Annotated in this window: 42 protein-coding genes and 1 tRNA gene (1 of these 43 cut by a window edge); 16 read left to right on the top strand and 27 right to left on the bottom strand. The window is 47.3% G+C overall.

Going from position 1 to position 57,671, the window contains the following annotated elements; translation table 11 throughout:
• Positions 1-78: 78 nt before the first annotated feature.
• The 10 genes from NDA02_RS05530 to NDA02_RS05485 all read right to left on the bottom strand — a co-directional run bounded on the left by NDA02_RS05530 (position 79) and on the right by NDA02_RS05485 (position 11,993).
• On the bottom strand, positions 79-1,206 hold the full coding sequence (locus tag NDA02_RS05530) for an RNA-directed DNA polymerase (protein ID WP_348254578.1): 1,128 nt from the start codon (positions 1,204-1,206) through the stop codon (positions 79-81).
• Positions 1,203-1,550 (bottom strand): diversity-generating retroelement protein Avd, encoded by a 348-nt coding sequence (gene avd / locus NDA02_RS05525; protein ID WP_190793658.1) that lies wholly within the window; start codon positions 1,548-1,550, stop codon positions 1,203-1,205. Before avd ends, NDA02_RS05530 begins: the two co-directional genes overlap by 4 nt.
• 128 nt (positions 1,551-1,678) lie before the next feature.
• Positions 1,679-2,536, bottom strand: coding sequence for a formylglycine-generating enzyme family protein (locus tag NDA02_RS05520; RefSeq protein WP_348254552.1), 858 nt, complete (start codon positions 2,534-2,536; stop codon positions 1,679-1,681).
• Between the two features lie 98 nt (positions 2,537-2,634).
• Positions 2,635-5,463 (bottom strand): formylglycine-generating enzyme family protein, encoded by a 2,829-nt coding sequence (locus tag NDA02_RS05515; protein WP_348254550.1) that lies wholly within the window; start codon positions 5,461-5,463, stop codon positions 2,635-2,637.
• Positions 5,460-6,557: a MoxR family ATPase gene (locus tag NDA02_RS05510; protein ID WP_190794816.1), complete on the bottom strand. Its 1,098-nt coding sequence runs from the start codon at positions 6,555-6,557 to the stop codon at positions 5,460-5,462. Before NDA02_RS05510 ends, NDA02_RS05515 begins: the two co-directional genes overlap by 4 nt.
• Positions 6,558-6,569: 12 nt before the next feature.
• A complete protein-coding gene (locus NDA02_RS05505) occupies positions 6,570-7,973 on the bottom strand; it encodes a hypothetical protein (protein ID WP_190794817.1) in 1,404 nt (467 codons plus the stop codon).
• A gap of 10 nt (positions 7,974-7,983) precedes the next feature.
• Complete coding sequence (locus tag NDA02_RS05500) at positions 7,984-9,021, bottom strand: caspase family protein (RefSeq protein WP_348254548.1); 1,038 nt, start codon at positions 9,019-9,021, stop codon at positions 7,984-7,986.
• A complete protein-coding gene (locus NDA02_RS05495; protein WP_190794819.1) occupies positions 9,018-10,232 on the bottom strand; it encodes a hypothetical protein in 1,215 nt (404 codons plus the stop codon). The genes NDA02_RS05500 and NDA02_RS05495 overlap by 4 nt, the downstream gene beginning before the upstream one ends.
• Before the next feature lie 531 nt (positions 10,233-10,763).
• On the bottom strand, positions 10,764-11,366 hold the full coding sequence (locus NDA02_RS05490; RefSeq protein WP_190794782.1) for a Uma2 family endonuclease: 603 nt from the start codon (positions 11,364-11,366) through the stop codon (positions 10,764-10,766).
• 213 nt (positions 11,367-11,579) lie between these two features.
• Complete coding sequence (locus NDA02_RS05485) at positions 11,580-11,993, bottom strand: hypothetical protein (protein ID WP_190794780.1); 414 nt, start codon at positions 11,991-11,993, stop codon at positions 11,580-11,582.
• 405 nt (positions 11,994-12,398) lie between these two features.
• Between NDA02_RS05485 and NDA02_RS05480 the strand changes: the two genes are divergently transcribed.
• The 9 genes from NDA02_RS05480 to NDA02_RS05440 all read left to right on the top strand — a co-directional run bounded on the left by NDA02_RS05480 (position 12,399) and on the right by NDA02_RS05440 (position 28,467).
• Positions 12,399-12,689, top strand: coding sequence for a hypothetical protein (locus NDA02_RS05480; protein ID WP_242067615.1), 291 nt, complete (start codon positions 12,399-12,401; stop codon positions 12,687-12,689).
• A gap of 34 nt (positions 12,690-12,723) precedes the next feature.
• Positions 12,724-12,921, top strand: a complete 198-nt coding sequence (locus NDA02_RS05475; protein WP_190794779.1) for a hypothetical protein — start codon at positions 12,724-12,726, stop codon at positions 12,919-12,921.
• Between the two features lie 366 nt (positions 12,922-13,287).
• Positions 13,288-14,112: a hypothetical protein gene (locus NDA02_RS05470; RefSeq protein WP_348254546.1), complete on the top strand. Its 825-nt coding sequence runs from the start codon at positions 13,288-13,290 to the stop codon at positions 14,110-14,112.
• 13 nt (positions 14,113-14,125) lie between these two features.
• The gene (locus NDA02_RS05465; protein WP_348254544.1) at positions 14,126-15,577 is read left to right on the top strand and encodes a site-specific integrase; all 1,452 of its coding nucleotides are present in this window, start codon (positions 14,126-14,128) and stop codon (positions 15,575-15,577) included.
• A 45-nt stretch (positions 15,578-15,622) separates the two neighbouring features.
• Complete coding sequence (locus NDA02_RS05460) at positions 15,623-18,589, top strand: DUF3987 domain-containing protein (RefSeq protein ID WP_348254543.1); 2,967 nt, start codon at positions 15,623-15,625, stop codon at positions 18,587-18,589.
• Between the two features lie 459 nt (positions 18,590-19,048).
• Entirely contained in the window at positions 19,049-20,743 is a 1,695-nt protein-coding gene (locus NDA02_RS05455; protein WP_348254541.1) for a hypothetical protein, read from the top strand.
• Positions 20,744-20,759: 16 nt separating this feature from the next.
• Positions 20,760-22,097: a hypothetical protein gene (locus NDA02_RS05450; protein WP_348254540.1), complete on the top strand. Its 1,338-nt coding sequence runs from the start codon at positions 20,760-20,762 to the stop codon at positions 22,095-22,097.
• Positions 22,098-22,275: 178 nt separating this feature from the next.
• Entirely contained in the window at positions 22,276-27,876 is a 5,601-nt protein-coding gene (locus NDA02_RS05445; protein WP_348254538.1) for a DEAD/DEAH box helicase, read from the top strand.
• 84 nt (positions 27,877-27,960) lie between these two features.
• The gene (locus tag NDA02_RS05440) at positions 27,961-28,467 is read left to right on the top strand and encodes a dual specificity protein phosphatase (protein WP_348254537.1); all 507 of its coding nucleotides are present in this window, start codon (positions 27,961-27,963) and stop codon (positions 28,465-28,467) included.
• A gap of 53 nt (positions 28,468-28,520) precedes the next feature.
• Here NDA02_RS05440 and NDA02_RS05435 read toward each other — a convergent pair whose 3' ends face one another.
• The 12 genes from NDA02_RS05435 to NDA02_RS05380 form a co-directional block, all read right to left on the bottom strand.
• On the bottom strand, positions 28,521-29,609 hold the full coding sequence (locus tag NDA02_RS05435; protein ID WP_348254535.1) for a hypothetical protein: 1,089 nt from the start codon (positions 29,607-29,609) through the stop codon (positions 28,521-28,523).
• 40 nt (positions 29,610-29,649) lie between these two features.
• Entirely contained in the window at positions 29,650-30,906 is a 1,257-nt protein-coding gene (locus NDA02_RS05430; protein ID WP_348254533.1) for a hypothetical protein, read from the bottom strand.
• A complete protein-coding gene (locus tag NDA02_RS05425; RefSeq protein ID WP_348254532.1) occupies positions 30,887-31,702 on the bottom strand; it encodes a hypothetical protein in 816 nt (271 codons plus the stop codon). Before NDA02_RS05425 ends, NDA02_RS05430 begins: the two co-directional genes overlap by 20 nt.
• Positions 31,703-31,795: 93 nt before the next feature.
• A complete protein-coding gene (locus NDA02_RS05420; RefSeq protein WP_348254530.1) occupies positions 31,796-32,962 on the bottom strand; it encodes an ATP-binding protein in 1,167 nt (388 codons plus the stop codon).
• A gap of 61 nt (positions 32,963-33,023) precedes the next feature.
• A complete protein-coding gene (locus NDA02_RS05415; RefSeq protein WP_348254528.1) occupies positions 33,024-34,082 on the bottom strand; it encodes a hypothetical protein in 1,059 nt (352 codons plus the stop codon).
• 85 nt (positions 34,083-34,167) lie between these two features.
• Complete coding sequence (locus NDA02_RS05410; protein WP_348254527.1) at positions 34,168-38,079, bottom strand: hypothetical protein; 3,912 nt, start codon at positions 38,077-38,079, stop codon at positions 34,168-34,170.
• A 10-nt stretch (positions 38,080-38,089) separates the two neighbouring features.
• The gene (locus NDA02_RS05405) at positions 38,090-38,632 is read right to left on the bottom strand and encodes a hypothetical protein (protein ID WP_348254525.1); all 543 of its coding nucleotides are present in this window, start codon (positions 38,630-38,632) and stop codon (positions 38,090-38,092) included.
• 43 nt (positions 38,633-38,675) lie between these two features.
• A complete protein-coding gene (locus NDA02_RS05400; protein ID WP_348254523.1) occupies positions 38,676-39,512 on the bottom strand; it encodes a hypothetical protein in 837 nt (278 codons plus the stop codon).
• Positions 39,505-40,935: a GNAT family N-acetyltransferase gene (locus tag NDA02_RS05395; RefSeq protein ID WP_348254522.1), complete on the bottom strand. Its 1,431-nt coding sequence runs from the start codon at positions 40,933-40,935 to the stop codon at positions 39,505-39,507. Before NDA02_RS05395 ends, NDA02_RS05400 begins: the two co-directional genes overlap by 8 nt.
• Positions 40,936-41,494: 559 nt before the next feature.
• Entirely contained in the window at positions 41,495-42,691 is a 1,197-nt protein-coding gene (locus tag NDA02_RS05390; protein WP_348254576.1) for a DUF3596 domain-containing protein, read from the bottom strand.
• Positions 42,692-42,888: 197 nt separating this feature from the next.
• Positions 42,889-42,961, bottom strand: a tRNA-Thr gene (locus tag NDA02_RS05385).
• A 442-nt stretch (positions 42,962-43,403) separates the two neighbouring features.
• On the bottom strand, positions 43,404-44,612 hold the full coding sequence (locus NDA02_RS05380; protein WP_242067217.1) for a CIA30 family protein: 1,209 nt from the start codon (positions 44,610-44,612) through the stop codon (positions 43,404-43,406).
• Between the two features lie 225 nt (positions 44,613-44,837).
• Between NDA02_RS05380 and NDA02_RS05375 the strand changes: the two genes are divergently transcribed.
• Positions 44,838-47,333: a M48 family metalloprotease gene (locus NDA02_RS05375; RefSeq protein WP_190790965.1), complete on the top strand. Its 2,496-nt coding sequence runs from the start codon at positions 44,838-44,840 to the stop codon at positions 47,331-47,333.
• Between the two features lie 46 nt (positions 47,334-47,379).
• Here NDA02_RS05375 and NDA02_RS05370 read toward each other — a convergent pair whose 3' ends face one another.
• On the bottom strand, positions 47,380-47,769 hold the full coding sequence (locus NDA02_RS05370; protein WP_190790964.1) for a hypothetical protein: 390 nt from the start codon (positions 47,767-47,769) through the stop codon (positions 47,380-47,382).
• A gap of 48 nt (positions 47,770-47,817) precedes the next feature.
• Positions 47,818-48,846, bottom strand: coding sequence for an S-layer homology domain-containing protein (locus tag NDA02_RS05365; RefSeq protein ID WP_190790963.1), 1,029 nt, complete (start codon positions 48,844-48,846; stop codon positions 47,818-47,820).
• Here NDA02_RS05365 and NDA02_RS05360 point away from each other — a divergent pair.
• Positions 48,845-49,045, top strand: coding sequence for a hypothetical protein (locus tag NDA02_RS05360; protein ID WP_190790962.1), 201 nt, complete (start codon positions 48,845-48,847; stop codon positions 49,043-49,045). The two genes, NDA02_RS05365 and NDA02_RS05360, sit on opposite strands and share 2 nt — an antisense overlap.
• Before the next feature lie 21 nt (positions 49,046-49,066).
• Here the strand turns inward: NDA02_RS05360 and NDA02_RS05355 are convergent, their stop codons facing one another.
• On the bottom strand, positions 49,067-50,650 hold the full coding sequence (locus tag NDA02_RS05355) for a DUF3747 domain-containing protein (protein ID WP_190790961.1): 1,584 nt from the start codon (positions 50,648-50,650) through the stop codon (positions 49,067-49,069).
• Between the two features lie 154 nt (positions 50,651-50,804).
• Between NDA02_RS05355 and NDA02_RS05350 the strand changes: the two genes are divergently transcribed.
• Positions 50,805-50,999 (top strand): hypothetical protein, encoded by a 195-nt coding sequence (locus tag NDA02_RS05350; RefSeq protein WP_190790960.1) that lies wholly within the window; start codon positions 50,805-50,807, stop codon positions 50,997-50,999.
• Positions 51,000-51,870: 871 nt separating this feature from the next.
• Here NDA02_RS05350 and NDA02_RS05345 read toward each other — a convergent pair.
• Complete coding sequence (locus tag NDA02_RS05345; RefSeq protein ID WP_190790959.1) at positions 51,871-52,665, bottom strand: PD-(D/E)XK nuclease family protein; 795 nt, start codon at positions 52,663-52,665, stop codon at positions 51,871-51,873.
• Between the two features lie 443 nt (positions 52,666-53,108).
• On the opposite strand from NDA02_RS05345, the gene NDA02_RS05340 reads away from it, so the two are divergent.
• The 4 genes from NDA02_RS05340 (at position 53,109) to NDA02_RS05325 (ending at position 57,622) form a co-directional block, all read left to right on the top strand.
• Positions 53,109-53,630, top strand: a complete 522-nt coding sequence (locus tag NDA02_RS05340) for a phosphoribosyltransferase family protein (RefSeq protein ID WP_190790958.1) — start codon at positions 53,109-53,111, stop codon at positions 53,628-53,630.
• 108 nt (positions 53,631-53,738) lie between these two features.
• Positions 53,739-53,864: a hypothetical protein gene (locus NDA02_RS05335; protein WP_277879064.1), complete on the top strand. Its 126-nt coding sequence runs from the start codon at positions 53,739-53,741 to the stop codon at positions 53,862-53,864.
• A 113-nt stretch (positions 53,865-53,977) separates the two neighbouring features.
• A complete protein-coding gene (locus NDA02_RS05330) occupies positions 53,978-54,925 on the top strand; it encodes a PleD family two-component system response regulator (RefSeq protein ID WP_348254520.1) in 948 nt (315 codons plus the stop codon).
• Positions 54,926-55,054: 129 nt separating this feature from the next.
• Positions 55,055-57,622, top strand: a complete 2,568-nt coding sequence (locus NDA02_RS05325) for a glycogen/starch/alpha-glucan phosphorylase (protein ID WP_348254575.1) — start codon at positions 55,055-55,057, stop codon at positions 57,620-57,622.
• An 18-nt stretch (positions 57,623-57,640) separates the two neighbouring features.
• Here the strand turns inward: NDA02_RS05325 and NDA02_RS05320 are convergent, their stop codons facing one another.
• Positions 57,641-57,671 carry the final stretch of a hypothetical protein gene (locus tag NDA02_RS05320; protein ID WP_190793746.1) on the bottom strand. It continues 422 nt past the right edge of the window, so the window shows 31 of its 453 coding nt (coding positions 423-453); its start codon lies off the right edge, out of view; it ends in the stop codon at positions 57,641-57,643.

Below are 57,671 nucleotides of genomic sequence, written 5' to 3'. Positions count from 1 at the left end.
GACAATTCCTCGGATTGTTGTTCCAGGAACCGCCGCGTTTGCCGACCTAACCCCGCTTATAGCGTACTGCCAGACTATCTAATTCGTCTCTAATGATGCTGAAATCTTTAAGGAGCTTGGCTCAGGCGGGGCGGTGAATATCCAGCGATCGAAGATTTGGCGGCGCAGTTGATGAGTGTCTCCATGCCGCAGATGGGCTTCCCAGCTTTGCAATCGCTGTACCAGTTCTGCCAGGGAAAGCTGTCCGGCAGTGTAATCTTGCTGTAAATGTCGCAGCCGATGCCGTGCCCGTCTTAAATTGCTGTTTCGGACCCGAATCTGAACTTCTCTGGGAAAGGCTTTACCCGTCGGCACAATCCGAAACCCCACAAAATTTGCACCCTGTCTGGTTTCAAAGAGTTGGCTTTTGACTGGGTGTAGCCGCAAACGCAGAGCGGTCAAATACTGTTCGATCGCTCCTCGTGCCGCTTCCAGAAACGATCGATCGTCTGAAAACAGGGCAAAGTCATCTACAAATCTGAGATAACACTGGGCTTTGAGTTGTTCTTTGACGAAATGATCAAAGCCATTCAGATAGGCATTGGCAAAAAACTGGCTGGTCAGGTTGCCGATCGGCAGTCCTTTTCGTCGCTCTACCGGAGCCAGCAGGTCATCGCCGGGAAAGTATTCAGCGTCTTCTCCCTGTGGGTTGCTGCCGTCGATAATGCGATCGATTAGCCAGAGGGTATCGGAGCATTTAATTTTGCGTCTCAGGATAGTTTTGAGAATAGCGTGATCAAGATTCGGGAAATATTTGCGAATGTCACACTGCAAGATGTAGCGATGGTTGCGGGTGAATTCGATGAAGCGTTTTAATGCTCGATGCGTCCCATAGCCCGATCGATTAGCATAGGTATCGTTGATAAAGGTTCGCTCGATGATGGGGACAATAATATTGCAGAGGGCGTGATGCACCACTCGATCGCGATAAGGTGCAGCGGAAATCAGGCGCGATTTGGGATCGCGAATTCTGAAGGTGCGATAGCCGCCAGGAGTGTAAGTTTTTTGATGCAGTTCTGACTGAAGCCGAAACAGTTCTTGCTCCAGGTTGTAGTTGAATTCCAGGACATTAGGACGATACCGCTTGCCTCGCTGTGCCTGTCGGGAAGCTTGCAGCAGATTTTCAAACGAAACCACTTGCGACCAGAGATTGCCGTACCGCTTCATGTGGCTTGCTGCTGACGTTGCTGCTTCATCCATCCTCCCAGATCAGTACCGATCGTATTGATGTGCTGGCTAACATATTCATAGCGACGATCGGATAGCAGTTGAAAGTCGAGTAGGAGCCGGGTCTGATGCCGCAGGATATCGAGTTGAGTATTGAGCGATTGCAATTTTGGTAGCTTTTCTTTGGCATAACGAGCCTGAATCAACCCCTCCAGCAGATCATACAATCCAGCAATAATCCGATCGCCCAGCATAAACTTGTGGTCGCGCGGCAGGCGATTGAGAATCGGGACGTACCATTTAATCAGGTCGTAGGTTTTTTGGATGATGGGTAGCTCTTGCATGGCGGGACGAGTGATGCGGTTCAGAAAATAACCTACTGTATCTTCTGTAGAAAATTTTGATCGCGCTTCGCGCGAAAGAAAGTGTAAAGAAAAAAGAGCAGAGGGCAAAAGGGCAAGAGAGCAAAGGGCTACAGAGTCCTCGGGGCAACACAAACTACACGAAAACCAATACTGTAGTAGCGGAAGTCGGGCGAATCGTTGAAGCGAGAGGCAGACCGACAATACCCCGGATAGGGGCCCCAGGAACCGCCGCGTCTTACTCGACTTGCATTCTCATCTCCACTGATCCAGGCACTCCCATCTGTTGGAGCACCCTCATAGCTGCCATGCCAGTGATCCAAACACCACTCAAAAACGTTCCCGTGCAGATCACACAGCCCAAAGGCATTCGCAATCCCAAAATGGTCTACAGGAGTGGTTTCTTTGCGATATTCACCTTTCGGTCCACGACCATAGGAGCCTGACCATTTTCCATCAGGATCATCGGTACCATCATAATTGGCTAGATCAGTCGTAATGGTTTCACCAAAATGAAAAGGGGTGGTTGTTCCAGCACGACAGGCATACTCCCATTCTGCTTCGGTGGGTAGGCGATATTCTCGTTTGGTGTAGGCAGATAGCCGATCGCAAAACTCCACTGCATCGTACCAAGACACCTGCTCGACAGGGCGCTTGTCTCCCTTGAATCTAGAAGGATCTAGATTCAGTTCTCGATTCACTTGCGGTAATTGTGCTACAAATCGCCATTGGGCTTGAGTGATAGGATATTTGCCCATGAAAAAGGTGGGGACACTGACTTCGTGTTGAGGGCTTTCTGAAGGGGAGCGATCAACCTCATCTTCGGGTGAACCCATTAGAAAAGTGCCCGCCGGAATCAACATCATCTCGATCCCAATGTCTTCAATTAGCGGCTCAACAAAAAACTGAACGGACTGACGACGGCGTTGGAGTCTAAGATTAGGCTGCTGATTCTGAATAGTCGCCATAGCTCTGGATTGACCTTGAGGTTAAGAATTTCGATCGCGCTTCGCGCGAAGTGCAAAAGAAAAAAGGGCATAGGACTAAAGGGCAAGAGGGAAAAGGGCTACAGAGTCCTCGGGGCAACACAAACTACACGAAAACCAAAAGTGCTGTAGCGGGTGGCGGGCGAAATGTCGTAGCGAGAGGCAGAGCGACAACCCCCCGGAGAGTCGAGCCAGGAACCGCCGCGTAGGACTCGACTTGCATTCTCATCTTCACTGATCCAGGCACTTCCATCTGTTGGCGCACCCTCATAGCTGTCATGCCAATGATCTAAACACCATTCCCACACATTCCCGTGCATGTCGGATAAGCCAAACGCATTGGCAATTCCAAAATGGTCTACAGGAGTCGTTTCTCCTCGTCTCTTACCTTGTGGACCATCGTTATATGTCCTAGAGCTATCATAGTTTGCCAGTTCAGGAGCAATCGTCTCGCCAAAGTGAAAGGGCGTTGTCGTTCCAGCACGACAGGCGTACTCCCATTCCACTTCAGTGGGCAGGCGATACTCTCGTCCTGTGTAGGCAGAAAGTCGATCGCAAAACTCTACTGCCTCATACCAAGACACTTGCTCGACAGGACGGTTGCCCCCTTTGAAATTGGAAGGATTTGGAGCAAGGTTTCGATTCACCTGTGGCAATCCGGATACAAATCGCCACTGGGATTGAGTAATGGGATACTTACTCATGAAGAAAGTGGGGACACTGACTTCGTGCTGGGGGCTTTCTGAAGGAGGGCGATCGACCTCGTCTTTAGGAGAACCCATCATAAATGTGCCTGCCGGAATAGAAACCATCTCAAGCGGAGACACTATTTCTAGCCGAGGGTCCGATCGCTCAACACTTTTTGAAGTGGCTTGTATCCGTTGCTGAATTAGATCACCCAATGGCTCGATCCACTGATAAGCCTGTTGTCGTTGCTTGCGAATCACCCAATTGCTTTGCCGTTCTGAACCTGAAAAGAAATTCCGAAGCCCTTGCAGAAGACCAGGTTGCTGTGCATCAGTTCTACGCTCGATCGTTGCTACCTCGAACTCAAATCGCTCCAGACCTTCAGGCTCAGATTCAACAATGATGGTGACGACTTCAACCTCTTGAGTTTGCACTGGTGGCAACTGGTTTTCTGGGGAGGATTCGTTCAACGGATCAACTAATTGAGCGGTGGTAAATTCCAGCACCTCTAAGTCTGGGAACGTTTGCTCTGTTTTTATAGGTTGAATCCAATCAGGATACACTTTCGCATCCTGCTCAACTAACTGAGCTAATTCCGCATAGTCTCCCCCCAGGCGGTAGAGTACCTCTGTCGCAATTTGAGCAAAAGGTAGAATGGCATCTTTCTCCTCCTGGCTCCAATCCGATCCTGGAGAAAGCAAGGCAGTAAAACTTTTGATTTCAAAGCCCAAGGTTCTGGCAATGCGCTGAGAAAGAGCTTCGAGTACGCCAAGGGTCTCGTCAAGCGGCGTAATTTTGTTCAGTAGCTCCCGCACCCCTTCTACAAAGTCATAGCGTGCTGAGGCATCAAGAGGAAGTTTCTCCGATCGAATTTCTTCCAGAAGTCCACTGCTATAGACCTCGGCAATGTGAACAGGCTGCACCGATGGCAGCAGTTCCTCCTGAATCAAATGCACGACAGGGAGTTCCACCGGAACAGCCGCCATCATGCTGGCTAGCTGTTGTGCGATGGGAGATGCGGTCGCTGCGAACAACTCCACTCGTTCCTTCGCTGATTTAGGGCGGATAACTGCCAGCGATCGATCCCGTTCTGGATCTTTTACCCAGGACAAATCAAATAAACGCGCTGGAGCCCGCTGACGACCTGCTGCCGCAACCACTAAAGCCCATTGCTTTAGAGCACCCACCGTCAACGTCACAATGGGTAGCGTCAATGCATCCGTCGGGGCGATATTGGGTTGAGAAAAAAGTTCTCTGATTTGTAATTTAGGGTTGGGAGCACCTGGAATTAAGGAGCTAACCTGCACTGCAAATCCTACATCCAGTTCGCTTTGATTCCATAAGCATTCAGGCAACAATTGCACGATCGCAGTTGGTTGATTCTGGCTCCAAAAAGCTAACCAATCATGGATCTGCCCCTGCCGCCACAACTGGGATCGACAATCACTCACAAATAGAATCAAACGCCGCCCAGAGGCATCAACTAGTTCTTTATAGCTTCGTAGCGGTACATCTTGTTCAGGATTTCCCTGTCGCTGCTTTTTAGACACCAGCTTCGGTTGTCCCGTGTCGGCCCCTTCAACAGACCAAGTTCGTACATTGCGAAAGGCTCCTTGATATTCCAGCAGATGCTGAAACTCATCCAGCGTCTCCTGCCAAATAAAGCTAAACCGAGACGATTCAATCACCAACTCCAGATCAAACCAACGTTCCAGAGAAGGCTTGAGAATTGGCACCCAGATATCTTGTTCCGCAATCCGGTTGACCGTAGAAAGTTCATCAAGATCCGATCGCGTTAAAGAAGGCACCCTACGCATGAGTGGACGGAGCGATCGTCCAATATCACGGGAATTAGAAAAGGCAGGAGCAGCCCGTACCTGAATCGGCAAGCCATGTTCTGAGGTTTCACCTATTGATGTATCTGACCTCATCACTGGAGGCATATAAGCTGAGACAGTGGGTGAAGACACTTCCGGCAAAGTGCTATTGTCCTCAACAATCTCAACAGTGGTTGTTTCATTGGAAGAAGGTGAAGTCTGTTTTCCTTGCTCAGTCTCGCCCGTTTCCTCCTCATAAGAACGACCGATTTTGGATGCCAACCACAGCGCATCTGCAATGTCCTCATCATCTAATACAGGGTGTGCCTCACTCCAAGCTGCAATCTCCTGATCGCTCAGGAGTAAGCCCGTCTGCTGTAACACGGTGATGAGGCGACCGATCATTTCTTCTCAGGCTCAGACAAGCCATTCTTAGGAGTCGTTTGTAGAGGACGATCAAGCGGGGCTAATAAATGTTCGAGTAAAATTTCCTTTTCATCTCCCACCCAGCTTCGCTGACGAGCAATCATAAATAGGGTATTCAAAAGTTGATCGGTAGAAAGCTGCTCTCTACCTTGATCACGACGCTTAAGAAAAGCAGTAATTAGATCGTTAACTTGCTTATCGGTTAAATCACACTCTTTCAGATGGGCTTTGACTATGCGTTCCATCTGCTTTCGATCAGGATCACGCATATTCAAACGCAAGCAACGGCGGAGAAATGCTGGTGGAAAGTCTCGCTCACCATTACTGGTCATAATCACCAAAGGGAACTCTTGGCAGGTAATACGCCCCCCTCGGATAATGACTTTCCTTTCTGCATAGGTCATCTCAGCTTCATCGGTATAAGCTGTACGCACCTTAACTGTGAGAACCTCCGTCTGCTGATCAGGGTTGTCACTTTCCTTCTCTAACCGAGCCAACTCTGGAATCTCGAACCGCCCTTCCTCAAAAATAGTCAGCAAGTCATTGGGCAGATCTATATCACTTTTGTCAATTTCATCAATGACCAACACGCGTGGTTTAGACGACTCCAATAGGGCCGTACCCAGAGGACCCAAAGTAATATAATCAGCAATCTTCTGTGGGTCTTCCCTGTAGTCGCCTTTAGCTTCGGATTGTTTGACTTCCTGCAACCGACCAATGGCATCGTAGCCATATAACCCATCTTTGAGAGTAGTGCGGGTCGTAATGGGCCAGTAAAGCACTTCTCCCAGCTTTAGCTCATGCGCTACTGCATAAGCCAGAGAAGATTTCCCTGTGCCTGGCTTACCCGTAATTAACAATGGGCGACGCAAGTAAAGCGCTGCATTAATCATCTCAACCTCTTCAGGTTGAGTCTGAAAGGTTTCCCCACGATGTTTCCGCCGACTAACCCCAGGATTCGGATCTTTACCAAAGGGTCTCCAGGGAGGCGCATCAGGAAGTCGATTGACCGCATCATGGGGCTCTCGATTATCTCCCTGAAATAATTTCCAGTCTTCGGGTGGGTTACTCATGAGATTTCTAACTCAGGCAGTTTTGGGGGGAACTAGCTCCGGATCGTCCCATAGTAAAGATAGATGATGACCGATATCACGATCAGGAGAGTTTTCCCGAATACGAGCATTGTATCGCTTACTTCTAACCGTTTCGGGCAACTGTTCTAAACAGCAGGCAGCTAACAGTTCTGCCATCTGAGCTTCATGAATCATTTGGTCTTTTAAGTTGTTGCGAGTCCAAACCACGATCGGTAAACCAAAGCCTAACAGTTCACGAAACAGTGTTTTGCTGTCTACAGGTGACGGAGTGATACACAACCCGACGATCTTGTCATCCGTCTTGTCCGGCTTTATAACCGCATTTAGCTTATCTAAAAGAGCAATTAAATCCCCGTCATGACCAGAGACGAAGACATTCTTAGTAGACTCTCTTAATAGATTCTGGTATCGTTTCCACAACCTCAGCCAACTTGGTCTCTTGTTATAACTACCTTCATATCGATTCGCACATCGAGTTACAACAATGTGGTCATGTCCCAAATATTCTGGTCGTAAATCTGTTTCTGAATTAAGTCGCCAGCTATCCGCCGCTAAATCCAAGAGCTCTACTGGAAGAAAAACATGGATTTGGGGATAGTTTACACAGCTTGGACAGAGACTACGCTGCTCAGCCAGGAAGGTGTTAAGAAAACGGGGCATCTTATGTAACAGTTCGTCTAACAAACAAGGTTTTGCTTCAGAAGATCCAGTCACGACTAAAGGATGATAGCCTGTTTTTTGCTTTTGATACCTCTCAACGTCTTCTATTAACCAAGCATTAAACTGATAATAAGTTGCATCCTCTTGAGACTGGGTAGAAGCCTCGTCACTACGAATAATGGCAATTAAGATAGCGGGTTGAACGTTTTCCAACTGTTGATTTTGTTGAGACTGAATCTGGTTATAAAGCTGTCCCCAATCAATATTCGGTCGATATTGAGATCCCCACTGTTGAAGATCACTGACCAGAATGGGCTCTGATGTTTTATCGATTAAATATGCAATAAATTCCTCTAGAGCCGTGTAGGATAACTCCCCTTGAATGATTTTTTTAAGTTCAGACACTAATGATTGCACATTCTCCACAGTTCGTTGAACCCGACTTGACCAGTGGAAGATTGTTGTTTGATAGCACTGCTGAAAAGTCTCCCATTGATCTTGGTTAGCTTCTAAAATCTCAATAAGACGATTAGTCTCCCTTGTTGTCAATTGCTCCCGAAGCTCCTGCTGTCGAATTTCGATTTCCTGATCGACCTCTTCTATTTGTTTGAATAGGAGATTTAGCCGCTTTTCATACGTCTCTTTTACTGTCACATCAGCAGTTGCATCAAGTTCGTCTTGAACCGTTTGAAGTTGCCGGTTAAAATTATTACGCTTTGATAGTAAGTATTCCAATCGAGGACTGCTAATCATTTCCTTGATTTAATTTTTTAATATCTTGATCGACCTCTTCTATTTGTTTGAATAGGAGATTTAGCCGCTTTTCATACGTCTCTTTTACTGTCACATCAGCAGTTGCATCAAGTTCGTCTTGAACCGTTTGAAGTTGCTGCTCAAAGGTACTGCGCTTGTTTTGTAGATATTTCAATTTGAGTACTTGGGCTGAATTAACGGGAGAGGGGTCTGGCTTAGGCGGAAGTGCCTCAATCTGATTATCTTGAAGCTTCAACCAGTAAGCAGGCGGTATCTGCTGTTTCCTCAGGAAATCGGATTGAAGATGCTCCACCAGCATCCTCATATCTGGCAACAAGGGCTGTCCTTGTAAAGTCTCTAGTACGGCTTGAGAAAAATGACCTGTACCCGTCTTGGAATCATTGGTAGCTACCTCATATTCTGGTGAAGCAAACAGAACGAATTGTTCAGCCCGCTGAGCATCACCACTGGTTGCAAACTCAACTCCAGCCGCAACTCCTTGACTCGTCTGAGCTAGCCCTTGATAAAATGCATTGGCACAAGCATCAATAAAAAAGACTTGTTGAGGAAAACCAGTTCCATAAGCCGAAGTACCTAAAGCTTCTACAAGCGAGTTAACATTCAAATTCCATTTCGTGTCATCATCAGTATCAGCAAAAAATAGCCGTCGAACGGTTGCGTCAGTTTTCGTAATAATGCCATGTCCGCCCCAAAAAATATAAAGCAACTCCCCTCGGCTGCTTTTACTGGTCAACTTTGATCGAATCGTGTTGGCGATCGCGTCATGGGTTGCAGGAGATGGGAAAAAGCCTTTAGTTTGTGCCTCCGACAAGACCCCCTTATTTTGCTCAAGAGGAGACAAGAATAAATAAATATGCTCTGGCTCAGTGCCATGCTGCAATAGCCAGTTTGCAAACTTTAGTGCATCATTGGCAGGTCCATTGAGGTCGTAATCAGGTCCAGCTTGATACTTCTCGATCCCTACAATTAAGGCATACACATTTCTTGATTGGATAGGGGCAGCAGTCATGGCAATACCTTTTCAATCTCCTCCCAAGTCTGTTTATTAGCCCAGTAAGCCCCATGAGCCTCCGGAAAGGGCTGTCTATTATCTACCGGGACATCGGTAACTTTTCCAGGAAAAAGCCCTTCACAATCACCGATATAGCTCAAAAAATCTCTTAAATCATAAATGTTAAGCCATTTTGGGAAAAACTCTGGCAATGGCTCACCGTAGGGCAAAGTTTGTAATGCACCAATTTCGTAAAAAAAGGGAGCCTGTGATCCAACCGTAATTAAATACTTAACTTTGTTTCGTAGATCACGTTCGATTAGCAAATCAACGCAGGCAATACCACCCAAGCTATGGGCAAGCAGAACGACAGGTGGCTCGATTTGCTCGTGCTCGATTTGACTGCGGATAAACTCACGAATCTTTTCGCCTTTGGCTTGATAAATCAAGATGTCTCCTGCAAACGGATAAGTACCATCCGTTACAGCACCTCGCTTCCGCCTGATTTTGTTAGTACCGAAGCCAAAGGCCAATCCTGTAAGCTGGCTCTTGGTCCAAGTTGAGACAACCCCCATTGATTTCTCATCGCGGGTTAGAGTCTTTTGGATTGCGTCAACTGCTTCATTCCGTAGTTGGTCGTCCACTAATAGCCAGGGGTAAATTTCCTGTTCTTTGCACAGGATTCGAGACACGGAGATAATAGCCCTGGCGATCGCAGCATAATCGCCATCTAAAGGTCGAGAGGCTGTTTCTAGTAACCGACCGAATGGACTAGAGTTAATGCCTGTGATCACCTCACAAGCCTGTTTGAAAACAGCACCAATTCCTAAATCGTTCAACCTTGACTGTAGTTCTGCATTGGTTAAGAGGGATTCGACCCTACTTCTCAATTCCTGAGAAGGCGTGCTTTGACCAGGAACAGATTTTTGCGCTTGTAGAGGTCTCAGCCCCAATAACCGCATTTCATAAAACGGATCTTTGTAAAGATTTTCCCATAGGCGAACGCTTTCCTCTTCGAGGGTTAGCTCCTGCCCTCCTTGTGATTCCTTGTAGGTAGGGATGGAAGCTCCTCCAGCGTTAAGTTTTGCCCCTAAAGGATCACCCCAGAGGCAAGGAACCAGTTTAGCATCAGGTCTGCGTTTGTGAAGGGCTTGCTCCATCTGCTGCAAAGTTTCAGCATAGGCTTCTTTTCTACCCCCAGTTCCATGCACGAAGATTATGGTTGTCACCTTCCTACTTCCGTATTTCAAATGAGTTCTGTCGTAAGCACTACATCAGTGACAGAAGAACAATCTCAGCCGTCAAAGACAATCATTAGTACCTTGAAACAATTTTATTTGAAACCCTTGGAAAACCTAGAATACTCAAGTCTTTCTTTAAGGAAATTAAGGAAAGCATATGTTGCCACTGTGAGAAGTTGTGCAAATCTAAACAAGTAAGGCAACTAGCGGTTCTGTGTCTAAAATCACTTGTTGCTTCATTCTTCTCCAAAGCCCTGGCAATATGCCTTGTTTATTGATAGATCAGTTGGTCCCCCTTCCAAGCATCCAACCAAGTCTCTAGCTGCTTCCAAGGCAGATTTTGGAGAGTGAGCCATCTTAAGGGTTTCCGAACTACTGATTCTACTTCGCAAAAATTCAACAAAATTAAGTACTTCTTGCTGTTTATCTTATTGTGGAGTATCTAGCTTCTCCACAATAAGTTGTGCGATCGTCGTAGTTTTAAAGGGTAGAGAGTCGAAGTATCAACAGAGGCAAGGATTAGGGCATGATGTCATTCAATCTCAGATTTAGCTCAGGGAAAAGAGGGGAAGCGATCGCCTCTCCCATTCGATACTTCTGTTGAGCATATTCCCCACTTGCCAATTGGCAAATAGTAAACGTAGGTTGTTTTGGCTTTCCGATAAAGGCAATTCCCCCCAAACCCCGAAAATCGACAATCCAATACTCTGGAATGCCCAACATTGCATAGTCTTCCACCTTGCGGGCATAGTCATCCTGCCAGTTGGTACTCACGACCTCCGCCACTAACCGAATCGCTTTACCACTGGTTAAAACCGGCTGTTTCTCCCAAAGCGGTTCTTGAGCCAACTCAGCCTCATCCAGCACAATGACATCAGGACGGAGGGCTGTCGCTTCAGTCCCAGGAGGGCGAATCAAGCAGTTTTTGGGAATTGTCCATCTCAAGTTCAAACGCAAGATCTCAGCGAATAACCTCCCTGCCAGTTTTCCTGAAGTGGATTCGTGAGGTCCAGTTGGTTCCATATCGCGCAGTTCACCATCGATTAGTTCATAGCGTGGGTCATCCCCGTACTGGCTTAGAAAATCCTCAAAGGAAAGGATCTTAGAGGGTGTGTAGGTCATCTTCATCTCCTTTTGGCTTGGCTCCCAGATGCAGATTAATCTTGTCTTGAGGTTTCTTGATCCGTCTTCTCAACCCACCCGTAGTGATATCCTCATCGGTACACACTTGAACCTGACTGCCTGGCACAATTGGACATAATTGGCTCAAACCCGGTGGCAGCGTACGGCGCACCCAAAAAACTGGAGAGATTTGTCAGTCAATCAGCTATATTCCTATCGCAAAATACCCAGCTTCACGGCGATGATGGCAACGAGCGCCACTCCCAGCGATACGCCGAAGGCATTGCGGGTCGTTGAGGAAATCTGGGCATCTTCCCTAGCCTCAGCGTCTTGGGCGCGATCGAAGCGGCGGGATTGGGTCGCGAAATAGACGCCCTGCACCACCAGCAGCAGGGCCAGAGGCAGGAGTGCCCAACGGCTGGCCAACGCTAACCCCAACCCACTGCATAGGGTAAAGCTGCCCACAATCCAGAGAAATCGAGTCACCAGTCGATCTTCTGGTTTCTGCGTGATTTTTTCCAGCGCTGTATCAAAGAAATTGGACTGCCGTGCCTGTTGCAGGGTGAGGAGTCCACCCAGAATCCAAAAAACACCAAACAGTCGCAACAACCACTCCAGGAGAACCATTGCATCAACGTAGGTAGTCTCACCCCATTGTAAAGGAGGGGGTGCGGGACCCAAGCTCCGGCACCTTCTCAGTGAGATGAAAACTGCTGTACACGCAATGCCCTAGCTGCCCGTGACACATCTAGGTGAATCCATAAAGGCTCATAAGGTTATGAGTAGCTATTCTCAAGAACCTGGTTGAGACATCACTATCTCGATCGATGTCCAAATCTACCTAGAAAGAAACAAAAATGCTTGACGCAGTCCTTTTTATATGTTCTCTTAGATAAAGAAGGAAGGGCTGCAAAAATCTGCGCAAGCTTTTCCCAAAGAATTATCAAGAATATCGGTTAACCGTCAAAGGAGACCGCCAACGCGAAAACAATCGCATTGGCGGTCTCTTGCTTTCTGCAAGGATTCTCAGGAATGACACGCACAGTTTCAGCTTCTAGTACGAATCAGTTTCGGTTTACAGACAAATGGGAGATGTCTAGCTTGACGGGGCTGTCTCCAGAGACGCTCAAAAAGTATCGCCTGAGTGGATTCCTTGTCGAAAACATCCACTGGATACGTCTGAATCAGAGAACGATCAGGTATTGTGTCCCGCTGGTTCTCGATCGAATTCAGAATCAACATTTTCCGCAGGAACACAATAAAGCGATCGAGTATTGTCACTCCTTGCTGCCATCTCATCAGGAAAAGACTAAGCGCAAGTAAACCTAATTCAAGCAATCCATGGAGACTTTTCACAATGGCTAAAAAAGGTATGAAAAGCACCAGAGGTAGACCAGAGATGTACTCGGAGGTAAAAAAACCTGCCTGCCTTGCGCTAACTCCTACAGCGATTACTCAACTCGAAGAATTAGCAAAGACTATGAATCTTTCTAAATCGGAATTGGTTGAGCGAATTGCTCGTGGCTTAATCAGTATCGAGCTAGATAACAAGTAATAACGGTATATCTTCCATGCCCTGTTTAACCAGTAAAGCCAGGTTTTGTTTCCAGCTTTATTCTGGCTCAAAATATTTCTTGTTTAGTTCAATAAGAGCTAATATAGCTTGCCTAAAAAGCTTAGCTCTTATTTAGGAAATTGCGTAATAAGGCTTTATTTCAATCTTTATTACACTGACCGTTTTCCAATAACTAGTAGAACCCTTGCGTGAAGCCAATTTCGCTCATTTTTATTACAGAAATACCCGAGTAAAATTACTACAAACCTGCCCTGGGAACTGCTTAATTCTGTTGTAATAAAAACTTCTATTTTTCTTTTCAAAAACTCAAAATTGTGGTAAATATTCAGAGAGAAGGTGCTAAGAATGGGAATTCTAAATCTTAGAAAGGTAGTCACTTTAGCTGATTTTTATAGGCTTTACAAAGCCTGGATAGAATACCAGTTTGAAGAGGAGAAGGCGAAGTCTATCATCGCTAAAACACAAACTGGTCTTTTTCGTTATACATTGCCTTATTATGGGTTTCCCCTCAAGTTGAATGGCAATTTGTCATTCTCTGAAATGAATGAGGGATTGAAATTCATGGAGGAGATTTCTATTAATCAGGCTGTTTACCTTTCAGAGGCGCAGGAACAGGTCTTTGATAAATTTGGCGATCGTGTCTCTTCTGCCAGTCGAAGAGTTTATCGTTCTGCATTGAAACAAATGCTGGATTGGGGGCGATCGCAGGACTGGTGGAAACAGTCTGTTGAAACTTCTTCCAATAGCAGAACCCCTACAATGCTCATCTTCAAAAAACGAGTTGAGCACTGGCATAAGTTGAAGCCTCAAGAAATTTCGTCGGACTTGAGCCAGCAGCTAGGCAGTTTTTCTACCTACTTAGTAACCCAACGACAACCCTATCTCAACGACAGTTCGTGTATTCGGTACCGCAGGGAAGTCTTGGGTGTCCTTGGCTGGATGCATCGAGTTAAAGGGGTTGCGTTAACTGACCTCAGCCTTACCAACATTGTGCCAGTTGCATCTATCCACAATTGGGATGCAGCGAAGGAGGTCGTTGCGTTAGCTGAAGAATACCTCGAATGGATGCGTACCAATTTAGGGGGAAAGGAATCAACTTTGAGATTTGCTCTGCAAGCTTTCTTTTATGTCGCTGAATACATCCACTATGACTACACAAAGAACATCTAAAGAAGATAGATCAATGAACCTGGCGATCGACGCTTTGGTGCAGTTGCGAAACCAATTGAAGTTGGTTCAATATCCTAGGACAACAACTCGCACTCGTCAGGAAGCTTATGCTCTCGGCACAGAAGACATGAGTTCTGCTTTACGTGAAGCGCTTGATAACCTGCTCGATGCAATGGTTAATCGTCATTCTGATATCAATTGCTTCAGAAATAAGGTCAGCCTTGAGACAGCGATGCCACGTATGGCAATGCTTTATCGATTGCTGGGAGCAGTGAAGAAGCTGAAAAAGCTTTCCGCCGAGGAGTTAAACCTAGACCATCTAGTTAGCTTCGCTCCCTGTAAAACAGCTTTGCGTCGAGCTAGAACCTATGATGAAGCCCGGCTAATTGAGCAGGCAGCTCTTGAAGCGGCAGAACAAACTCAGGAAAACCTGACAACGATTTTGAAGTGGTTGCGAAAAGAACGGCAGATTCATCCTTCAACCGAGAAAGGTGTGGTTGAGGTGCTCTTGGTTGTCGCTAAATTTCAGTACTTTCAGGAGACCGATTCCTTAAAAGCAAAAAATTATGGCGATATTCCCGTTATTTTGATGCTGCGTCAGGAACTCAAAGAAGCAAAGGAGCGGGCTAAGAATGTACCTCCTGCTGCTGATGAGTCTCTTAAGTGGCTGGATTGGCCCGAGTTTCTCAAGTGTGTTCATCATTTAGAGGAGGAATGCCGCCTTACCTATAGTTATGGCTTGGAGCGATCAGCCACAGCAGTTGCTCGTAGTGTTCAGCGTTATTTAGTGTTCGCTTTGTTAGGGTATATGCCGCCCGATCGACAGCGAACCTTGCGCGACCTAGAAGTTGGCAAAACGCTTGTCAAAGGTCTTCTTGATCAGAATGAAATCTTTGAGGCTAGGGAGGATGGGAAGTGGTATTTTCACCTGATGAAGACTGACTACAAGACGGGGAAGACCTACGGTGAACAGTGGTTGATGGTACCTGACATCCTATATCCCCATCTTGAGGCTTGGTTGGATCAATGGCGAGATCAATTCTCTCCCAGTCACAACTTCGTCTTCACTCAGGAGAATGGCAAGCCGTATAAGAAAGCATCTGATCTTTCTAACATCATTAGACGCACCACCCACCGCCTAACTGGCAAACTCACAACCTCTCACTTGATCCGGCACATGCTCATCACTTACTTGAAGCGCCATGGTGCTTCCGATGAGGTAATGAAAAGTTTGGCAAATGCTATGCATCACAGCACGAAGATGCAGACCGAAATCTATGATCGCCGCCCTCAGTTTGAGAAGGTTGCCCCCGCTCAAGAATTGGTCTTGAAGTTGGCAATGGGCGAGCCTGTAGCCAACCTCATGGGCGGTCGATCGCTCACCGTTGAAGAAATCGCTCAACAGATTCGACAGTTATCACCTGGGGAGCGCCAACGGCTTCTTGCAATGCTCAAGCAACCTTAATTTGAATTCTGATAATCCGTCGAAAAACGGCGGAGGAGATGCATGATGAATGAAACGAACACAAAAACGATCGCCGTTGCAAGCAGCGATCGCTCTGAAAAAACATTTTCTGGTAACTATCCTAGCAGCAATCCCAAACCTACGCCTCAGCAACTCTTGGAAGCGGTGAAGACGCTGCCTGAAGCATGGGCACTGGTTGCTGTAGGAGCCAACAAAGCACCTTTGGGAAAAGGTTGGACAAAGTTGCCTTTGACTCAAGCGGACTTTGAGAAGGCAGTTCAAACGGGAGAATTTGAATCGCTTTTGGTTCAACCCAAAGAGAGGGAAGCCTTTCACCCGCCAGTTGCTTGGTGGTCGGCAGTTGGAGTCCTTTGCGGCACCCCGTCAGGAGGTCTCCTGTTTGTTGATCACGATGGCGCAAGCTGTGACCCTCTCATTGAAGAGCTTTCAGGTCAGTCTGTCACTGAGGCACTGCCGAAAACGGTAGCCGTAACGTCTGGTCGAGAAGGACGTTATCAGATGATCTACAAGGTTCCTGAGCAGTTCTGGGGCGTGCTCTCTAATAGGAAAATCTTCACTGGCACCAAGGGCGAAGATGGCAAGCCCGAACAACTGGAGTTTCGATGGGATGGAAGCCAGTCTGTTATGGCGGGATACCATCCGACTACTGGCTCCTATCGTTGGTTGTCAGGGCAGTCCCCTCAAGAATGTGAGGTGGCGGAGGCTCCGAAGTGGATGATTGAGAAAATGTTAGAGGCTATTCCTCTACACAAGCCTGCTCCAGCGGAATTCAGCAATCGATCAGATTCCCATACCTGGACTGATCAGGGTCGGGCACGTTCCTATCTGGACGCGATTCCTCCTGCTGAGGACTATGACACTTGGCTTCACGTTGGTATGGCACTGCATTCAGTTGGTGACGATTTATTGGCTGATTGGGATGCCTGGAGTAGGGGGGCTAGCAACTACGAACCAGGCGTCTGCGAAACAAAGTGGAAGTCTTTTAAGCCTGCCAAAGGCATTGGCTTGGGGACATTGGGTGATTTGGCAAAACAGCACGGTTGGCGATCGCCGTTTGAAGGGAGCCGGGGTGATCGCCCTACGACAACTATGAGCGAGGAAAAAAGTGTACTCCACACAGCACAGCTATCTGCCGTTGAGTCGAATGAAGATGTTGAGGAACTGGCTCAAGAAGTTCAAAGCTTTGTCAACCTGGCGGAGCAACGTGCTCCAATTGAAGGGCTGCTCTCTCCCTATCTCACAACTCCACTAGCGCACCGGGCAAAACAGTTCAACGTCCCTTTGGAAGCATTTGTAGGGCTTTTGTTACCAGTTGCTGCTTCTCTGCTGCAAGTTGGTACCCAGCTAGAGATTAATGCAGATTTAGAATATCGTTGCCCCCCAATCCTCTGGACAGGACTTGTAGGTGAGTCTGGAGCCAACAAATCGCCAATCTTCCATACCCTTCTCAGCCCCCTAGAAGACTTGCAGGCTGAAGCCGATGAGATTTATAAGCTTGAATCTAAGCAGTATGAGGAAGAATTGGAAGACTGGCAAAGTTGCCCCAAGGAGAAACGCGAAAATAAACCGGCTCCTCCTGTTCAACGAGAGTATTTTCTGCAAGATGCAACCATGGAGGCGATCGCGGCTTGCTTAGGCACCCAACCAGATCGGGGAATCGTCATTCCGATCGACGAGTTTGCAGGCTTTTTCAACGGCTTCAATCAGTACCGCTCGGGCGGACGAGGCAACGATCGACAAAAGTTCTTGTCGGCTTATGACGGTAGAGCGATCAAAGTCAACCGCAAGGCAGGAAGCCGGGTTTCCTTAACCCGAACCTCAATCAGTCTGACAGGAACAATTCAACCTTGTGTGTTGCAGAAGCTCATGGGCGATCTCAACGAGGTTGATGGATTCTGGGCGAGATTTCTTTGGATTGCGCTACCGCTCACGAAGATGCCCGCGCCAGGGGGAGGAGTCCACTCCAATCTCTTCGGATTGTTGAAAAGCCTCTATCAGGGATTGGAGTCGCTACCAGCTACGACCTATCGTTTTGACCGACGTGGGCAAAACATTTGGGCAAACTGGCACAACTACTGTGAGGATAAAAATGTCAATGAGCCAAATCCGGCTCTGCGAGCGATTTATCCAAAAAGCAAGGAAAGGGCGGCTCGAATTGCGCTCGTTGTTCACTGCCTTAATGCTGTAATCGCAGGTCGCATCCCGGAGCCAGTTATTCCAAATGATCTACTACAATCTGCGATCGCCTTTACAAAGTGGTCGATTGGGCAAACTCGGCTCATTTATGCTGCGGCTGGTGTTGTTTCGTATGAAGAAACCTCTAGAATCGTTCGCTTCATTGCGCGGTTCAGAGGTCGGGGTTGGCTTACAGCAAGGGATGTGACCCACTGGTGGTCTGGTAAGCCGAAACCCAAAGCTGAGGCAGCAAGAAGATTCATGAAGCAAGTGGTTGATCTAGGCCACGCGATCGACAATGATGCAGCAGGTAAAGCCTATGCAATTCGGATTAAGAAAAATGACGGTAACGGTGGTAACAATTGTTCTCAAAGCCTTGCTGTATCTGGTCTGAAATCTGGTAACAACCGGGTTAACAGCACAGTAACAATGAATAACAATACTGCTGGAACTTCTAAGAAGCAGTCGTTTGAGTTTGGTTCTGATGTTACTACAGAGTGCATTTCACGCAAAGGTAATAGTAGCAAGGATTCCAATGAAACTTTAGTCGAGTTGTTACCCGATGTTACTAACGTTGTTACCACCCTGGAGGCCGCATCTATTATTGCGTCTACGAGGATTTGTTACCTAGTTACTGACGCCAAACTTCAAGTTGGCGATCGCGTTGTTTTAGCAGGTGAGGGCAGTAATCGTCCGCCTACTGAACTAAAGGCTATCTGGACCGTAAATACAATCCAGGAGCAAAAGGTTGCTGTGGAGTGTGAAATATTAGGTCGTCGCGTTTTTCCACTAGCATGGTTGGCACGGTATGAGTGAGCAGCAAAAGACGGTTAAATAGTCTCAATCCCTCCAACTAGTTGGGTCTGTATCTCAACTTTAGAAAGTTTTGCACTTGCACCAAAACCTCATAGACTCGTGATAGTTAGCCATATCTTTATCGATAGGACTTAGAGGAGATAATTTTGGTATTACAAAATTTGTCTGTATACCTTCGACATCATTATTCATGTCAGTAGATGCTGATTCCTATTGATTTGCGGCTCTTGCGGTCTTGCTACAAGTTCAGATAAAGATTGTCGCTGTACCCAACAATTGTGAAGATTAGAAAAAATTCTGCGTACACATGCTGATCAAGGTCATCTTAGAGAAGGATTAACTAAGGAATGTTCTGATTTGCTAGTTATCGTATAAACGATCACATGAGCCACGTTAAAATTTTGAGGGAATGTAAATCTAGCCTTAAATCTCAAATCCCTATTCATAGGGAAATTAGTGATGGCTGACTATATGAGTTGGAATGCAGCGATCGCATCGTATTTTTTGAGCGGGGTGCCTCGTGGTAGTCGAGTTTACTTGGGCGTGGATGATGAGGCTCTAAATTACATCGGTCGATTCTACTCCCTAGCCCTAGAAGGAGATTCTTGGAGTCAAGATTTTCGCAAAGCAGTTCGACAGCGAGTTGTCAGAGGCACAACTCTTGATCTGAGTAGCCTATGGGGATTTGATTCTGCTGGCTTACCGAAATGTGTTGCTTTTTTGGGAGCAATGGTTTTAGCTGCTTACAGCATGGCTGAAGGAGAATCCGTTGATCAAAATAATTACTTCCGCCGTTTTCGGGAAATTTTGAAGTTACCAACTTCAGAAGAAGGTCGTCCACTAGGATTAGATATAGGTATTGAAGAAGAGTTTTGGCTCCAGTGGAAGCGATGGCTGAACAATCAAGGCTTTCTGTCGTCTGCTTCTAGAGGAGAGGGGTCAACAACCTACATTCAATATCCGATATCTCAATCCCTGCTGAGAGTCGCTGATAAGGAGCGATTGAGAAATCTTTTTCAGGATAAAAGTTGGAAGGCTAAGTGGGATTCAGAGGCTTTGTTTTCAAGAGTACGGCATGAAGCCCCTAGATTGACCAGACACTTGAAGAGGCTTCTAGAGGGAAACCGGCAACGCCATTCTGCTCTTGCAGAAGCAATACATTATGTTTATGAAAATTTCCAAGAGCAGGGGGTAGAGGAATACAAAGGACAAATTTCCCCAAGCACTTCTGCACGCAATATTTTTGCAGGTCTCTACCGTGTTGAAGATCCTTTTCTTGGCAATGTTGAGTATTATCTTTATCCTAAGCAAATCCGTGGTTTGAATCTGGAACACCTTCAGGTTCAGTATCAGAACCAAGTCCAGACTCTTCATAGCGATCGCCCAGGTTGGTACACCCCTTCTCTACCTACTGATGTTCAAGAGATAGAGGCTGGTATCAGATATACGATCGTTGCTTCTCACGAAGTTAAAAATTTGATTCTTCCCCAACGGGAATTTTGGCTGCTTGTGCCTGATCCAGAAGACGTGGATACATCAGTCTTTGCATCCTGGGGGCCGCCATCTCTTGGAGATAAATTTATTCTTCTTTGTAAGAGATCTCTTCTAAAAGACCTGCAACTGCTTCGGGACGAAAAATTATTGGAATGGTATGGAGAACCGTGCCCTGTCGAAGGCAATCCAAACTGGATAGAGCTTCATCAGTGTATGGTTGTTTCTGCTTCCTGGTCAGGTGTTTTCATTCAAAATCGTGAACTTTATGAAGCGTTGAGTCCTACCACGTCTCTTTCAATCAATATTTCTAGTGGGTTACGGGTGCCTGGTCTAGGAGGATGGCTTGTGGGACAGGGTCCGAAGGTAACTATTTCTAGTTTTCATCCAAAAGCAAATATAAAAATCACACGGCTCTCCACAGATTGTCAGGTATTAGATCAGTCAGTCGAAGCTAACAAGAAGTTGTCGATTAATTGGAGTAAAGCAGGAGAATATCTGATTGAAGCCAGCAGTGGAGGAGATTTGTCGGAAAGATTAATCAGAATTATTGATTGGGAAGAATTGCCTATTCAAGTGCCCGTTTTAAGAGAGAAAACTGTAATCGGCTCTTGGCAAGTTTGTGGAAGTTTGATCGAACCTGTTAATCAACCAGTTAGTTAAGCTGAGGGTCACAGCAATGGTAGTGCAACGGTGGTATAAAGGCTTCTCCTACCTCGGTAATCCGAAAGAACTGGTCACCGTTGTTTCTCAACAAGTTCAAAGCCACAATCTTAGTGGATTTGTTCCAGTTTTACGGATTGAGAAAGGAGCAAAACCTCGAAAGCAATTCTATTTCTTCATCGCTATTGAAAGTTCTGTAGTCGGGCAAGTACCTCCAGAAGTACAATCACAGCTATTACACCTTAAGTTCTTTCGCGCTCCAATCAAGGGTACTACAGGCTTTACTTATGAGAAGATCAAACCGATGGTGGGTGTTGCTCATGATGTTTATGCTTATACCACTCAACTTCCTTACAACCCTACGCCAGTTGTTAGGGAATCTAACCCATTTGATTTGCTAGGAACACAGCCTTCTGAAATAACTGAAAATTCCCAAATAGACTCCTTGAAGTACGAGCAATTGTTGTATTGGCTGTCAGCCCTTGGTAGTGGTACGTGGGATGCTTTCAGAAAAGCGTGTGAGGCTTTAAGGTTACAAGAACCTAGAAGAATTCTCCGTCGCCTCAAGTTGCTAGGACATCTGGAATCTTCAGCTAATGGTTCTCGGTGGTCCACAACTCCTACTACTATTGCTGTAATTGGAACAGAGCAGGAATCTTCAGAGTTCGTAATATGCGGTCAACGCAATGCAAAGTTGATAGAAGAATTGAAGAATTATGGCGATTTAAGTTCAATTGACCAACCTGGCAATATTGCCCCACCTTGTATCCGACTTAGACTGCCTAGCTCTAATGGTCTCTACAATGCTATTAAACAGTTAAGCGATCGCTATCAAATTGTAGATGCTGGGAGAGCAACAGCCCGCCTCTCAGATATTTTGCCTGATATGGCTATATGGAAACAGGGATTGGCTAGCCTATCAGGAGTCTTACCACATAGCTACGAAGTTAAACGTTTCGACGGTACTAACTTTGTGGATTGCATATTTCAAGGAGAAACAGGACTGTATCAGCTTTGGGGTGAAGAGTCCGATCCTCATCCGCGCTACACCTTGTTTTACGACAAAGGAAGCGATCGCTGGCTCCAAGGCGATTGGTACGGTTTGCGATTTCTTGCCCTTCACGATTTGGGTATGCCTTTGATAGCTCGGTATCACTCTACAACTTCTCAACTCGCCATCCCATTTACCCAGCGATGGGTTGAATTGTATGAACGTCCCTTGGTGTTGGCATCTGGAAGATTGCCAACCTATAACAACGGCTGGTTAATCTACGAATCGATCAATCCACAGCTTGCTCGCCAACTAACAGATAAATTACACATTAGTTTTGAAGAGGAATCTGCCTGTGCATGATTTATTAGGAGCTTACGAACGTCTCGAACGGCTCTACCGTCTTTACATCAAGAGTGCATTTCCTCTACGTTCTAGTGTTTTAAGTGCGGAGCGCGATCGCGTTTTAGAGCGTCGTGGTGTTCTAAGCCAGCCACCTTTAGTGGAAACAGTGCCCATCTATCCCACGTCAGGGTTAAATTTGTCTGCGGCTGCACAACAACTGCCATCTGAGTTTAGAGATTTAGCCCCACTTGGTCGCAAGCTATTTCCATCGAATATTGAACTGTATCGTCACCAGTGGCAAAGCTTAAATGAAGCTATTCGGAACCATCGCGACATCGTAGTGACAACTGGAACAGGTTCTGGCAAGACAGAGTGCTTTTTATTACCGTTATTTGCTCAATTAGCAAGGGAATCAGCTACCTGGAGTCCGATTGGTACTTCTACTACCAATCGGCACTGGTGGGCTGATAGAGGCGAGCGAGTATCTCAATGGGCACATTCAAACCGTCCTCATGCCCTAAGAGCAGTTGTTCTGTATCCTCTTAATGCCCTTGTAGAAGATCAACTGCGTAGATTACGAACAGCATTGGACGACAATGAAGTTCATCAATGGTTAGACCATCAACGCGGTGGCAACCGAATTACTTTCGGGCGCTACACAGGGCTAACTCCCGTATCAGGTAGGGAGACACCTCAAAGCAGCGATCGCCTACGCCGCATCCTTCGAGAAATGGAGGAACAACGGCAAGATGTAATGAATGCCTTGCAAAATGATCCCAATAGCAATCCTGACTTGCAATACTACTTCCCGCGATTAGATGGAGGTGAAATGTGGTCACGCTGGGATATGCAAGAAACTCCACCTGACATTCTAATCACTAACTACTCAATGCTAAACATCATGATGATGCGGAGCATTGAAAACAATATTTTTGAGCAAACTAGAGAATGGTTAGCAGAACCAGGGCACCCAGAACGAGAATTCTTTTTAATCATTGACGAGCTTCATGCTTATAGAGGAACTCCAGGTACAGAGGTTGCTTATGTCCTACGCTTATTGCTTTACCGCCTTGGGTTAACTCCTGATTCACCAAAGCTGCGGATTCTGACAACGACAGCCAGTTTAGAAAATAATGCTGATGGACGTACTTTTTTACGTGAGTTTTTTGGACGCGATCAATTTGAGTTCATTGGCAGTCAACAAACAGAGCCAACACCAGGTTCAAGAACATTTTTAATTCCATACCGAACTGCATTTGAAGAATTTGCTGAAAACATTAGTCAGCAGACCAACCGATTTTCTGTTCCCCCTGATCCAGCCAGTGCTGAGGTCGCAATGAACCAACTGGCAAGTCGTTTAGGACAAACTAACACTCCAGGAGTTTTAGCTTATCGGAGACTAGGAGAAGCACTGACTGCCGTTCAAGTTCCAGATGCTATAAGAGATGCTTGTAAAACAGTCGCAACAGATAATACTGTTCGCCCAGCCCAGATACAAAGGTTGGATCAACAGCTATTTCCTGGTGCCAATTCTCTTAAGGACGCGATCGCGTCCAATGCAATGCGCGGTTTGCTCCTAGCAATGGGAATGTCTCAACAACCTGCTACGGGGCGTTCTCCTCAACCCGTTCGAGGACATCTCTTCTTTCATAACCTACAAAACCTCTGGGCTTGTAGCAATCCGGAGTGTACTGATGTTTTGGTTAATCAGGAAGCACGATCACAAGCAGACCCGAGGATCCGACCAACGATTGGAGCAATTCATGATACTCATCGGATTTCGTGTTCCTGTGGCTCACGAGTCTTAGATTTAGTTGTCTGTGAAGTTTGTGGCGATGTATTTTTGGGTGGTTATAAACGCCCTTTCAGTACAGCAAGTGGAGGTAAATTTCTCGTTCTTACCGCAGACCAACCGGATTTAGAAGGTATTCCTGATCGTATAAGCCTGGGACAAAAATATGGAGAATACGCCATCTTCTGGACGCAGCCCCATGATCCTGGAATTGAACCGCAAGATCCTGAATGGCAAATCAATGATGTTAAGCGAAAATGGAGCAAAGCTTTTTTAGAACCTACTACAGGTCTTTTGGAGATCGGGACTAGACCTTCACGAGGTACAATTCCCGGTTGGGTCTATACAATACCTGAACCTCGATCTACACGCAGATCTAGATTACAATCTGTTGACATTAACAAAGAACCTGCATTCCCTACTAAATGTCCCAGGTGTGATTCTGATTATCGCAATCGCAAAACCTTTAAAACACCTTTACGGAGCCATCGAACGGGGTTTCAAAAGGCTTGTCAGGTTTTAGCGAGTGCTACGTTGCGGGAAATGGGTTCTGCGGTGGGCGGTGCATCTCCCTCGCGTAAGCTTGTAATCTTTTCCGATAGCCGCCAAGATGCAGCGAAACTAGCGGCGGGTATGGAGCGTGACCATTATCGAGATATGTCTCGTCTTGCCTTGATTCAATCGTTCCGGCAGTACTGGCGTGATTTAGTCTCTTGGCTCAGAGTTTCATTCTTCTCTAATCCCCTCAATCTATCCACACTGCAAGCTCTGAATCCCGATCTATATACGGAATTGATACCATTGGGTTCACCTAGCCCAGAGGATATGTTAGGTCAACAGAGGTTTAGCGCTGCCAATATGCGCTTAATTCCTGAAGCTTTAATGTGGATTATGGGAATGCAACCTAATGACCAAAATGCTCGTAGAGAGTGGATTGAGTTATTACAGCTTTATCCTGGACGCATTCCTTTAGCAAGCTTGAGGAGAACAATTCGGGATAAATTACTGGAAGTTGGTATTTGTCCGGGTGGTTCAACGTTTAGAGCAAAGCGTTACAGATCGGGCGATAGAACGTGGTTGCCCTGGTTTACTTGTTATGACTGGGTTAATCCTGTACCTGTTAACAACGTTAACGCTAGTCCAGAGCAGCTAGGACATATCACCCGATTGGAGAATCTTTTGATGGAGGAGTTGATGTATGCGCTCTTCCCTCACATTGCTAGGACGTTGGAAGGGTTAGGACAAGGATGGATTAGCTACCGTCCGCAAAACACCCCTTCTCCAGCATTGATCAGTACTGTCGATGCAGTAATTCGGCAACTAGGAGTCCGCAATCTCCATAATTATTCCTCCTGGGTGCAGCTTGGGCAAGAAAACACTTTGCGTCGCTACTGCCGAGACTTTATTGCCAGAGTTGGCAATGCTGAAGTAGATGTACAGCAACAGTTATTGCAATCGGGAGCAGGCATATCTTCTACAAACGGATTAGTTTTAGCGCCCGATCGCTTAACTTTAGTCCCTCCTACTCTAAACGGTGATGGTTTACCCAATGGCTATCGCTGCCCGCAGTGCAACGCATTCTTTTTGCACAACGTCAGGAATTGTCCTGAGTGTAGCCAACCTACTCCTGTGCAACCAAGTCCAACCCCAACGGATTTCGACTACTACACAGCCCTGACTGACCGGGCTGATGCTGTTTGCTTCAGGATGAATTGTGAGGAATTGACTGGACAAACCGACAGTGATGAACGACCCAAACGTCAGCGATGGTTTCAGGAGGTTTTTGTCGCTAACGAACTTTCAATGAGGAAGGTTTACGGGATTGACCTGTTGAGTGTCACGACCACAATGGAAGCGGGAGTTGATATTGGGTCGTTAAATGCTGTGATGATGGCAAATATGCCACCTCGACGGTTTAACTACCAACAGCGAGTGGGTCGAGCGGGCAGACGTGCTAGTGGAGTGTCTTTGGCAATTACCTTCTGCCGAGGAAGAAGCCATGATGATTTCTACTATCAACGCCCAGAGAGCATTACAGGTGATGCTCCACCTTCGCCTTATGTAGATATGGAGAGCGAGCCTATTTTCAAACGGGTTTTAATCAAAGAGGTGTTACGTCAAGCTTTTGCAGAGACCGCCCTACTAACCGATGTTAATCCGGGCGATAACGTACACGGTGAGTTTGGGACGATCACCCAATGGTTAGGAGATGAGGAGCAGGGTATTCCAGCATTTGCACCTGATATTCAGGATTGGCTTCAGGATTCGCAGAACGAAACAACTATCCTCGAAATTCTGCAAGCCCTAAGCCTAGAAACACCGTGGCAAGGCGAAACAGGTGAAGATTTCCGTCATGAAATGCTGAACTATCTGCGTTATGAGTTGGCGGATGAGATTACTGCGATCGCTCAAGATGACTCTTATACCCAAGATGCGTTGAGTGAGCGTCTTGCCAACGCAGGACTACTGCCTATGTTTGGTTTCCCAACCAGGGTGCGATCGCTCTATACTCGTTGGCTCAATCGAACAGTACCAGGGCGATCGCCAGAGGGCGTGATTGATCGCGATCTCGATATAGCCTTGAGCCAATTTGCTCCCGGTTCACAAACAGTCAAAGATAAGGCGGTTCATACAGCGATCGGGGTAGTTCAGCTTAAACCTGTTGGAAACATCTTCCGAGTTGAGCCAGGGCTGTATCCTGCGTTGCCATCTGGAAACCCAAATCCCGTTGGGTTATGCGAACACTGTCAGGCAGTTGTCCCGTTACCCCAATTATCTGATCCCTTACCAGGAGGGCGCGAACCTCAACAGCAAACCTGTCCAGTCTGTAACTTTAATGTTCCATCTCTCCGCCCCCTTGATGTTCGAGAGCCAAAAGGATTTTTTACAGACTTGGAGCCTGAAGATTTTGATGGGCAATTTGAATGGCAACCCCGTTCAACCCGTCCTACCCTGAGCATTGGTGCAGAAGTCGAAGATGCAGCACAGGTCGGTAATTGCTCTGTAGCAAGCTTAAGCGATCGTATCCTCTCTGTTAACGACAATGACGGCAGAGGTGGCTTTGATTTCTATCGAGATACTAGAGTGTACGGCTCTCCAAAACCTGGAGCATATGCTGTTGCTCCTGATCCTGATGATTCAGGGGACTCGGTAACGGTATCTGGAAACTCTTATCGTGTTGCACTCATCTCACGGCGCAAGACTGATATCTTGCTGGTTAATGTCGATCAGTGGTCACCCGGAGTGTTTGCAGACCCAACAACTGTTGAGGGGCGGGCAGCCTGGTACTCATTCGCTTTCTGGTTAAGGATTGCTGCCGGCTATCGATTAGATGTAGATGCCCTTGAGCTACAAGCAGGATTCCGCTCATTGCCCGGAGCAAATGGTCAGCCTATTGGACAAGCTTTTCTATGTGACCAGCTTGAGAATGGAGCCGGATATTGCCGACTACTGGCACAACCAGGGGAGTTCGCTGAGTTGTTGCAATTGTCAGAACCAGGTAATCCAGATAGCATTGCCCAACGATGGATGGCATCTATTATTGATCCTGATGGGGCACAGCCTCACGGCAGTAAGTGCGATACCTCATGCAACTTATGCCTAAGAGACTTCGGCAACTTGCCCTATCACGGTTTATTGGATTGGAGGCTGGCACTAGACATGGCACGGATTGCCACATCACCCAATGCTTCTGTTGACTTAGTTTCGGACTGGAATGGAGCAACAAATCCTTGGAGGAATTTGCTGGAGGGTAATAATGCTCCTGTCCCAGCTATTCTCAAAAACTTAGGATATGGCAATCCAGTGCAGTTTGCGAACTTACGAGGCTATGTGAAGCAAGGGCAAAATGTACGGAAAATCCTGATCGAAAGGCATCCCCTCTGGCAGGACGCTCATCCGCTATGGCAAGCAGCAGTAGATATTGCCCAAGCACAGCATCCTGGTTACGATATTAGACCAATGAATCCATTCAGAGTTCTACGAAGACCTGCTGACTATGCATAAGGTAGATTTTCCTAGACCTGTAAGTATAATCTTTTCTAAAACAGTTTGGAAGCTTTAGTAGAACCAGCAGAAAAGACTTAACTGATGCCTTTATCTAAATTTCTTCCTTGGGGGTTATATGTTGGTGGAAGACATGCTGCTGAGAATTTTGAGAATCTGGCGAGGAAGAAAGTTAGTTATATCGTCAGCGCTGGAACTAAAGAAATTGCATTTCCTTTACACTTTGAAGTCTTACGAATAAGGATCAAAGATCGAATTGGTGAGAAGTTACTCGACCAACTTAATGAAGTAGTAAGTTTTATAGATACTGCTAGAAATTCTAACGAGCAAGTATTAATTCACTGCGATGTAGGTCAATCAAGATCCTGTGGTCTTGCTGTTGCCTATGCAATAGTTAGAGAAGGCATACCCTTATGGATTTCTGTACAAGAACTGAGATTAATGCGCCGAGCGGTAGGAAGAGATGTCAAAATTAATAGTTCATTTATGAATGAGCTAATGCATTTGGAGGAAAAAATATTAGGTAAAACTTCACTGCCTGATAGGGAGATCAGAAAATTTCTAAGACGGATTGAGACAGTACTAAGATGAGAAAATACCGTACAAACAAAAATTCTGCTTATTTAGGAGCTTATCTAATATAATTAGCTTTTTCTGTAGTTGGCTGCTCTTGATGTTTGACTACCATAGAAAATCCCCTTCCAGTTATCATTATTCTTCCAAAAGAAAGGAAGCGTATTATTTGGACAACTGTAATGGTGGCATGTAAGAGCGCCAGAATTTTTATAACCCGTAGCTTCTTCTCCACTTCTTCTACAGTACTTCAATACAAACTCGTTATATTCCTCTTCAGAAACCCCATATTCAGCCAACTTTGCAAGAATTTGGGACTCTTGATAATGTAACATTCTTGAGAAAAAGAGAGTTGTAGAGCTTTTTACCTGAAAGCTTTTCAGGACATCAATATTATCCATTTCAACTATATACATGAAAACATAGGTGGCTTCCCTCCACTTAGGGTATTTATCAAGTTTTCTATCAATTACCTTCAAACATTTTGATAATTGGTTGCCGGTAGCATTTGTATAATCCATAAAGACGAGGGCTGATGTCTTAGGATCTTGCTTACTTGAAGAGAAGAATTCATCCAATTCCCTAAGCTTTCTTACACTGTTGCAGCTTGCATCTCTGCCTTGAAGCACACTCGTCTCATACAAAGACCACAAGAGGAATTGGCTTTCTACACTGGAATCTTGAGGTTGGGGCAGTTGGGCATAAGTAATTACTTTGTTGCGCAACCATCTTCGAAAATTAACTTCGTTAGGAGCTTCCCCTGAACTTATAAATGCTGCATATATATGTTCTTGATTCATCAAGTAATCATATAAGAGGTCTTGTAATTTTCGCGTAGCGAATGTTCTAATCTCGAGTTCCGAGAAACCTTGAACGAGATCTAGAAGTAGGAATGCTATATTTCTATCAATGAAAGGTTCAAACTGAGCAACCCACTCTTTTACTGATGTTGATGAGAAATTGCCTGCAAGATCTTTTAGCTTAATACATAGTGAATCTATGTCACTAGAAGTGTAAATCTCTTTCAGAACTATATCCTTTCTACGAGGAAGGATTGCAGATAAGGGTTTCCGACAACGTGCTGTAATACTACTCAAAGTTTTACGAGAACGTTGCGAACGAGATGACTTTGAATTATTGTTGCTACTTTCTTGACTCATAACCCCTGTATTTTTTCGTGCTTAAACTAACTCAAAATGGTCAAACTATACTCTCATAAATACTTCTATAGGTTGGATCTTTAAAGGAAAATCTCTTCGGATGTATACCAAAAAATTCGATATTTTTGCTAATAAAATCTTGTGCTGCTGGATCAGATGCATCCAAAAGTTCTTCTACAGCATTTCTTAAACGCCTGATTACTGAATCCTCATCTAAAGACTGAAAACTTCTAACTATACAGTAGTTGCTATACTTTGCTAATTCTTTAAACGTCTTTGATTTCCCACCACTAACAAAAAGAAGATGGAAAAAAGCTTTTACATTATCTGAGAAATTATAGGTCTGGCAAATTTTTGGAAAGAAAACTTGGGCATTATGTCTATATACTCTACTGAAAGTTTCAACTGCATCATTCAAAGTGACAAACCCTCTACTTTCACCAGACGCCCAAAGCGAGTAGCAAATAGCTTCTATGTATCTAGGTATTCCTCCTGAAGCTTCACCAACAAATTTAATTGTTTCTAGATCATAAGGATAAGGATCATTATGTTTTCCTGTTTTGCTTGAATTTTTTTCTATAATGTATCGACTGATCTCATCATCTCTTAAAGGTTCAATTATATGGAATTGAAATCTTCCCTCATAAAGCTGTTGGGCAACAGTATATAATTCAGAAAGGTAATCATCAATTAAGCATGCACATATATTCCATCCCTGCTTAGAAATAAAATTGTCTGCAAGTCCCTGTAAAAAGGAGGCAAAATCTATAACTTCCAACTCGAAACTATTGAATAGAGTCTCAATTTCATCAAACGTAAGAAGTATCAATTCTTTTCTTGCTTTAGCAAACATGTCCATTATGGTGCGATAGTAACTCATTAAGGTTCTGTCACCATAAACAACATTAAAATCAATACCTAATGTTTCTGCAATTTTGTCTAAAATTACTCCAATAACATTATCTAATTGTTCTTGTGGATCAGTGGATCTCTCTATTAGGCTTCTAAGACGTGCAAATTCTATATTTATACACAATCCTCCACTTGACTCAATCTCTCTCTGTACTATGTTCATACGGGTAGTTTTTCCTGCGCCAAACTCACCTATAAACAATAATCTCAACGACTGTCCCGAACTAATTGCATACCTAACATCGGACTGAAGGTTTTGCATGGATTCTGTAAAAATGATTTTTGAGAGACCTTCTTGCCCAATAGAAGATGCAGCATCCCCAGAGCGTATATAAGGATTCTGCATGGGAGTGAGAAATTGTCCGTTAATGTTGAGGTATGGCATGAGTATCTTGCAATTGTGCGTCAAGTATCTTCAAAAAACCGTACTGAACTCCCTGAATCTCAAACAACTTGATATTCAAATTCTTTGCATGAGAGGGTTTTGTAACCTTAAGATCTATCCTGTGTGTGGATTTTAGTTGAAAAAGATGTTTCTTGAATTGTTCTTCTTCATAACCTTCGCTTCTGCTAATTAGCTTTTCATAAACTTCACCAATTTTAATAAGTTCAAAATGTTTCTCGATCTGAAAGTTCTCTAGAATAAACCTTAGTAAATTAAGATAGTTGTCAATCTGAATGATTTCTCGATAAAAGATATCAAGATAGCCAACGCCCGGATTTCCAACGAATTCATAACCACAGTTTTTAATCAGTAAATCTTGAAGCTTTTTGGGGTTTGGTATATCATCAATATCAAAAATAGCTTTTAACTTATTGATGTCTTCTGTATACAACTTAACTAGACTGGAATTTCTTGAACAAAAGCTTGTTAGCTGCTCATTAAATAATGAAATTGAAGGGGCTTTCAGTATTCTCTCTAAAGCTCCAATTGCTTCATACTTTTCTTTCCCAAAGAGCGAGATTGTTCTCAAGGGAGGTAGCTCAGAATAAAAGCTGTTTCTCTGCTTAAAAAGGTCTAAAATATAAAAACCTTTCAAGTAATTAGCTATTGTACTTGGTGATTTAGGCTGACCTTTGGTTTTGCCTTGGTGGCTCACTAGTTTACCTTTGAGATCTAAGATTACCTGTCCAATTGAACAACCGCTATTGTCAGATATAGCTTGTACGATTGTTCTCATGTCTTCAGGATGTTCCTTCGGTAAATGAAACTTAGGAATTATCTTGTTGCCCATATTCCAATTAAATATTTCCCAAAATCTGCCTTAAAGAAATCATTTCAACTCAGCACCTCCATGACGCGATCGCCTCGGTCTAACCTGAACTACCCTTACCAACTCCTCTTCATCGTCCACTAATAGAGCCTCACCCCGTCGATCGATCTGCCGGAGATACTGCTTTAACTCGCTTGCCATGTAATTGTGGCTCAAACGGTTTAGGGCATCTACATCATCGCTTGTTGTTACCTTATGAGCTAGAACCAAGTCGCACTGAGACAATAGTTCTCGGTCGATCGCAGCGGGTTGCTGAGTTGCTGCAACCAAGGACAACCCCGGTTGCCTTCCTTCCTTAACCCATTGAATTAGAGACTCCTTCGAGAGGGAAGCTCTACCAGAAGGGACAAACTCCTGAGCTTCGTCGATCGCCAGCCATACCTTGGGTACTCCCGTTGGCAGACCCAATTCTTCTTGGAGCCGTGCTTGGCTGCGTTTACGAAACAAGTCTTGGGTCAGGATGAGAACCACTAGGTTGCGAAGTCCAAACCGAGAGGAGCCGAGAACTCCTACATCAATGACATTCACAGCCCGAACATCAAAAATCTCCGTAACCTCCTTGTAGTAGCTGGAGAATAAATCCCACTCATCTAGAGCTACCTCCAATCTTGCCAGCAGCGCCTCGGTCGTTGTCTCCTTACTACGACTAGATTTTTTGACCTTCTCAATCAAATCCTCAAGGGAAAAATTAACGCCTTCCGAATGCCGCAACTGGCTAACGCTTCGGTAGAGTGCCAAGCCCATTGGTTCGGTCAGCGAGAGGTCAAAGAGATCTAGCCAGGTATCAGGGGTCAGGTCGCCTGGATTTATCCGAAACGACTCGACCTGAACTCCCTGAGATTTCAAGGCATCAATGACCTTCTCCCCGTATCGCTTAATTGGATCGCCTGGAATCAGTAAGCGAACTGGAACTGACCGAGGCGACAGATTCCAGCGGTATAGAGCTTCCTCCTGGTCATCGTTTGGGCGAGACATTGTGTAGAAGTTCCGAAGCGGGTCAATGACGATCACAAGTGAATCCTCTTGCCCATAGAGTTCTTCTAGAAAGACACCCATCGTGTAAGACTTTCCACTCCCCCGCTTCCCACAAATTAGAATTGCCCGTGAGCGATCCGACTCAACGTAGATGGGTTCTTCAGTTTCAAAATCGCGCCCAAGAAAAATCATGAGTGGAGCCAGTAAATGAGGTTGGTTTTTAGAATAAACTTAATTTTATAGTGCATAGATACTAATCCTCGTGAAGGATTCTGGCTTTAAGCAGCGGTACAACGCTCTCTTCGTAAGATAGTCCTCCATGCACTCCCCATTCATTAACATTGAAATTTCTCCGAAGGTTAGGAGATGTCAGAAGACTATAGGTTGAACCCTCAAAAGAAACCTCTAGGGTTTGAGGATTGGGATAGGCTTGCTTGAAATAGCGGGGCGGGTCTGTATGTTTACTTGAGAACTGAACTCTAAAGTCAGTATTCCCTTCTTTCCAAAGAATACCGTGGTCACTAGTCAAGAATACCTGGGCTGATATGCCTTTCCCTTCCAAAAGCTTGAGGAGCGCAGCCCAATCCTGAGTTAAGTCATGAACGTAATGCTCAATGTTCGGGCGATCGCGATGCCTATGGCATAGCCCGTCCAAGCCCTGCCGTACTATTTGGATATAGGTTCCCATCAGGTCAAGTTTCTTCAACTGCTCCAGCACATCTTGGAAAGAGCGAACCTTGTCTACGTTTGCGCTGAATCGATTAAAGAGATGATCGGTTAGTGCATTATCATCTCTAGCCCAATAGGAAAAACCATAGGTGCGTTCGTATCCTTTGGCAAATAGTCGTTCTGCGAGTGTCGGGTTCCCGACTATTCGCTTCATTCCCTGTTCTGTAGTAGAAGCTCCGTCTACTAACACAGGCTGAGCTTCTATTTCAATGCCCTGCCAATACTTAGAAAAATCTGCCCACGACAGTCCATCCACCAAGATTAAAACAATGCACTCAGCTGATGCTTCCTTAGCGATGAGTTCAGCAATATGGGACTGGCAGAGCAGAGTAGAGCGAATCAGTTCCCATCGCTCCTTCAAACATTGATTCAGTTGGGTTGTAAGAGGTTGATGGTTAATTTTTAACGAGAGCAAGCGATCGCTGTGATTGGCATCGTAACCAAGGGCTAACATTGCATCTAAGCTACACTCGCTTGCTGGGTTATCAAGTGCTGCAACTAATTCCGCTGCACTATCAAACACTTTTAGCTTCAACCGCTCGATCGGCAAAAATGCTAGGGACAGTGGATGCATTTGAGCCATAACGGGTCCTGCCTCCAGGTAATCAGGAAGCTTATCCAACGATACCTCCACCCAATCATCATTCACATCACTGCCCCTCTAAACCCTAATCACGTCTCCGTAAAATGATTTCAATGTGCCCCTTCTTATAAAGTTTCTTCAACTTTTCCCAGAAAGTAGTTTTAGTGTATGAAACTTTTTGACGTACTTGGCTAATTGTTGAACTTTCACCAGGACGCAGGGTTTCGAGAACTACTTTTTCGTCATTCTCCAAATTCTCCTTCTGGAATTGAAGCTTATTCAATTCCTTCCGAATATTTGCCCCTTGCTCATGTAGCTCAAGCAATTTACTAATTTGCTCTTCTAATTCATCTAACCTACTTACAACAACAGGAAGACTCTGACGCTCATTATCTAGCTCAGCTTGCAGGTCTTCAATTTGCCGCAGCTGGCCTGTGACATCTTCTTCCCGCTCTTGAGCTATGAAAGTTAAATCCCTTTCCAAATCCTTCCAACTTTGAATTCTGGAGCTACACCAGTTCTCTAGTTTTTGAAGAACGACTCGACGTAGGCTTTCATAAGAACCCTCAATATCTTCATCGTCAAAACGACAGTCTTGCAGATGTCTTCCGGCTGAATCAACCCGTCCAACTAGCGTTTCATATTGGCTACGTAGCTGATCAAACTTTTCTCGGCGCGATCGCCGTTCACTACTAATTTCTTGCTCTAACTGATCAAGAGGTGCCTTGAGAAGCTCCCACTGTTTGAAACCATCAACCTGATTCTTGGCAAAATGAATTACAACACGATCAAGAAAATCATCGTCATAACGTCTCAGACGGCCTGGATCAACACTCAATCCATCTCGTAATCCTCCTGCTCTTGAGACGATAATTCTCCACTGTTCTAGACCTGATACAAGCGGCTGAAGCTCCGCTTTTTCAGCAGTAAACTTCTTCTGCGATTGTTTGACCTGTTTTAATTGGGTATTTAGAGCAAGTAAATCAGTTTCATCTAGCTTCAACTTACTGGCAAGATTTTTGCAATCCCGCTCTAACTTACTAATTCGCTTCTCTAGCTGCTTACGATAGTCGTTAAGCGTTGGTTCTAAGCCACTGCTACCAAGGATTAACTCCCCTACTTTCACTAAGTTAAAGTCTCTTGTGACATTATCTAATTCTTGTCTAAGCTGCTTCAATTCCTGTTGTAAAGACGAGCGCCGCCCACTACAAAGTCCCTCAATGCGATCGCGACAGGACTGCAAACTGCGTTGCACCAGGTCTAACGCCACCTCGTCATGGCGATTTTCATCCAAATTCTTTCGTACTTGGGCTAATTGAGTATTAATCTCAGCTAACTCAGTTTCACCAAAGACTTGAGAAAGTTGAACTACTTGATCTCTAATTTCTAATAATTGTCCCTCAAGATCATCTGGATCAAGCTCGGCAACTGCCTGACGAATCGTGCCTCTTTGACGATCCCATTCAATGTATCGACGTGCCTCAGCCCATCCCAACGCTTCTTCAAACTCGTCTTCAAGATAACCCTGACGCTTAGCTTCTTTCCAAAGCTCCTGGTAATCCAAAGCCTTTACTTCCTCATTACCCTGATGAGTTTTGATAGGTTGGTTATGTCCTTTCCTCTCTAAGTAGCTCCGGACAAACTCCTCTAGAGGATGCTCAGTGAACTCAACGCAAGATAAATCTTCCCGTCGTCCAGCGATGCTCTCATTCTCAATTAAATGACATTTCTTCAAAGTAGAAAGCAAGTTTGGCAATGCAGAGCCACCAATTTTGAAGAGTTCCTCGAATTCCTCCTTCAAAGCTTGATAAGGTTGTCGTCCTCGTCGAGCCGCAAGAGGAACTTTCCGAAGAGCAAGCTCGTAGGTTTTAAGCGTGGTACGGCTATTAGCGAAAGACAAATATTCAGGGAACAGTTGACGGCACTGGTGCTCGAAAATTGATTCCAGCAAACGAATCTCAGTACCCTCTAAACCTTTTATTCCTTCCGCAAGCCAGTTCTCTAAATTGAATTCCGGTAACAATAGTTGAAGAGAGTAACGTAAACACTCTCGCTGATGCTGTTCCAATCGTTGCTGGTCTGCTCGGCTCACTTCAGGATGTTTATTTAACCAGCCCTGAATATAGCCCGCTAACGTTAATAGTGTTGCAGCAGAACATTGGTCTGGAGCCATGACCTTACGCAACAATCCAAATGCAGTCGGGTACTCCTTCTGAAATGTCCTTCCCAGTTCTAAATGAAAATCTAGTTGACCTGTTCCCGTAATCGCTGCAATCCGCTGTTGTCCTTTCAGTTGCTCTCGGTCATAGCTCAGATAAAAACGCCAATCTAAATGCGTTTCTTCCGGAGACGGAAACTGCATTAACTTTGAGGTATGAGTACCAACACTCACAATTAAAGACCGGTTTGGAAACTCTCCATGATGTCGTTCTGGTGCACCTGTTAAGAAGTTATATGAGCCATAAACTGTGTTCTTCCAATCTTTATAGCGCCACGTCCAGTTTGCTTTCTGTCCAGCTTTGGAAGGAGGTAGCAGGAGAGATAAAACTTCGGTCTTGAAGATTTGAGTTGCAGTCTCTGTCTTCTCCTGAGTTGTCCAGGAACCAAACCAAAGTTGACGGAATCGATTCAGAATCTCATCAAGAGCAGTCAAATTTGTCTGTCTCTCATTTAATGAAACCAGGGCATAATAGCCATCTTGTGGGCAGGTGATATGTTGTCCAATGAGGTTACCGTCTTCTGCCAGCCGCTTTAAGTCTGTTTCTAACCCAAACTCTTTTGCGATTTCCCGTGAAACACCCGCAGGGAAGATCGCCAATAGCTTGATGACATCACGTCCCTTAGATTGCTTCTTAACTGTGTCAATTAATTCAAGGGTGTTAATGGTATTACCAATGCGGTGTTGTTCTGTTCCATATAATCCAATCCATCCCAACAAATAGTCATCAATTAAATCGAGAGGAGTATATGGGCGCTTATTATCCTGTGCAAAATGCACCATGCGCTTGAACACTTCAATTACAGCACGGGGACCATTACTTAGGTCTTTACGATCGCAAAGCTGTCCCAAGCTTTCTAGGGTTGCAGGGTGGGCAATCTTGTCACCCTGAGACTTGTCATCCAGGAATTCTTCGCACAAGTAGCCCCAAAGCTGAGTCGGAAATTCATGGTTATAAGCATCTGCCAATCGCAAAGACACCTTCTGTTCCTGCATCCGATGAATGATGTCCCCTGCCTGCTCCTCAATAACTGATTCAGTTGGATCAGTTGGCATACTCAGTATTAGCGCAACAGGGATTGCCCCCATCCCTCGCATTCCTTTAATTAAATCGCTCAAAATTTGAATTTGGGCACTAGAACCTTCCTCGGTTCGGACGAATTCTTGGCTTTCATCTGCAAATACAGCCAAACCTACAAAGCCCGCTTCTTTCAGAACTGGAACACTCTCACGCCAAAAACTGAGTAAGCTATCAGCGTTGATAGCTTGCTGATAGTTCACCAAACGGCTGACAATCTTGAGAGCTTTTGATTCAGAGATATTGTCTTCCTTAGCAATCCGAGCGGCGATCGCTTCCTGCGATTTCAATGCATAAGTCTGGTACAGCTTGTCTACCTGAGTGATTAAGTCAGGACGGCTGTGTGTGAGACATTTTTTCATCCACCCATAGCTAGCAATCATGAGATCGCCAATTTCTCTAAATTTGAAGGGCGGTACAGCAGCTATCTGTTTTTTCTGGCATTCATGCCACAAATAAACTAGAGTGGCTGTTTTACCATAGCCGTAGCCCGCACTCAAATAGCCATTAACAGGTCTACCTTTCCGAATCTCGCTGATTAACCGATCCTTAAGATCCTTTACACGCTCAATTGGGTTGTACGTCTGGGCATAAACTTCATATCCACTCTCTACCGCTTCTGGGTCTGTCTCAAGCTGAGCAGGGGTGACAGTATCTAGAATCGATTTAATTGCATCTAACTGTTCTAGCAATCGCTTCATATTAAGCTAATTATCTCCCTGTCAGATTAAGCGAGTTAAGGACTATTTCCCGTAAAGCCATATGTAAATTTAAGTTCTCAGTAGCCTCCTGAAGTTCCTGAACGGGGATAGCAATACTTTCCCAATTCTGGCGGATTTTTTCCAAGTCTCGCTTCGTTAAAAATAGTTGACAAATTGGAATTTGGTCGGCTACGGGTTCGTCTGAGACGAAAATAACTTTCCTGCACCCAAACTGGCGACATTGGGTAAGGGTTGCGCGGATTGCTGAACGTTCTGGTGAATGAGGATCAGCGATCGCCACCGTATTTTCTGCTACAGACTGCTCTACTATCTGCTTTGGCTGTGTCAGGAAGCAGACAGGGCCAGGCGTTTCTTTCGCCAACACCCAAGTCATAAAGGTCTTGCCGGAACCAGAGGATCCACACAAGTTAATCGCATCTTGAAAGACAAGCAGATTTTTGAGGCGGGTATAGGCTTGCTCCTGTGAAGGACTCAACCATTCCCGCCTAAAGCGATGGTAAATACGGTTACGGAACTCAACCAGACGGCTCATAAACCTTAGAATTCCCATAGAGCGACATTAATAGGACAAGCCGTCAGGTGATAAGTTCAAGCCAATCAACAGGTTTGTTCAACATTACCCATTGACCATAGCCTCCCTCATACCCCCAGTCAAAGAAGCCACCCTCATCGTAGTCATAAGTAGCTTTCGCATTGTCTAGTACGCCTGGAAGACCACTAGGATCAAGAAGAAGCATCTGACAAAGCGTGTCTTGAACACTTTCACGGAGAAAAATTTTAACTCCGTAGGTACGATCCCCCTGCTGATAAAGATTGTCTACCGCTTTCACGATCGCTGGGGCTGCACAAAAGTACCGCAGATTAAAATGTTCTGCCTTACTACCACCATCCACAACAGATGGTTCGAGTGCGCGGAGCCAGTTCACGACCCCAGTGATGCTATTGCTACTAAAGGCGATTTCATCTGAGGGTAAGTCAAATTTCTCAGTCGCAGCTTCGATCACCTGTGATACCAGAGAGTTTTTCTCCATTACAGATAAAACCACCTCCTTCCGCTGCCAAAGCTGTTGTACAACGGTGGAGTACACCCAGGAGAACCGCTTATCTGGTTCCTGATAGTGCAGGTTGTAGATCAGGCTATGAAAAAACTCACTTAAAATCGCAGGATTTTCCTGATGGATTCTAGCTGCAACCCAGCCTAAGTTAGTTAATGTAGGGGGATTTTTCTTTGAAAGGATTGAAATACTTCGTAGAAATGGAAAAATCACTTTTTGGAGAACGGATGTCCCCAAACCGCAAGTAACCCCTAATTCGTCTAAGTCTGTTTCCTCTTGGTTGCAAAACTCAACAATTGAGACAACCCTTTCAAAAGTTGTGTTCTGTTGCAGGTGTAAAGTCAGTTTCTTACCCATCGATCTGTTCTAAAGTATCCAACCAAGCTGACAAGTTGTGCATAATGCGGTAGTGGCGGTATTCCCTCAAATCCTCAAGATTCTGACAGAACTTGCACTCGTGCTTCGTTTCAGCCTTAAGTTCATCAAACCCTAATTTAGTTGTTTCAACCCCCCGTCTGACAGTAATTTGGATTTGAGACCGATGTGGAAAGAAAATTCCTCCAAATCCTGCCGCCTTCCACCAGGTTGTACTGTCTAGAGAGTGGGGAACTGCTTTGTAATCCAAGAGGCGGTTTAAGCTATTGGGTCCCCCGATCCCGAAGCAATGAACAGCCATACCGTGTTCAAGAGCCATATCACAGACATTTTGAAATACAGCAAGGCTTTGCTTTGACAGCATGTTGACACTACCATTGGGTCCACACGTACCCCACGAACCGAAGCCAACTCGTTTGATTCCCAATTGAGCGTAGGCTTCAATACATTGGCTCACATGGTTAACCGTTCGACCCTGGATTGGAGCGATTGCTCTTTCTTGAACGTATTCAGGTAAGCTCTCAAAAAACTTCCGGCAGTTAAAAAGAGTTTCTCTAACTTTGTAATCCACAATCTCATTTGAGTCTGTGGACAAAGGAACAATATCTGGCAGCACATAACCGTCCGCCCAAGAATTTTTCTGATAAAAATTCCCTAAGAATTCCAATAGCTCATCGTATGTAAATTTGCCTTGTTGTACTTGATAAGCGCCGCAATCAAACCAGAGCTCTTTAACTCTTTCAAGCTTTTTAGTTTTACTAGAGTGCCGTAATTTATGTAGGTAGTCTGTCGTTGATGGTGGACAGGAGATAGGGGAGTAAATAACCTTCTCAAATGGGTTTCGCTGGCGAGGATCGTTGCCAGAATTCCACCACTTTCGCAACCGCATGAGATCGCCGCCACCCATACTGAGCGATGCAAAAAAATCTGGCTTACGAGGAGCGTCAGGAAGTAATTTCTTCTCCCAAGTAATCAAGCTACGATTTTTGCCAGATTCTACCCCAGTTCGGTTGAAGCCCACCTGAGAGTAAAATCCATTGGCTTTAAGGTCGATTGGGCACTTAAGACGCAAGCGTTTAATACGAGCTTCAGGGCTACGACAAAGCTTTTCCCAATCATTAATTAACTGACGACCAGTCCCTTGATGACGGTAATTTGGTGAAACGCAAAGATGATAGAGAGTAGAGATACCATCTCGTCTGTGATGAAAATGCAGGAAACCTTTACGGGGGATATAAAGAATCTCTTGCTCTTCGATTGCCTTTTCAAGAACTGCTCGGTTGACAAAGCCAAGCTCATGCCGATGGGCATCTGCTAAAGCCTTAATATCAGGCAGGTTGTCCTGCTGGGCAAACCGGACAACCGATTCTTTAAACTGAGTTTGGGTTATTACCTCAGTAATCACGCCGATCCTCGATTTTAGCTTTAAACCTTACGATTGTAGCTTTACTCAAGATCTTTAAACAAATTCTTCAGAGGAAGTTTACAAGCTTTCTAGTTTCTTGTCCTTGTTACACTGACCTAAAGCATTAGAGGTAAAGACAAGGCTCAGCCACTGACCAAGCTAAAACAACAGGCTTCGTGAATAGCTATATCCCTATGCATCCCGTCGTTCAGTATGCGATCGCGCTAATGTCTTTTGTAAGTACTACTTTCCTCCTGAGTTTGCCGCATTTGCTTCTCACGAAGTTGACCATAAAAAGTATGGGGCTGACGCAGGCGGAAAATCTGGCTTTGTCCTGCGCCCTTATGTAACAAGCACAAGGGGAGCTTCGATTCCGGACTGGAGAAGTCACCCCGCCATGTCATCTTCGACGAATCACTGGTCAGATTACTTCTGCCTTACAGTGGCAGAATTTATGCCCTTGAACTCCAGTTGGTCAGGTAACGGTCTGGTTACTGCAATTTAATACAGGACGATCGCTTCAAGGAACGGCAGTTATTTATCGAAGCGATAGTAAAGTTTACAAAATTGGAACTGAGATGCGATCTACAGGTTTTGCATAAACTCGATCGATTATTTCAGCCGAATTACCCACCCATTTGGCAAGTTGAATACTAGCAATATCCCCTTCTCGACAAAGACTACAGAAGGTATGCCGCATTTGATAGGGGTTACGGTATTCAATACCGGCCAATATTTCTCCATTAGGAAGCACTGTATCTTGTGAGAGTGACGCTAGAATTTTTGCCCAAGCACGAGTAGTGAAATTGCTCCAATCAATGAACTTCCCTTTCGGACTAGGAAATACTAAGGATTCTGGGTCACAATTCTCCGGCTTGATTGCAGCAATAATTTCTGCAAGTTGAGCGTTCATGAAAAATTTTCTTAACGCCTGGGTTTTCAATCCAGCCTGGATCACCAGTTTGTTACCGTCGTAAACAAGAACACGTCGGAAAGTGATGACCTGTTGCTTAACATTTTTCCACTGCAAGGCAAGAGCTTCACAGGGTCTGCATCCTGTAAAAAATAGAAACTCGACAAGCGGAGCATATCCTTGGTAGTAGCGATTAGCTTGGAAGGCTGCAATGATGCGATCGCGCTCCTCCTTGGTAAAAGGATAAATTTCCTCTTCCTCTTCGCCCTCAGGCTTTTCTAGCTTAATCTCTGCTGCCATTCCCTGAAACAGATTGGCGTCAATTAGCTCTTTCTTCTTTGCCCACGTACAGCTTGCCGATAGCTGTGTTAAAACTCGTTTTGTGGAGTCCGCAGGTACGTTGGCAACCAACCAATCAAAGATAGCTTGAGCTTCAGTATGTAGTTTGTAAGGGCACCTGCTAATGTGATTTGCTACCCATCCATACATTCTAATCGTGGATACTGACTTTCCCGGCGATCGCACCTCTCTATAGCGATTCCAGATTTCAGGTAATTCCAAGCCTTCGTTGGAATTGGTAGGAGTCGGATCAACAGTGGTTAGAGCTGCCAGAGCTTTATACTTGTCAAGATTATTGGGGTCAAACTCACCATACGCAATATCCCGCTCAACCTCTAACGCCTTGTCTTGCGCCTGCTTACGGTTAAAGGGGCTATCTCCCAAGCCAGTAGACACGAAATGTCGTTTGCCACAAAAGCTAAAAACTAGCTGGAGTCGATTATTGCTGCTTCTGATTTGGACACTACCCGTTCTTGCTTTTTTATGGGACTTGGGAGAATACATGACGTTGGAGATGAGTTGGGCGAGATTTCTAGTACTAGCGTACCCGCCACCTCCCAATTTTTATCTCAATCCTTATCTCAATCTTGGCTCTAAACAGCCCTAACTACCCCTAAAAATACCCAACGCGAAAAAAGCATCGCTCAATAGACGATGCCTAAAACCTTTATGTAGCAAGGGAAGTGCTTATTCTTTCTAAAAGCTGGTGACGGGACTCGAACCTGCGACCGGCTGATTACAAATCAGCTGCTCTACCAACTGAGCTACACCAGCAATTTTGGTATCGTAAAAGTTCCGAAGGGGAGCTTATCAATACAGTTTTACAGTATATCTCACAAGTCGTAGTGTGAACAAGCGAAACGAAATAACCTCAGCAAGTCGGGTAAACTGGCCCGTCGCTTTGTTCTATTCGGTCATTTCCTGCCCTTTGCTCCGAAGCCAGGAAATTTCCTGAGTCTATCTTCTTCCTATCCAGCCATAAGCAACACTGCAATACTCAAACATCCCTTTCTCCGGTCACCTGCTTAGGAGCGTTTTCCAAATCAACCGGAATTCAATGATTCCAGTTACTGTCAACCCTGGTTTCATCAAATTTCTTCTTGATCCGTACCCCAGATCATCAATCAAAAGCTTGCTTCAGGATTTAGCAACTCCGGCAGGCAACATCAGAATTCATTGACTCATTGATTAACTCGATCGCAACAACTTAATTCAGTCAGTTATGTTCCAGCCGATCGATCGCCCTCACCCCATCTGCTGCAATCTTCGCCGCATCATCGCCTTCGGCAGGACGAAGAATCATCACCGGAAGACCGCTCTGGCGCAGCAGAATTTCGGTTTCAGGACTTGGGGGACAGACAAGCACAAAGGGCGATCGATTCCCCTGTTGATAGGCAGAAATCGACTGCACCTGAAGCTGAAAGAAACCGGGCTGGAAGTGGGGATTGAGCGCGCCGTCGTATTCAAATTTGCTGAGCATGAGCTGAAGGGCGCGGATGCAATTGAGCTTCAGTGGAGCATTTGGGAGCGTGCGGGCACGAAAGACGGGAATCAGGGTCGCGAAGGGAATGCGAACGGTGATCCAGGTCTGGGGAATCGTGTCGAAAGAAGCGCAGTGTGCCACGCCGTCCCATTGCGTTTCGCCGCGCAGCATAAACTTATAGCGGTTGCCGTCGCCTTTCAGTTGCAGTTCGATGCCGTCGTAGCTGGAGAGGTCGATCGGCGGTTCCAGGTTGCGCGTTCTGACCGAAGCAAAGCCGCCAGAGTTTGCGGTTGAAACCTGTCCTGAAAATTCTGCTGTGTCGCCATTCAAGCGGATACCGCTCTGACTCACGCCACCCATTACGACATCATCGAGTGCGCCCCAAATTTCCGACAGCTCAGCCTCAGACCGATTCGCCTCAGACCCACTGGCAGACTGCTGGCTGAAATCAAAAATTGGCAAACGCACAGTCGATCGCTGAACTGCCTGAAGCAGGAAACGCACCGTAGGTTCGACCACCTCAGAGTTAGGGGCGCAAATGATTCCTCGAATGTCTGTTAGCAGTTCGGGCGCGGGAGGCTGCTGAAGGTCGAGCGTCACCCACTCCACGTTTTCTCCAATGGGCAGATGCGGATTCGCTGAATCGATCGACCCGGCTCGAATGGGCTTGCCCTGCTGCTGCAAGTGATCAACCACAGCAGTCAACACATCACGGGTTCCGATCGCCAGAATCGTTTGAGGCATCATAGACAGAGCAGGAGCAGTTGGCAGCGAAGTTGGGGTTGGAGAAAGGGTGAGCGATCGGCTATTCACGGTGGGGTCAGGACGACTGCCAAACCACTGCTGAAACCAGTTTATCTGGCTCAAAATGGGCACAACCCCAAAGTAGGACAGCGTTTTCACAAAGCGGTTGAGATCCCAGCTCGGCGATTGACGAGTCATCATCTACCCCTAATAAATGATTGATGCGTGTTACTGATACGTGAAAAATTTGTTTGCCTTTCTACAGCCTAGCGACTTTCCCCGTAAGCGACAGAATCCCAGACAAGAGGGGCATACTCGATCGCAGTTTGCTGTTTGCTGGATTTGGGGCTGCAATAAGCGATCGTCAAGTCTGCTACAAGTAAAGGCTGACAGCTCAAACCAATCTGATAGAGGTGTATTGCGATGAGCGATGCGAAGCAGTTCCCCTCAGGGGGTAATCATTCTGACGCTTTTGAGTCAGGCATATCATCACCGAAGCCATCCGGGAATCTGCTGCAATCTGGCTTGCTGGCGCTGAAACAAAAAGAGTATCGCCGGGCGATCGAGCTGCTTGAAGCGGTGTGCCAGATCCCGATCAGGCGCAGCGATCGTTCTGCTGGAGAACTGCGCAGCAATCGGCTCAAGGCAGAAATGGGACTGGTCAAGGCATACGCCCGTACCCAACAGCTCCAGAAAGCGATCGACCTCTGCCGAACCTTGTGTGGCAGCCCCAATTCCCAAGTGCAGGGTTGGGCAAATCAAATGCTGAGCGACCTTCAACATCGCTACGGAATCGCTGCTCCATCGGTTACCGCTCCATCCAATGTCCCCCTCGCTGAAGAACCAACCGCAGCCGACTGGACAGACGAAACGGGATTTGTGCCGCTTGAGGCGGATACCCCCCATAGCGGATTTAGCCCGTTCGCTGCCGCTGCTCCGGAAACTGTGTCGCCTCAGCAAGCTGATTTCCGCAGGGCGAGTGTTTCAGAGACAAGCAGCGATACTCCGGCTGTCCAGGCTGCGATTTCTCCTTCTCCAGAGCCAGCAGACGGCACAGCTTCAGCGCGATCGGCTCCCTTGTCCCCCCAAGAAGCAGCAAGAGAAGCGGCAACCGATCATTCCAGCAGGAAAACGGCTTCACAGCGCCTGCAAAAAGGGGCGAGCTTGGGAACGGTTGATCGCTCGGGATTTTGGGCACTTCAGGTAGGAACGATCGCCCTTTTAATTGGGTGGCTTTGTGCGCTGATTCATTTCGGACGCGATCGGCTGAATGAGTTTCTTTTGAGCGTTCGCTTTGATTTCTTTAATCTGAGCGTCTGGACGGTTTACTTCGATCCGTTTTGGGGTGTGGTCATTGGGTTGACGGTGCTGTTTTTCGCGTCGCCCTGGCTGCTAGATCTGGTGCTGAAGTATTGCTATAGCATGGAAGACTGGCGGCGAGCGGAATTGGAGTCCTTTAGCCCTGAAGCTCTGCGGCTGCTGAGGCAGCTTACCCAATCGCACAGCCTGCCCTTTCCGACGCTGAAACGGTTGCCGATCGCCGTTCCACTTTGTTTTTCCTACGGCTACTTGCCCCGCAACGCCCGAATTGTGGTTAGTCAGGGATTGCTAGAGCGGCTAGAACCCGATGAGATTGCAGCTCTTTATGCAGCAGAGTGGGCACACATCACACAGCGCGAAGTGGGCATTCTGTCGCTAGTGGCGATCGCTGCTCAGTTGCCTTATCAGGTTTACTGGTCAGTCGCGAGTTGGGGCAATCGTCAGTCGCTTGGAATCTTACAGAGTTTGGCGATCGGGGTGTCGAGCCTGGGCTATGGAATCTACTGGCTGCTTAGGATTCCGGCACTGTTGCTATCTCGAATTCGGCTGTATTTTAGCGATCGAACAGCGGCAGAGCTAACAGGCAACCCCAACGGGTTATCGCGGGCACTGCTCAAGCTTACGATTGGCATGGCGGAAACCTTGGCGCAGCATGGATCAACGCCGCCCCTGGTGGAAAGCTTAGATCTGCTAATGCCTGTAGGCTATCGTCAATCGCTAACGCTGGGCAGTTTGCATCAGCCACCTAAGCCAGATCTGCTGGAGTGGGATTGCCGTCAGCCCTATCGCGCCTGGTTGAATGCGCTGAACGGTCATCCTTTACTGGGCGAGCGACTGAACCGACTCGCTGATTATGCGCGGCACTGGCGGCTCGAACCGCAAATCTCCTGGAAGCCGGAGAAACCTGGCTCGGCGGCACATCCTCGATTCGCATGGCTCTGTTTTGCACCCTACCTCGGCGTTTTGGCTGGGTGGCTCGTGGCTGGGATACTGTGGGCGATCGGCTTTCTAGCAAAGCAAATGCGCTGGCTGGAAATCGACTGGATGTGGGCAGACTGGTCGGTGGTAACAGGCTTGGGACTGCTGGGATTCAGCCTTGGCACATTTTTGCGAATCAATGCCTTTTTTCCAGATATCAAACGCTCTGCCCTGAAGGGAGAAGTTCCACTCGCAGACTGGCTCAGCGACCCGGCTGCACTTCCGATCGATCCGCATCCGGTGCGGCTTCAGGGGCAGCTCTACGGACGACGCGGCATTCTAAATCGGCTGCATCAAGATTTGTTTTTGCAAATCGATTTCCCCCCAGCGGAAACTGCTTCGCATCGCGGTATGATTCGGCTGCATTATACGAGCCAGATTGGTTGGCTGGGCGATCTGCTGTTTCAGGTAGTTCGTCCTGAGATCTGGCTTGCCCCATCCCCTAAAACTGTCACCGTAGTCGGCTGGTTTCGGCGCGGTGTTGTTCCCTGGATCGATGTAGAAACCATCCAGTCGCCACGGGGCACGATCGCCCGCAGTGATCATCCCGTCTGGTCAGCTATTTTGGGAACGATCGCCGCTCTCGCCGGAGCCTATATCATTCTCACCGGAGGCTCCTAAAAAAACCTCAACTCTTACCCTCGGCTCCCCGAACCTCCTCAACTTCCTAATTCTCAGCCAACACTTCGATCGCCTGCCGATACGCCACGATCGCAAAATTCCGCTGCTGTTCTTTCAAGGCATAGAGAATTACATTAGAAAGCTCATCGTTCACGATCGCCCGAATCTCGATATTGGGTTTGATCTGGGTTTCGACCTGCGCCTCGGTGCCGTCCGATAAGGAAGAGCCACCTGCCTCAGAGTTTTCGGGCGGAGTAATGGCGGTGTGGTGCAGCCGGGTATAGCGTCCGCCGCCCTCTACCTGAGTAATGCTGTAGCCAATCACCTTCAGACTTTTAAGCAGTGAAACAATGCTTTCCTGAAGGACAGCTTCGGTAATGATGGTGACTAGCACCGCCGATTCGGTTAGAGAAGAAGCTTGCTCAAAGTCCAGCATTACGATCGCAGAATAAAATTAAGGTCGAACAGTTCAAGGTCGAATAGTTCAAGGTTGAACAGTATAGTTAGACGAAATCGGCGCAACCTGTCCGGCGGAAACGAGTGCCTGATATAAAAAGGCAGCGACCTCGGCACGGGTGGCAGGCTGATTCGGATTCAGTATATCAGGGCTGGGATGGTTCACGACCAAACCTGACTGAGTCGCTGCCGCCGCCGCCTCAACGCCCCAACTCGGAACTTGATCGCGATCGCGGAAAAGCTGAAGGGTCGAGTCAGGATTTGCCGGAGCTGTCAGTTTCAGTCCACTGGTGAGCGCTGCAAGTGCCTGGATCCGGGGAATTGGCAGAGCGGGCTGGAATGTGCCTTCGGGAAAGCCTTTCAGAAAGCCCGTCTTCACCGATGAATCGATCGCGTTGGCTGCCCAGAAGCCTACCGGAATGTCTTTGAAGGCGAGCGAGGCTTGCTGATTAGCCTGCTGGTCGAAGGTGTTTTGAATCAGTGTGGCAAATTCGGCGCGGGTCACGGGCTGATCGGGACGAAACGTGCCATCCTCAAAGCCGCTGATGTCCCCGCGCTGCGCCAATGCGGTAATAAAGGGAGCTGCCCAATAGCCAGAGGGCACATCCGGGAACGAAGCTGCAACCGGGCTGACAGGGGGAGCAGTCTGCGCCGATCGATCGACGGTTTCAGGACTGCGATCGGCTTCATCCTGGGGAAGTGGGACAGGGATGATTGCACCGGGAGTTTGGGGGTCGATCGTTTCCGGTAAAGGACTTGCCGATGGTGCAGGTTGTAGCACGGGTGGGCTGATGCTCTCTCCTTCTGCCGTGGGCGGCACGATTAGCAAATTGCCAGAATCGTTCTCAGGAGTTGAACTGGGTGACTGTTCCCCGGTCAAACCCGGAATTGGAAATAGTCCGGGCTGATTTGCCAGAAAGCTTTCGTTTCCGCGTGTGAGTCCCCAGGCAAGCACTGTTCCCAGGCTGGCAAAGGCCACCAGTACAGCGATAAACTCATCGAAATCCAGTGGGCTTCTACGAGAAGAGCGGGGGTCTGAAGGGGGGCGGGCAGTCATGGCAATCGTTCTCCTGATGAGTGACCCTGCACAGGCAGGCGATTGCCCGTCAGGGAAAACTGCTTCCAAATCGGGACGACAAACCTCAGCGACAAGGCAATATCGTCAGCCTGGAGACACTATAGGCAATATTCTCCGATCGAGATACAGTCTTTTGGCAGATCAGTCTAGCGCAGCTCAGCCAGGATTGAATCACTAGAGTTGAATCAGCGAAGTCAGATCACCGAATTGGCACGATCGTCACAGACAAATTTTCTCCAGCCAGCCGCCGCCGAAGCTGCTCGGCACTGTTTAAATCACGAAATAGCCCTGCCTGAACCGCAGGCTGACCGTTAACGGTCACAATCTGCGTTTGAGGCGCGAGCGATCGAACCCGATCCTGCAATTCAGCCGAATCTGCTGCCACGATTACACGATAGCCATAGACAATTCCGGTCGCCTGTTGCTGTGGTGGCTGAGGAAGGGAAGCAGATTGTGAAGGGGTAGGAGCCGTGGACAGGGGTGGGGGAGTTGTGCCTGGGGTGATCGGGGTTGTGGGAGTCGAGGGAACTGAGGGAGTCGGGGCAGTGCCTCCGCTGCTAGGCGAATTTGGCAATGGTAACGGACGAGTAGCAGTCGTGGCAGGCGGATTTGGCAGCGGCAACGGACGGCTGGCAGGGGTACCGGCAGTGGTACTGGCAGGGGGAGCAGGCGGGGGCGGCACAGCAGGAGTTCCCGCAGCAGGGCGATTTGGCAGAGGCGGCAGAGTGGCTCTGGGAGTGGTGACGGGCGGCACAGCAGGAGTTCCCGCAGCAGGACGACTCGGCAAGGGCGGCAGGGTAGCTCTGGGAGTGGTGACGGGCGGCGGATTTGTGCCTGGATTTGTACCTAAATTTGTGCCTGAATTTGTGCCCGAATTTGCACTTGGCGCATTGCCAGACCCCGCTCCCGAAGGATTACCCGAATTCGCACGGGGTGACTCTGGCGGCGGCACTGGAATTTGCACCGGAGCGGTAGAGGTTCCGGGCAGGGTGGTTCCGGGTTGAGGAGTTCCCCTGGGAGAAGGCTCGGTGAGCGGCGAAGTGCTGCCAGTTGGGGGCAAAAGCGGCGGACGAGAGGGAGATTGGGGATTGGGAAGCGAGGGCGGCAGGATGGGTCCAGCTGTGGCAGTCGGGGAAGTTGCAGCCGCAATCAGCACTGAAATCGGCTGATCGTTGGTGAGATAAACGTGTCCGGTTGACCGCCCGTTGAAGATGCGACGAGACAATCGCCAGCCCGGATCGAGCCGAATTCGGACAAACTCTCCGGGTTGGGGAAGTCCGTAAGTTCTACCGATCGGAATGTTGAGATTGCGCTGACGATTTGAGGCAGCCACCAGCACTAGATCATTGCCCTGCCGCAACACGCGCAAACTGTACTGCAATCCCAGGTCTTCGCCGCCCGTTCGCACTGAGTAAGCATTGCTGTCGTTGCCGCGTCCACAAATTCCTGTGAAATCAAACCGGGTAAGCAGCGGATCGACGATCGTTGGACCTGGACCCGTCTCTACTTCATCCCAGCAGGGGCGATCGTTTTTTACTTGTTCGATGATCAGCAGCCCGTAGCCAATGCGACCTGCCGGAGCTGCAACAATAACAAAGTTCTCTGGATTATTAATTTCTGCTTGCTCAAATTGCACTGCCGAGGCAGGAGTGCCCCAGAGCGGGGCTGCCATCAACAGGAGTGCGAGTAGTCCAAACCGTCTTTTTTTGCCTGTTTTCATGGTGTGTAGCAGCGTGTAGTGTGAAGAGCGAATCCAGGTGATGAACGTTGTGAACTTTTGCAAAACTGACAGCAGCTTCCCCGCTTCAGAAAGATAGCGTATTTGCCGTTGAGTGCCAATTCAGAGGGCCTGACCTACATCAATCTCTAATTTTTTTCTACGGGAACAGTCAAACCGGCTGTGTAGCGTTGCTTTAGTGCCCCAGACGATTAAGATTATGCCCCTCATTCGCGTGTTTTCCTCAGTTCATCCGGCAGTTCATTCGGCAGGGCATTCGGTTGATTTCCACTTTTCCGAAGGAGCGATCGCTGCTCAAGCTGATTTAGCTTCTGCCCTGGTTCAGGTTGATGCTGAGATTAGTGTTGACGATCTAAGCCAGTTTGAAATCATTCAAAATCAGCATTCTGCCTAGGGAATTCGGTTTGATAGCGGATCGCTTCCTCAACGAATTCGGCTGATACTGACCGGAGCCAACATGATTCATACAATGCTTTTCGATGCCGATGGCGGTTCCATTACTCAACCGTTTAGCAAAGTGCTGCCAGTGCTTCCCCAGACAACTCGGTCTGGTTTCTCTCTGTTCCGCAGTTCCAGCTTGAACTCAGTGCGGCTCCCCTCCAGGAGAAGTGCGAAGCAGGCGATTTCCTGAATACAGCCCTGACACGTCCCCAGATCCACAGGATTGAGCTACAGTCAATTTCGCTTTTTGTGCTTCAGTCACTTGCGATCGAAGTCAAATCAAAATCGAGATGCAAGAGGAAATGATTGTTTTTTCTGGAGTGAGCTTCAAAGTTTTCTGGAAAGATATTTATCAGGTTGCTGTGTTGAGAAACGGTTTGCGGATAATACAACAAGTCATACGAATAGATCACCCGTTCAGGTGATGAGCAACGTTTGTAAAATCGCTACACTATAAGTACTGATATACCTAAGCAGTTTGTCAACCCGGCAGGAAACTGTCGGGCTTTTATTCACTTTGCTTTTTTCGCTGTATTGTTTCTGTGTTTATTTGTGTCTATCTAAATTTGCGCTCAAACTTCATTCTTTGATTGATTCAAAATGAAACGCAATGAAGTTGAAGTATTGAATCACCCTTTTCGGTTTCTCTAAACTTACACCTCCTAAAAAAGTAAAAAAGGCTGAACTATTCTGACGATCGATTGACCGCAGTGTTCCCAGCCTTGTGCAGCAGTTCATGATTTTAACGGATGAATCCCACCAGCCAACTTGGAGACTAAGCGCGGGCAGGTGCCAAACTCCAACCGAGCGGCTAGAGCTTTCGGCTAGATACTTAGAACAAGCTGTAAGCCTCGTGCAGGTCGCGCATCTTCGGGCAGCGGCTCTGGCTGCGTTCGCATTGCCGGGCAATATTTGGCATAGGCACATCGATCGCACTGGTCGCCCGGAGTCGGGAGCCATCGCTGATCGCGCCGGAGTTCGATCGCCATATCGCCAATCAGTGACTTGACACGCTGACGATGCCCTGGCGTTGCCTCAAAAGAAATCTTTTCACCTGTCCGTAAATAGAGCAAGCTCATTCGCCGCAGATTTCGCCGATAGCGTTGCTCCAGAGCCAGATAATATAGCCCGATTTGCAAACCCATTTCGTCAGATTCGGCGTAGTCAATTTCCTTAGCTGACTTATAATCAATCAGTTCCAGCCCGTCTTCCAGATAATCGATGCGATCGTACCGTCCCGACAGCACAAACTCTAAATTCTCAACTTGCAGCGATCCCTGAATTCTGCCTTCTACGGCAAGCGGCTTTCGCATTGAAGACTGGTTCGCGATAAACCCATGATAGTACCGCCGCAGAATCGATCGCCCTTCCACAATCTGGCTGGGACTCAGATCAGTAATCTGCTGATTCCAGCAATAGTCGATCCAGTCTACTCCCGGAATCGGGTCTTGATAGTGCCAGTCCTGGTAAATCTGGGCAAGTGCCTGATGCAGCGAGGTTCCTAACACGGTAGACCCAAAAAAACTAGTTCCCTCTAAGCGTCGCTCATAGCGAAAGTAGTAGGCACGAGGGCAGCGGTGGTAGGTTTGCAGCTTGGCGGCAGAGAGCAGATAGGACATGGAACGAAACCCTCCGGGGAAAAGTAGCACCCACAGAAACGATCGAGCGATACGGTTCTATGGGTGCAGTCTGTCGGGCATGACGCTTTTATAATGACACTAGATGTAGGATTCGGGTAGGTTCTTTTGTATTAATTATTTCTATATCTAGCGCAAGGGGTAGGGTGAAGGGGTAGACATGAGCGGGGGTAGATATCAGGGGGGATAGACATAAGCAATTGACGAATTCGACTTGGTATTGGCGAGGGTAATTGATGCGATCGTCAAGGGAAAGAACTGCCAGGCAACCTTACCCCCAACAACTCCCTTCCCGCTCCCCTTCCAACTCAATTCCTCACCCGCCCCATCCCCCTTATCTCCCCGCCTCCTTATCCCCTCATCCACCCCTTCCCCTACCCCTACCCTTGATATGATGCTTCTCATCCTCCCAATTACATCACCTCATGGCAGACCTCTACGTTTCCTGGTCAGACTATCACCACAAAATTGAACAGCTTGCCTTAAATATTCATCAGTCCGGCTGGAAGTTTAATCAGATTATTTGCCTCGCTAAAGGAGGGCTGCGGGTAGGGGACATCCTGGCACGGATTTTTGACCAGCCCCTGGCGATCTTGGCAACCTCGTCTTACGGTGGCATGAATAATCAGGTGCGTGGATCGATTACCTTCTCGCAGGACTTGACCATGACGACTGCGAATCTGGGAAGCCATGTACTGCTAGTGGATGATTTGGTGGATTCGGGAACGAGCCTTAGAAAGTCGCTAATCTGGCTCGATCGCAAATATGGCTTTTATGTCGAGGAAGTCAAGACGGCAGTGTTGTGGTACAAATCCTGTTCCTGCATTGCACCAAACTATTACGTGGACCATCTCGAAGATGATCCCTGGATTCATCAGCCGTTTGAGGAGTATGAGCAGATGAATCCGGCAGATTTACCCGATCGCCTGGCAAATCAGGCCAAGTAGGTCTGGGATCATTGCCCCGTTGGAGGATCAAGATTGGGAGCTAAGGATAAGCCAGGCAGACACAGGAAGTTCAAGATCTCAAGATTTATAGAGAATTCACGCAAAAGCGTGCAGAATTCCGCAGAATCGCCGATCGCCTCAGGTCGTGATCCAGCCTATGATGAGGAGCTAGGGCACTGGTCTAAGCAGAGATTTGAGCAGTCCGAATCGGGTTACGACCAGCCGGAATCCTGAACAGCCAGTGTCACAACCAGCGTCCGAGCTTCCAGCTTTGAAAGGGCAGGCAACTACAAAGTGCAGGAGATTTCTCAATCAGTCCTGAATCACAATCTACGCCGCCTTCAGCCATGATTCAGCTTTCTGAGCCAATCACCGCTCCGCTCGTGCTGGTGATCGACGACGATCGCCTATCACGGATGCAGATGCGCCTGTTTCTGGAGCGGGAGGGTTATCGGGTTGAGGAAGCGGTGGATGGCGAAATCGGGCTGCTGGCGTTTCAGGAAGTCTTGCCCGATATTGTGCTGCTGGATGCCCTGATGCCAGAGGTGGATGGGTTTACCTGCTGCCTCCAGCTTCAGCGACTCCCGGTCTATGGCAACACGCCGATTTTGATGATTACCGAGCTAGAAGACCGCCCCTCGATCGATCGCCTGTTTGAGGTGGGAGCCGCCGATTATGTCACCAAGCCTGTGCAATGGGCAGTGCTGCGGCAGCGAGTCCGCCGTTTGATTCAGCAGGCAAAGCTTCAGCAACAGCTTGAGTCTGCAAATCGAGAACTGAAACGGCTAGTTTCCGTTGATGAACTGACTCAGATTGCAAACCGTCGTCGCTTTGACGAATACCTGCATCAGGAGTGGCAGCGAATCTCACGGGAACGGCAGCCCCTTTCGCTGCTACTTTGTGATGTGGACTGTTTTAAGTTTTACAATGACACTTACGGACATCCGGCAGGCGATCGCTGCTTACAGCAAGTTGCCCAGGTAATTCAAAGCGTGGTTAAACGCCCGGGTGATCTCGTAGCGCGCTATGGCGGCGAGGAATTTGCAGTCATTCTACCGAATACCCCTGCGGAAGGAGCGGTTCTTCTGGCTGAGGCGATCTGTCAAGCCCTGCGCCAGCAAGTACTTCCCCATTTTTCCTCCTCGGCTGCCGCCTTTGTAACACTTAGTGTGGGCGTGAGTTCAATTCTGCCGAATGCAGAGAAAGCGCCTGCAGAGCTGATTCAGAATGCAGACCAGGCGTTGTACTGCGCTAAAAAAGCAGGCAGAAACCGAGTTTTCCTGAAGATCCAATAACTTTTAGAAACAAAGATTAAAGGGTAGAGATTGCTGTATCGATTCATACGATTCTCTTGCTTCTTGCGGGTGTAATGTGCATAAGTTGGATTGATTGTGGGATTTAATGGGCAACCAACTGTGAGTTCTATGAATAGCCAGCCCGATATGCATATTCACGTTGAGGATGACCGCACCGGCATGACGGTTTCGACCCTCAAACGTGCTTTAGCAGACAACCTCTACTACATCCAGGGCAAAGACGAAACCTTTGCTAACCTCTACGACTACTACATGGCACTGGCGTACACTGTGCGCGATCGGCTCGTCCATCGCCGCATTAAAACTGCCCAGGCTTACTTCCAAAAAGATACCAAAGTTGTTTACTATCTCTCTGCCGAATTTTTGATCGGTCGTCTGCTGCTCAACAATTTGCTCAATCTCGGTCTGTATGACCAGATGCAGCAAGTTCTCAAAGAAGTCGGGCTCAATCTGGACGATTTGCTAGAGCGTGAAGAAGAACCCGGACTCGGCAACGGCGGCTTGGGCAGACTGGCAGCTTGCTTTCTAGATTCGATGGCAACGCTGGAAATTCCGGCAGTCGGCTACGGCATCCGCTACGAGTTCGGCATTTTTGACCAGTACATTGCCGATGGCTGGCAGGTCGAGCATCCCGACAACTGGCTGCGCTCTGGCAACCCGTGGGAAATTCCTCGCCCGGATTACATGGTCGAAGTCAAGTTTGGCGGCTATACCGAAGCGGCAGCGGATGCGCAGGGACGGGTGCGGACGCGCTGGGTTCCTCGCATCACGATTTTTGGCACACCTTACGACACGCCCGTTTCTGGCTACGGCAAAAACACGGTCAATACGCTGCGGCTCTGGTCAGCAAGGGCAGGCGAAGACTTTGACCTGCACGTTTTCAACGCTGGAGATTACACCCAGGCAGTCGCCGCCAAAACTTTCTCGGAAAACATCTCGAAGGTTCTGTATCCCAACGACAACACGCCTCAGGGTAAGGAATTGCGGCTTCAGCAGCAGTATTTCTTCGTTGCCTGTTCGCTGCAAGACATTATTCGCCTCTACCTGCGAAACCGCAGCACGTTTGATGATTTCCCGGAAAAGGTCGCGATTCAGCTCAACGATACCCATCCAGCGATCGGGGTTGCTGAGCTAATGCGCCTGTTTATCGACGAGTATGGCCTGGACTGGGATAAAGCCTGGGACATCACCCGCCGTACCTTTGCCTACACCAACCACACGCTGCTGTCAGAAGCTTTGGAACGGTGGTCAGTGAATTTGTTTGGCAAGCTGCTACCCCGCCACCTGGAAATCATCTACGAAATCAACTTCCACTTCCTCAATGAAGTCCGAGCGAAGTATCCCAACCAGCCGGAAAAACTGGCGCGGATGTCGCTGATCGAGGAAGGCGGCGAAAAGCAGGTGCGAATGGCGCATCTTGCCTGTGTGGGTAGCCATACGGTGAACGGGGTTGCGGCCCTGCATACCGAGCTGATCAAGCAGGAACTCATGCGGGACTTTTATGAGCTGTATCCCGAAAAGTTCCAGAACAAAACCAACGGCATTACCCCCCGTCGCTGGCTGATGCTGAGCAACCCGGAACTGTGCCGCCTGATCAGCGAAAAGATTGTCGATCGCTCCGAAGCGGAAACGACTGCACATCCCTGGATTACCAACCTCGATGAACTGCGCCGCCTGGAAGCCTTTGTAGACGATCCCCAATTCAGGGCACAGTGGCGATCGATCAAACAGTCCAATAAAAACCATCTGGCAGATTACATTCTGCGATCGAATGGTCTGGAAATTGATCCCAATTCACTGTTCGACGTGCAGATCAAGCGCATCCATGAGTACAAGCGGCAGATCCTTTGTGCGATGTACATCATCACGCTGTACAACCGGATCAAGGCAAATCCTAGCCTGGAGATTGTGCCACGCACGTTTATCTTTGGCGGCAAAGCGGCTCCGGGTTACTTTATGGCGAAGATGGCGATCAAGCTGATTAACTCGATCGGCGAGGTGGTCAACAATGATCCCGACGTGGCAGGACGGCTGAAGGTCGTGTTTCTGGCAAATTACTCCGTCTCGCTGGGGCAGTTTGCCTATCCGGCAGCAGATTTGTCTGAGCAAATTTCGACCGCAGGCAAAGAAGCCTCTGGTACGGGCAATATGAAATTTGCGCTGAACGGCGCATTGACGATCGGCACACTGGACGGCGCAAACGTCGAAATTCGTGAGGAAGTCGGGGCTGACAACTTCTTCCTGTTTGGTCTGACCGCGCAGGAAGTGATGGATCTGAAGGCAAAAGGCTACAAGCCGCTCGACTACTACAACAAAAATGCCGAGCTCAAGCAGGTGATCGATCAAATGTCGTCGGGCTTCTTCTCGCCTAAGGAACCCAGTCTGTTTATGTCGATCGTCGAATCGCTGCTCAACCACGACGAATATATGCTGCTGGCAGATTATCAGTCCTACATTGAGTGTCAGGAGCGTGTCAGCGAGGCATTCCGCGATACGGAACAGTGGACAAAAATGTCGATTCTCAACGTTGCTCGGATGGGTAAGTTTTCCTCCGATCGCACCATTACAGAATACTGCCGCGATATCTGGAACGTTGAGCCAGTTCCGATTGATCTAGAAGCCTATTCGCAGGACAAAGCTGGACTTCGCATTCAGCGAGCCACCGAAATGGCGTAGGCAATGATTTGATGTCAATCACTTCATGCGCTGAATCCAGCCGCGATCG

It is taken from the genome of Leptolyngbya sp. ST-U4 (assembly GCF_039962215.1).
In the GTDB taxonomy this organism is placed as follows: domain Bacteria; phylum Cyanobacteriota; class Cyanobacteriia; order Elainellales; family Elainellaceae; genus Leptolyngbya_A.
Note: the sequence above shows the minus strand (reverse complement) of the source record. Positions and strands in the feature narration are given on the sequence as shown.

Bases quoted from the DNA above. Each gene is read 5' to 3' on its own strand.
- NDA02_RS05510 (WP_190794816.1), bottom strand. From the start codon at position 6,557: ATGAGTAACCCACCCGAAGACTGGAAATTATTTCAGGGAGATAATCGA.
- NDA02_RS05375 (WP_190790965.1), top strand. From the start codon at position 44,838: ATGAGCGATGCGAAGCAGTTCCCCTCAGGGGGTAATCATTCTGACGCT.
- NDA02_RS05465 (WP_348254544.1), top strand. From the start codon at position 14,126: ATGAACCTGGCGATCGACGCTTTGGTGCAGTTGCGAAACCAATTGAAG.
- NDA02_RS05370 (WP_190790964.1), bottom strand. From the start codon at position 47,769: ATGCTGGACTTTGAGCAAGCTTCTTCTCTAACCGAATCGGCGGTGCTA.
- NDA02_RS05350 (WP_190790960.1), top strand. From the start codon at position 50,805: ATGCCCCTCATTCGCGTGTTTTCCTCAGTTCATCCGGCAGTTCATTCG.
- NDA02_RS05455 (WP_348254541.1), top strand. From the start codon at position 19,049: ATGGCTGACTATATGAGTTGGAATGCAGCGATCGCATCGTATTTTTTG.
- NDA02_RS05365 (WP_190790963.1), bottom strand. From the start codon at position 48,846: ATGACTGCCCGCCCCCCTTCAGACCCCCGCTCTTCTCGTAGAAGCCCA.
- NDA02_RS05515 (WP_348254550.1), bottom strand. From the start codon at position 5,463: ATGATCGGTCGCCTCATCACCGTGTTACAGCAGACGGGCTTACTCCTG.
- NDA02_RS05425 (WP_348254532.1), bottom strand. From the start codon at position 31,702: ATGAGAACAATCGTACAAGCTATATCTGACAATAGCGGTTGTTCAATT.
- NDA02_RS05485 (WP_190794780.1), bottom strand. From the start codon at position 11,993: ATGGTTCTCCTGGAGTGGTTGTTGCGACTGTTTGGTGTTTTTTGGATT.
- NDA02_RS05475 (WP_190794779.1), top strand. From the start codon at position 12,724: ATGGCTAAAAAAGGTATGAAAAGCACCAGAGGTAGACCAGAGATGTAC.
- NDA02_RS05460 (WP_348254543.1), top strand. From the start codon at position 15,623: ATGAATGAAACGAACACAAAAACGATCGCCGTTGCAAGCAGCGATCGC.
- NDA02_RS05530 (WP_348254578.1), bottom strand. From the start codon at position 1,206: ATGAAGCGGTACGGCAATCTCTGGTCGCAAGTGGTTTCGTTTGAAAAT.
- NDA02_RS05325 (WP_348254575.1), top strand. From the start codon at position 55,055: ATGAATAGCCAGCCCGATATGCATATTCACGTTGAGGATGACCGCACC.
- NDA02_RS05330 (WP_348254520.1), top strand. From the start codon at position 53,978: ATGATTCAGCTTTCTGAGCCAATCACCGCTCCGCTCGTGCTGGTGATC.
- NDA02_RS05360 (WP_190790962.1), top strand. From the start codon at position 48,845: ATGGCAATCGTTCTCCTGATGAGTGACCCTGCACAGGCAGGCGATTGC.
- NDA02_RS05380 (WP_242067217.1), bottom strand. From the start codon at position 44,612: ATGACTCGTCAATCGCCGAGCTGGGATCTCAACCGCTTTGTGAAAACG.
- NDA02_RS05410 (WP_348254527.1), bottom strand. From the start codon at position 38,079: ATGAAGCGATTGCTAGAACAGTTAGATGCAATTAAATCGATTCTAGAT.
- NDA02_RS05435 (WP_348254535.1), bottom strand. From the start codon at position 29,609: ATGAGTCAAGAAAGTAGCAACAATAATTCAAAGTCATCTCGTTCGCAA.
- NDA02_RS05440 (WP_348254537.1), top strand. From the start codon at position 27,961: ATGCCTTTATCTAAATTTCTTCCTTGGGGGTTATATGTTGGTGGAAGA.
- NDA02_RS05420 (WP_348254530.1), bottom strand. From the start codon at position 32,962: ATGATTTTTCTTGGGCGCGATTTTGAAACTGAAGAACCCATCTACGTT.
- NDA02_RS05480 (WP_242067615.1), top strand. From the start codon at position 12,399: ATGACACGCACAGTTTCAGCTTCTAGTACGAATCAGTTTCGGTTTACA.
- NDA02_RS05430 (WP_348254533.1), bottom strand. From the start codon at position 30,906: ATGCCATACCTCAACATTAACGGACAATTTCTCACTCCCATGCAGAAT.
- NDA02_RS05415 (WP_348254528.1), bottom strand. From the start codon at position 34,082: ATGGCTCAAATGCATCCACTGTCCCTAGCATTTTTGCCGATCGAGCGG.
- NDA02_RS05405 (WP_348254525.1), bottom strand. From the start codon at position 38,632: ATGAGCCGTCTGGTTGAGTTCCGTAACCGTATTTACCATCGCTTTAGG.
- NDA02_RS05345 (WP_190790959.1), bottom strand. From the start codon at position 52,665: ATGTCCTATCTGCTCTCTGCCGCCAAGCTGCAAACCTACCACCGCTGC.
- NDA02_RS05500 (WP_348254548.1), bottom strand. From the start codon at position 9,021: ATGACTGCTGCCCCTATCCAATCAAGAAATGTGTATGCCTTAATTGTA.
- avd (WP_190793658.1), bottom strand. From the start codon at position 1,550: ATGCAAGAGCTACCCATCATCCAAAAAACCTACGACCTGATTAAATGG.
- NDA02_RS05470 (WP_348254546.1), top strand. From the start codon at position 13,288: ATGGGAATTCTAAATCTTAGAAAGGTAGTCACTTTAGCTGATTTTTAT.
- NDA02_RS05390 (WP_348254576.1), bottom strand. From the start codon at position 42,691: ATGTATTCTCCCAAGTCCCATAAAAAAGCAAGAACGGGTAGTGTCCAA.
- NDA02_RS05400 (WP_348254523.1), bottom strand. From the start codon at position 39,512: ATGGGTAAGAAACTGACTTTACACCTGCAACAGAACACAACTTTTGAA.
- NDA02_RS05490 (WP_190794782.1), bottom strand. From the start codon at position 11,366: ATGACCTACACACCCTCTAAGATCCTTTCCTTTGAGGATTTTCTAAGC.
- NDA02_RS05450 (WP_348254540.1), top strand. From the start codon at position 20,760: ATGGTAGTGCAACGGTGGTATAAAGGCTTCTCCTACCTCGGTAATCCG.
- NDA02_RS05340 (WP_190790958.1), top strand. From the start codon at position 53,109: ATGGCAGACCTCTACGTTTCCTGGTCAGACTATCACCACAAAATTGAA.
- NDA02_RS05520 (WP_348254552.1), bottom strand. From the start codon at position 2,536: ATGGCGACTATTCAGAATCAGCAGCCTAATCTTAGACTCCAACGCCGT.